A 57,671-nucleotide genomic window follows, 5' to 3' on the forward strand; every position below is an offset into this window, starting at 1 on the left:
CCTTATGTGTGGTTTTAGTATCAGAAAAAATACGCTCTAAAATAGTCGTAACCAGTTCTTGGTTCACCTTAATACTCACTTTGCGTTTTAGGTCGACCTGTTTTATCTGATACACAAAGTGAAAATCGGTCTTACTTTCAATTTCATCAATTAGCCTTTCTACGGATATATCGTTCAAATTCAACGTTATTTTGGTACGTTGGGCATTTGAGGTGTTCGCCTGCATGGTCAGCAGTACCGTGAACATGAACAACATGCTAAGTTTCATCTTTAAGCTTGGTTTAAATATCCCATGGGAGCTTCTTTCTTGATCAAGAAGTTTTTTCATATTTTTATGGTGTTTAACTGTGGTTATTCAATTAGTTTAATCACTATTGCACGATCGGGAAATGGTGACGCATTTTCCGATTTTTTTGTATAGGATGCTAAAAAGTGATTGTCGGTCGACAGACCTCTTTGTTCGACTTTTATTTCATAGGCTACATTTTAATTTACTATTATCTTTTTATCATTTATTATGGTAAAATCAATATCATAGGCTCCTTTAAAATATTCCAGTATTTTTCCTATCGGCATATCGTCAAAACTGGCATTGAATTCAACGGAAGATAATTGTGAATTCTCGTTGATGATGGTCACATCATATTGTCGTTCCAGTTTTTTGAGAATATTCTCAAAAGTCATGTTTCTAAAGACCAATTCACCCTGTACCCATGAAGTGTAAATGCTTGTAATTACAGGTTCAGTGGTTATATTTTTTTGTGTATTGTCGTAACGACCTTTAATACCAGGGGACAATACCGTTGTTGCAGCGGAATCGGATGCTTGGGCTCCGACATAAAGTCCGACCGAACCTTCGATCAAGACCACTTCTTTGACTTCATCCTCCGGATATGCAGATATATTAAACTTCGTTCCGAAGACCTTAATATTCAAATCATCTGCGTTTATTATAAAAGGATGCTCGGTATCTTTTGCTACTTCCAAGAAAGCTTCGCCGGTCAAGAAAACCCTACGTTCTTTTCCCTTTAAAAATTTAATCGGATATTTCAATGAAGATCCAGCGTTCAAATGAGCTATGGTACTATCGGAAAGTTGCAGCTTAAAGTGCTTCCCGTACGGTACTTTGAGCGTGTTGTAAACCAATTTTTCAGGAAGGCTCTTATCTTTATTGCTATATACCAATTGATTACCCACTTGGTTACCCACCACATTCCCCAGGGCGTCACGAACCTCAGAAGTACCATCTTCAGAAATGACCTTTATGTTTCCATCTTCAAGTTCTAAAGTAATGAAATTCGATACGGGCATCGGTGCCCCTACCGTTTCTTCTTTTGCCGTTTGTTGATGAATGATATATCCTATTCCGACGGAAAAAATAACTATGGCTGCATATTTAAGTACATTTCTGAACCTGTATTTACCGAAAAGACGTTTATCCCGTCTGATTTTATTCAGCAGAAGTTCTTTTGATTTTTTTGTGTCGTATGCTTTCATAGTATGGTCAATGACAAAATTGATTTCTACAAAATCGTTAAAAACCTTCTCATTTTCAGGCTGCGCCAACCATAACTGCAGTTCATCCCATTCTTCTGCAGAGATAGAAGCGGTTATATATTTAACGATTAATTTCTGAATTTTTTTCTCCGTCATTCGTCACTCGATTCATCTTTATACGAAGCCATTCTGCGAAACCCTTATTTTTTTCACATTTTTTTTTCATATTTACTAGAAATTTATATCAAATAATATGTTATAGACAGTATGAAAAAAGATTTTTCATATCAAAATGTATTGATAAATGGCCTAAAAAAGGGTGATGAAAATGCCTATGCCTATTTGGTTGAAAAATACCACCATAATTTATGCGTATATGCGAATAGTTTGATTCGAGATGATTTAATTGCTGAAGATATTGTACAAAATGTGTTGGTGCGAACTTGGGAAAAAAGAAGCAAGTTGAAACCTGATTTTTCAATTAAAAACTACTTATATAAATCGGTTCACAATGAATTTGTAGACCAATACCGAAAAAGCAAGGCGGTAATGGCTTTAGAGAAAAAATACATTGCCGCCCTTGAACTTGTTATAGATGAAAAGAATGAAAGCCAGCTACAAAAAATGATGGCCCTGGTTACTGAGGCCATTGAGGACTTGCCTCCAAAATGCCGCCAAATTTTTCTTCTGAGCAAAAAAGAAGGTTTAACCAATATCGAAATAGCCGAACATCTGGATATTTCGAAAAAAACAATAGAGGCGCAGTTGACCAAGGCGTTCCGGTTTCTTCGAAAAAGATTAGGTCCTAGGTTTGAAGCTATAGTCTTTTTTGTCGGCAAGCTTGAATTTGAAAAAGAAGGTTTTTCCAAATTCTAGAGGCGCTCACTTCTTTTCATACCGTTACTGCCTTGTTCAAATACCTTCGAAACGGGAGCATTTCGCGATAGGCGCTGATTACTTTTTTATCAAAATCATCTTTGTACACCTCATTGGTAGAAAATTCGGTAGCCACGGCAAATGTTTTATTTCGTAATAAATCGATGTGAAGATGATCGTTGCGGTACCCTTTTGGGGCCTTGATCAGTTTTGCATCCGCATATAATGTTCCAAACAATTTTTTGAACGACTTTTTGGCCAAAATCTCTTTTAGCTTTTCACCATCATAATCTATGGCATCGCGAATGCTTCGTAACCGTTTGGGATCTGGCCGCCATAGTCCGCCAGCAAATATCGATCGTTCGATACCAATCTCAATATAAAAATCACCAGTATTGGGACGCTTGTCCAATCCCGCACCAAAATGATCTTTATAAATGGGCTTATTCGGGTGAAACATCAGATTATTATTGATGCGATTGATACCCTTTTTACCAGGTGTATCATAATATTCATCATCGATTTCGGCCAGTTGGGCATTTAATTGATCTAACCAACCAATAAAATCATTTCGGACTTCGGTGTACCATTTTCGGTTGGCATCCATCCACTCCTTATTATTGTTCTTTTGTAGCTCTTTGAGAAATGCAACCAAGTTTTTGTAATTCATTCAGCAAAAAAATTATGATATACGTCTTCGCGAACAAAGTGACGCAATCTATTTATTATGGCCTTTTAAGCAATAATCATATCAAATGAAATGCAACAAATCGCTTCGCACTCTCGCGAATACGAAGATTAAAACCGATTATCACCTCCTATAATATCTCCAAGTCCTCCTAAAATACTGCCTTCGCCCTTATCTTTCCCTCCTCTCGGGATTGATGCCAAGACACGACCGGCCAACCGACTAAATGGCAACGATTGTATATAAACCGTTCCTGGACCACGCAGGGTTGCAAAAAACAATCCTTCACCGCCGAAAACGGTATTTTTTATTCCTCCAACAAACTCGATGTCATAATCTACATCTTTAGTGAACCCAACAATACAGCCGGTATCTACCTTTAATACCTCGCCAACTCCCAAAACCTTTTTTGCCAAAGTACCTCCGGCATGAACAAATGCCATGCCATCACCTTCAAGCTTTTGCATAATGAAGCCCTCTCCACCAAAAAGCCCCCTACCCAATCGTTTTGAAAATTCTATACCTATAGAAACACCCTTGGCCGCACACAAGAAAGCATCCTTTTGACAAATAAACTTGCCCTCTTTTTCAGAAAGATCAATGGGTAAAATTTTACCAGGATAAGGCGAGGCAAAACTTACCTGCTTTTTTCCTTGACCTACGTTCAAAAATGCGGTCATAAAAAGGCTTTCCCCAGTAAGCATGCGCTTTCCTGCAGAAAACAGTTTACCCAAGACACCCGTATCTTGATTGGAACCATCACCGAAAATAGTATCCATTTTTATGTCGGAATCCATCATCATAAAGCTACCGGCCTCCGCCACTACGGCTTCTTGCGGGTCCAATTCAATTTCGACATATTGCATTTCTTCACCATAAATTTCGTAGTCTATTTCGTGTGCGTTCATGTTTTAGAATTTTTAATGTAATTTCCGCAAAGGCGGGAATCTTTCGTTAATGGTTTGTTGTTATTAGTTGATGATTCGAACAAAAATGTTACAACTTCCATCTAAAAAGTTTAAATTTTTTCAAAAAGCAGATGGAAAGAAAGCTTGTGAAATAAACGTTTAAAGTGATATTCGATTAACCATCATCAACGTTTCAACCTTACCGTCCATTCAAAATTAAAGGTCGAAACCACCACCCCATCTTCGTTTACACCGACCGACTTCATCCAAAAGGTCTGTCCCTCACCCGTGGCAATGGTTTTTGCCAAGGCCTTACCGATCAGGTGACCGTCTTCACAGGTAAAAGTGATTCTTCCCGTGGCCTTTTTAGAAAAACTCGCATTGTTACTGGCTACAAGCATCGATATTTTTTTATCACTTTCCCTAATCTTGGCGATAACCATGGTGCCCGTACTGAATTCGGCCGCCATCCCCTGCACCGCCCAAAACATCGATTTAAACGGATTTTGATTGAACCATCTGTGCTTTACAGTGACAATTGCCTTTTGCTCATCAATATATTTTAGGCGTACCCCACACCACCAAGCTACTGGTAGATTGAAAAAGGTAAACGCATTGAACTTCCCTGTATTTGTTGCCATAGTCTTATATCTAAGACCAAAAGTATTGAAATTATTTTAAGTTATAATCGTTAATATTATGTTAATATTTAGTACTTTGTTTTGCATAGTACCTTCTTTTAGATATATATTTGCATAAGAAATTACTAAGCCATGACAGATACATTGACCAAACACGAACGAAATTTGTCCGCCATCATTCATGCATCGACATTTTCAAAGTACTTTATTCCATTCGGAAATTTTATATTGCCGTTAGTATTATGGACAGCCAACAAGGCGGAATACAAATTTGTCGATGACAATGGTAAACAAGCGCTGAATTTTCAAATCAGCCTTTTACTCTATTCGATAGTATTGGGAATTATAAGTATTCCATTCTTTATCGGTTTCTTACCGAACATTTTTGATTTGGGCCATTTTGGTTTTGACAGCCTAAACAATTTTAACACCATGAACATCAGTTTTAATAGTGATGATTTCCGTTTTGGAAAATGGTTATTACCGTTAGGTATTTCCGGGCTATTACAAATCGCACTTTCTATTATAAATATCGTTTACACCATTTTGGCCACCATTCGTACCATTGAAGGTCAGACATTTAAATATCCTATTACTATCAATTTTATAAAGTAAGAACACCATAAATCAAAAGCATATGGTACTCATCACACCATTTGGAGTTTAATCATCAATCAAACTGTCCTGAACTTGTTTCTCGGTTCACCAATCATTGAAGTGATACCAGAACAGGTTCAGCACAGGAAAACGAACAGTTAATCAATTAGTAAAATGAAACTATGAACGTAGAAAACACAAAAGCACAGATGCGCAAAGGGGTGCTGGAATATTGCATATTGTCTATTCTTAACGGAAAGGACAAGTATGCTTCAGAAATTCTAGAAACCTTAAAAGACGCGCGTATGCTCGTAGTGGAAGGAACAATCTATCCTTTGCTCACTAGGCTCAAAAACGCCGGGCTACTCAATTATCGTTGGGAAGAATCGACTTCAGGCCCCCCACGTAAATACTATACCTTGACAGAAACCGGAAAATTGTTCCTCAAAGAATTGGACAAAACCTGGGACGAATTAAGAAGTGCCACAAATCTTGTTACCAACACTAAAAACGACTAAGAATGAACAAGACAGTTAATATAAATCTCGCAAACATCTTCTTTCACATCGATGAAGAAGCTTACCGAAAGTTGCGAAATTATCTAGAAGCGATCAAACGTTCGTTTGCCGGAACCCCGGGCAGCGATGAAATCATTGCCGACATCGAAGCACGTCTGGCAGAACTGTTTCATGAAAAAATGCAACATGAGCGCCAGGTCATTACCGAAAAAGAGGTCGATGAAGTCATTGCCATCATGGGGCAACCAGAAGATTACATGATCGATGAAGATATTTTCGAAGATGAACCGATATCTCGAAAAGAACCTAAGCGAACCAAGAAATTATATCGTGATATCGATCACAAATATATTGCGGGCGTTTCTTCCGGTTTGGGCCATTATTTCAAAGTTGACGCCCTATGGATGCGATTGCTTTGGATTATCTTGACTATTGGTTCCAGTGGCGGCTTCATTTTGGTCTATGGCCTATTATGGATTTTAATCCCGGAGGCGGCGACTACCTCACAAAAATTGGACATGCGTGGGGAAGAAATCAACATTAGCAATATTGAAAGAAAAGTAAAGGAAGGGTTTGACGGCGTCGCCGATAAAGTCAAAAATGCCGATTATGATGCCATGGGCAACAAAATAAAAAGTAGTGGTCAAACATTCTTTGATACTATTGGTAAAATCATACTATTCTTTTTTAAAATCATCGCAAAATTCATTGGTATCATCTTGATTATCGCAGGTACTGCCGGAATTATTGCGCTGTTGGTAGCCTTGTTCACAGTGGGCATTTTTAAAGGAGTGAATTTTCCTGGGATGGATTTTTACCAAATGGCCGATGCTACGAATACCCCCATTTGGCTTGCGTCGCTCTTTATTTTCTTTGTATCGGCAATACCCTTGTTCTTTTTACTGTATTTAGGTTTAAAAATTTTAGTGAATAACTTAAAATCAATCGGGAACATTGCCAAATTTTCGTTATTAGGCCTTTGGTTGATAAGCCTTATCGCACTTATCGTACTCGGCATTCAACAAGGTACTGCGAGGGCCTTTGAGGGAAGCGCCACTACCAAAGAGCAACTCTTTAGCATAAACGAGCCCGACACTTTGAAAGTGGTAATGGTTTCTCCAGAAAACAGTGGTATTCTCAATACCATGAACATCGACGACATTATGTTATATAAAGATGATGATGGCAATGATATCCTCTTATCTAACGATGTACAGGTCAAGATTGAAAAATCGAACACCTCGTCTTCCCAAATCAGGATTAGAAAAGATGCCCGTGGCAGTTCTTTTAATGATGCCCGTGAAACTGCAGAAAAAATAGCTTACGATTATAAGACCGAAGGGAGCACCATTTATCTAGATCATTTTTTGACGACCCATAGGTCAAACAAATTTAAAGATCAAGAAGTTCAAATTAACCTAGCAATTCCGGTCGGCACTGTTCTTTCGTATGCAAGTGACAATAATCGTTGTTGGACGATGAGAGCTCCTTTAGACCGAAATATGAACGGCTGTGAAATGACTAAATATCTCTGGCGAATGGATGCAAATGGTGAATTAATATGCCTGAACTGCCCAGAAGAAAAAGATGATGACGATGATGATGAAGATGGCAAGGAGAATAACAGAATTATCATTAACGAAGAAGGTGTAGATATCGATATTAAGGATAATAAAGATTCCTTTAAAATGAAAATTGATGAGAATGGAGTACAAATAAAAACGAAAGAAGATAATTAGCTGCAGTACAGTTCAGGCATTATATTGAACAGTTCAGTACTAAAAAGTAGTCCAACTCGTAAGAAAAGAAGAATTTTACACCTATACCGAAGCTATTTCGGCATCACACATTATTCATCATAAAAACAACAATCATGACAACACTAGCACGACTGACAATCGCATTTTTACTCGCCTTATTTTTCAATTCATGCGGATTTGATATAAAAATGGGCGACTTCGGCAGCGGAGAAAAAGGAAACGGAATAGTTACCGAACAATCACGCTCGATTACTGACGAGTTTTCGAAAATATCGGCTTCAGAAGGTTTGGAAGTTTATGTGACCCAAGCAAAAGACTTTGAAATCACTGTCGAAGCCGATGAGAACATAATGGACCTTATCGGAACAGATATCAAAGATGGGAAACTTAGAATTCACGCTATTAAAAATATCGGTAGGGCTACCAAAAAAGTATATGTTTCGTTACCCGAGGTCACGGCTTTACGAAGTTCAAGCGGAAGCCATTTGATCACTCAGCATACCATTAATTGCAATGACATTGAAATCGATGCAAGTAGTGGATCCCTATTGAAGGCTGACCTTTTGGCCGATACTATTGAAATTGATGCGAGTAGCGGAGCTAATTTGACCATTTCGGGAGATGCTACAAATGCAGATATAGAGGTAAGCAGCGGTGGTAATATAAATGCCAAAAATTTGGAAACAAAAATTTGCCACGCCGATGCCAGTAGTGGGGGTAATTTAATGATTAATGTTTCCGAATCTTTAGTTGCAGATGCAAGTAGTGGCGGTAATATTTCATATTCGGGAGATGCCTCATTAAAAGGCAAAAAGAATATTTCAGGAAGTATTACTTATCGTGATTAAGTATGATAAAACCTTGGAAATAGAAAATTATTCAATCTTCTCAATTTATAAGAAACACCTGTCACGTTATTAAAATCGTGACAGGTGTTTGCTTCTTCACGAATTTATAAAATTAGCGTCATTCGGTTTTGGAAAGCTTGCAAGTCTTTTGCTATATTCGTGAATATCTTTACATGATGCAGCTACATTTAAAAAAGTACATACTTCCACTAAAACATACCTTTAGAATATCTCGCGAATCCCACGATTTTCAAGACACTTTGATTGTGTGTCTTTCATTAGACGGCCTAACGGGGTATGGCGAAGCAACTTCAAACCCCTATTACCGAATTACGGTTGAAAGCATGACGGCCGAGATTGAAGCCATTCAAAATGAGATAATGAATTTTGAGTTTACCGAACCTGAAATTTTCCACCAATTCTTAGTAGAAAAAGGCTTGACCAATTTTGCCATTTGTGCATTAGATTTGGCAGCGCACGACCTCTACGGTAAACTTTTGAAAAAACCACTGTATAAAATCTGGCACACAAATATTGACAGTTATCCTACCTCAAATTATACCATTGGTATTGACACTATCGAAAATATGGCAGCAAAAATACAAGAAATGCCATGGCCGATTTACAAGATTAAATTGGGTACAAAAGACGATATCGCCATTATTAGAGAACTCAGAAAGCACACCAACGCGATATTCCGTATTGACGCCAACTGCGCTTGGACTACCGAGGAAACCATTCTAAATGCACCGCTCTTAAAAGATATGGGCGTTGAATTTATAGAACAACCACTACCTGCCGATGATTGGGAAGGTATGGAAAAGGTTATGCACAAAAGTGTACTCCCGGTCATAGCCGATGAAAGTTGTATTGTGGAAACCGATGTAGAAAAGTGCGGACTTCATTTTAGCGGTATCAATATAAAACTCACCAAATGTGGGGGCCTGACCCCTGCCCTACGCATGATAAAAAAAGGTAAGGAAATGGGCCTTAAAATTATGGTCGGATGTATGACAGAATCAACTGTTGGGATCTCCGCCATTGCACAACTCTTACCCCAATTGGATTATGTTGATATGGATGGTGCACTCTTACTTTCCAGCGATATTGCCGATGGGGTCAAAATCGAATCCGATGGAAATGTAATCTTTCCTACATTAGGGGGAAGTGGTATAACACTACGATAATGACTTATCATATTGAAGATTTCCCAGGCCATGAACTACTTATAAATGGTGAAAGGCACCTTTATTTTGGAGGAACGGCTTACTTAGGGCTCCAAACAGACGAAGAATTTCAAGGTGTTTTTATTGAGAACGTCAAAAAATACGGCACGAATTACGGGGCTTCCCGAAAATCGAATATCCGGTTGTCCATATATAACCGAGTGGAACAACACCTACGAAACTGGGTGGGCAGCCAAGCCTGTATTACGGTCTCTTCGGGTTATTTAGCCGGTCAACTATTGGCACAAACACTCCGTACAGCAAAACATAAGTTTTTCTATTTTCCGAATACCCATTCGGCATTGACGACCGATGAATCAAATTCTTTTGAATCGTACACTGCACTGCATGCTGCGTTATCAGAGTTCTTGATGATAAACCCGACTATAGCCCCTCTTGTTCTATTAGATTCTATAGATTTTTCAGGGAATAACTATCCTGCTTTTGAAGCACTTCAATCGCTTCCCTTGGATAAAGTTATTTTGGTTGTCGATGATTCCCATGGAATCGGAGTTGTGGGCCAACACGGTAACGGTATTTACCAAGGACTAAAAGATTTAGGAAGCAAAGAATTATTGGTATGTTGTTCTTTGGGGAAGGGTTTAGGTATACAAGCCGGAGCGATATTTGGCACCGAAAAGCGCATTGACCAACTGACCAACACCGCTTTTTTCGGTGGGGCAAGTCCGGCTATGCCAGCCGCCCTTGCCACCATACTGGATGCTCAGGAAATCTATGCAAAAAAAAGGGTGCTACTACAGGAAAACTTAAACCTGTTTGTTGAAAGTTTAAAGTATCCAGAGAAATTCAAATTCATGAAAAACCACCCCGCCTTTAGTTTCTCAGATAGCGGATTGACACATTTTTTAACGAAAAATAAGATTATCGTTACCGATTTCAATTACCCAGATGAGAATGCCCCGACCATGAGCCGAATTGTTTTAAGTGCGGGCCACACCAAAGCTGATATAGCCCATCTTGTACAATGTATTGGGAGGTACTACCGCTAATTTCAAACAGTAATTTATTCAACATCCCAAAAAATACGGTCAAGCAAGGTTACCGTTGGCACATTATTTCCGTTTCTACTTACTTCACTATCAGGATAGGACAATCTTCTGATAAACTGTCCGCTTAAATCCGGATTCAAATTAGCGGGTAAAGTCATATCCTTGTATTGGTAATCGAATCTTCTTGCATCGTTCCAACTCTCAGGATGCAGAAACAATGCGACCCATTTTTCCTTAAATATATCGTCCACCGTAAAGGCCGATTCTCCGATTCCCACACTTGGGCTTGTCAAATATGCATCCATCTCTACCTGAGGTACCTCGAGCATTTCCATATGGGCCTTAATTCCATCTAAATAGGCTTGATATGACCTGGGTTTATCCGTTTCAAAAGCCGCCTCGGCCTCAATAAATTTCTGCTCGCTGTAAGTACCTATTAATATAGGTGACGTAATCGAGGTGTAATATTGGCCTTCAACCAAAGTTGACCTCGCTCCTTGCTCTGGTGCATTTCCTCTACCCGAACCATTTACCGTACCCACAAATGCATCATCGTCAGTAGTGCCTACCATTAACTTAAGCCGTGGATCGACCGATTCAAATGAGGTTCCGTCCAGTGCTTGAATAAATTGCTCGGAAACCCATCCACCAAGCAATAAGTCGGCATTATCCCTAGCCACATCGGCCCATGGATTAATTGATTGTTCGAAAAAAGAAACTTGGGCATTTTCATCATTCGATTGAAATGCCTTATCCAAAACTTCTAACACGGCCGCATCACTGTATCCCGTCAACCCTTTCATGTGTATCATCGTGCGAGCTTTAAGCATATTTCCAAAAGCAATCCACTGGGCAACATCCCCCGAATAGATAAAATCATCATCGCCTAATGAAGCCGTTGTCTCTCCTTGAAGATTTGTGATACCTGCATCCAAATAATTCATAACCACACCATAAAGCTCCTCATCAGCGTCATACTTAGGAGTAACCGTCTCAAAATTAAAGCTCTCCGAAAAGGGCATGTCTCCAAAAACATCAACGCCCATACTAAGGTTTAGGGCCATTAATATTTGGGCCGCTCCTTGATAATGTGCAGCACCTTGCTCTTGTGCCTTGTCAATCAACACAACTAAATCTGTCATAACATTATACAAACTGAACCAGGTGTTATTGTTACTTACGGGCTCCATGGTATCAGAAGCACTTGCGGGGTTTGGCGATGCCAGATATTGAACATAATTAGATGTGATATCTCCTATGCGATATACATTATTGGCCGATTCATACGTGCTATTGATCATTAAACCCGAAATTGGTGCGTCTTCGGGGTTATTCGGATTTTCATTTACGTCTAAATAGGAGTCACATGAAAAGGTCATCAGTACCAATATGACACTCCCTATTTTTGTAATTATATTGCTTAGTTTCATCTGAATTTTTTTATATATTTTAAAAGACAATTTTGCTTTTGAATTGAATGATTAATATCTGTTCAAATACATACAGGTCATTATATTGATCCTGCCCCATACTATAATCCAAAATTTAAGGTCAAGTAATAGCTCTGCGTTCCTGGAAAGCCAAGACCTGTAAACCCAATGGCATTACCTCCTGCTCCTGCTGAAAATGACTCTGGGTCAAAACCATCCCATGGCGAGTATAAGATGATGTTGTTTGCGGCCAAAGAAATCCGTAGCGACGCAAACGGTGTTCTATCAAGTATTCTTTCATCGAGATTATAAGCCAATGAGATACTTCTTAATTTTATATAGCTAGCATCTTTTACAAAGTTTTCCGTTATACCTCTATAGTCATTTCGCCAAAAACCCGCACCGTAATCATTGCCATCGGGTCCTTCCCCTTGACCAAGCCAAACTTGTTGTGTATTAGAAGTTCCATCTTCCAAAACACCATCGAATACCCTAAAATCATTTCTTGCCAGTGTATATTCGTTTTTACCAAAGGCCGATAAGAAATTGTCGAACTGGTTGTACTGTTCCACGTCTGCCCTGAAATCGACCAAAACGCTCAATTCAAAATTCTTGTATCGCAGTTCATTTCTCAGGCCTCCTATCCATTTAGGAACGGCATTCCCCAATATAAGCTGGTTGGCATTACGAGCCGGAAACCCGTCGTCGCCAATGATTAACGGAAGATTGTGTTGTAGAAATATATTATTTTCATCGGCACCAAAACGGGAATAACTCGTACCGTAAAGATTACCATACGCTTCGCCTTCAATCAACTTCATGGTTACTGTACTTCCGGCATAACCGAATTGACTACCTACTACAATTTCGTCTATACCCTCACGAATTGCCTTTACTTCGTTGTTATTCATTGATAAGTTGGCGGTAGCGGTCCATTCAAAATCCTTGTTTTGAACAATATCGCCACCAAGAACAATCTCGATACCACTATTCTCAATTTCGCCGGCATTGGTTATATAGGATGAAAAACCTGTTCCATCAGAAATCGGGACCGGTATAATTTGATCCTCGGCATTCGATTTATAGTAGGTAAGATCTAAATCTAAACGGCCATCGAAAAATGCCAATTGTGTGCCAAATTCTAATGAAGTAGTCAACTCTGGTTTTAAAGAAGGGTCTCCGAAAGTACTATTTCTACTAAAACCTACTTGCCCGTCAAGTGGAAAAACATCGGGCGAAACAAAGGTGGCCCCGAGAACATGTGGGTTTGTATCCTTTCCAACCTGTGCCCAAGACGCTCTAAGTTTACCGAAGGTCAGCCAAGAAGGCGTATTCAAATGTTCGCTAAAAACATAACCCAAATTTACCGAAGGATAAAAAAAGGAGTTGTTATCTTTGGGCAATGTTGAGGAAATATCATTTCTTCCGGTTACGTTAAAGAATAAGTACTCTTTAAAATTTACCATCAAGTCTCCATAAAAGCCCACTAGTCTTCTGATGCTTTTACCCTGATCTGCAAAAATTTGTCTCGTATTATTTAGATTATAAAACTCCGGAATTACAAAATCGGAACCTGTGGCAGTCACACGGTCATATTTCCGCTCAAAAATGTCATTACCCAATCGCAAGGATGTATTCCAATCATCATTGAATTGCTTCTTTAAAGAAATATAGAAGTTCGAGGTAATATCCCTACTGTTTATTCTAGTCTCTTCTATCTCGCCTGTAGAGCTTAAAGGCTGCTCGCCATCAATTCCTTTCGGACCAGGTGTGATTTCCGTTCTGGCATCACTATAAAAATCAGTACCTACACGATATGAAAGGGTCAACCAGTCAGTCGGATTGTAATTCAGATTTAAATTACCTATTATTCGATTTACGTTGTCTACATAAGTACTAAAACGAGCATCATATATCGGATTTGTATTTCCATAAGTTTTCATGGTCCCATCTGTGTTAATGTAGTCCCGTACATCTTGTGTTTCCGCCCAATACATCATTCTTTCCATAAACCGGTCATGGGGCACTCGATTACCCCCAGAATTGGTATAATTTATAGATCCGCTAAAATCAAATTTTTCACTTACCTGAACGGTTCCCGAAAGTTTGGCCGTAGTTCTCGCCCAATCACTAAAAGGAATTATTCCTTTTTGATCGAAGCGCCCAAATGAACCATAGAACGTCGCTTTATCACCTCCACCGGAAATACTTAAACTATGATCGGTCTGAACCCCTGTATTAAATGCCCTGTTCCAATTGTCTTGGTACTTATGCCCCGGAACACTTTCTGCCACCTCTGATATAGGCGCACCCCATGAAGGCCAGAAACTGGTGGGATCATATTCCCCACTAAATCCTTGACCATATTGATCTTGCAATTTCGGCAAGCGATTCAACTCTTCAAAACCGACTGAAGTATTGAGGTTAATGCGCACCTGCCCTTTTTGCCCTTTTTTGGTTGTAATGATGATAGCACCGTTGGCCGCCCTTACTCCGTAAAGCGCGGTGGCCGCTGCCCCTTTTAATACGGACATCGATTCAACATCTGCCGGATTTATATCCGCTGCCCTATTTGAAAGACCGCGTGGGGTATTTGTCGACTCCACTGTGGAATTATCGATTGGCACACCATCAACCACAAAAAGAGGTTGGTTATCCGCCTGCGGGTCTAATGAGTTTATACCTCTTATAATAATTCTGGCACTCTGCCCAGGAGCACCACCAGAATTGGTTATCTGTACTCCGGCAACTTGGCCTTGGAGGGCATTAACTAGATTCGTTTGTTTAGTTTTTGTGATTGCTTCGGCATCTATGCTTTGGGCGGCATAACCCAACGCCTTTTTTTCCTGTGATATACCAAAAGCTGTCACAATGACTTCACTCAACTGTTCCGAGTCTTCCTCGAGTTGAACATTTAAAATCTCATTATTTCCAATAGGAATTTCTTTAGTTTTCATTCCGAGATAAGAAAATCGTAGGACTTCGCCTTCCGTTGCAGAAATAGAATAGTTACCATCAAAATCGGTAGTCGTTCCTGTATTGGACTGCGTTACAACTATTGACACCCCTGGTAACGGTGCATCCATATTATCGGTCACTTTACCACTGATAATTTGTCCGACAAGCGTATAAGAAAATAACAAGGCGAACAATGAAAAAAGTATATTCTTCATAGTAAATTAGAGTTAGTAGTTCATATCTAAAGTCTGTAAAAAAAATCGAAAATCAAACATTTTATGTAAGAAATGTTTGATTTTAAATATCCTTCATTAATCTCACTCCTAGTTCTTAAAAAGACATTTTTTCTTGTTCAAAAATGATTTTTTAACAAAAAAATTCGTAACTTTTGATATATAATCTAATCATTAACTATAAATAAGGCTATTATGAGAAAGTTATCTGTTTTAGTTCTTTTGTTTTTGATTTTAATCTTGACCACCAATTTTACCCTGCCAACAGAAAAGGCATACCATCCGTCAATTGAAGGCACATGGGAATTGATAAATCGGTATAACTATGATGGGGTCAACGTCACGGATACCCTTACACCGGCTACCGGATTCAGTCAAATAAAAATGTTTTACAATGGTAAAGTTATGTGGACACGCTACACCCCGAACCAATCGGTTGAATGGTTCGGCTACGGTACTTATGAAACCACAGATAGTACCCTGACCGAAAGATTGGAATACATGTCAGCATCAATGCGAAGAATTGCAAATGAGCATATGGAATGGCGCATGGAATTACAGTTGGACAGAAACAGATATACTCAAATTTCACTCGATGAAGATGGAGGCCGTATTGCCTCTGAGAATTATAGAAGAATAGATTAATGGTCATCACTTTTTTTAAAATATTTTATTCAATAACACTAAAACACGCGACCATGAAAAAAATACTCGGACTTATTTTCTTATTACTTTTTCTAGTCTCCGCTACGAAATCGAATATAAAAAAAACTGCTTATCACCCATCAATTGAAGGTACTTGGGAACTTGTCGGTTTTTACAATTATATCGATGGTGTCAATGTTTCAGATACCCTACCAACTACACAAGGCTATCGGCAAATAAAAATGTTCTATGACGGAAAGGTGATGTGGACCAGATATGTACCCGCCGATTCGGTTGAATGGTTTGGGTATGGCTCTTACGAAACCACAGATAGTACCCTGACCGAAAGATTGGAATACATGTCGGCTTCTATGCGTAAAATTGCGAACTCAAACATGGAATGGAAAATGGAACTTAAACTGGATGCGCATCGCTTTAGCCAGATTTTTCTTGATGAAGATGGAAACCGTATAAATTCTGAGAATTATAAACGAATCGACTAAAAAGTCACGATTTCAAACAAAAAACGCCGCATTTGCGGCGTTTTTTTGTTGTATGCTATTTTAATTTATGAAGAAGTCACTTCTTCATGTGTTTCAATTGTCGCAAGGTAACGTTCCGCGTCTAATGCAGCCATACAGCCTGTACCAGCTGCGGTTACCGCCTGACGATATTCTTTGTCTTGGGCATCGCCACTCGCAAAAACACCAGGTTTGTTAGTCTTTGTTGACTTTCCTTGAGTAATGAGATATCCTACCTCATCCATATCTAATTGGCCCTTGAAAATATCAGTATTAGGCTTATGGCCAATGGCAACAAAAAGCCCCGTAATAGCGATATCTTCTTTTTCGCCCGTTTGATTATTTACCATACGAAGTCCTTCCACAACTTGATCTCCCAAGACTTCATCAACTTCGGTATTATATCGAATCTCTATGTTTTTCAAGCTGTTCACTCGGTGTTGCATCGCTTTGGACGCCCGCATATAATCTTTACGTATGAGCATGGTCACTTTGTTGCAGATATTGGCTAAATAAGAAGCCTCTTCGGCCGCGGTATCTCCCGCACCCACGATAGCAACGTCTTGACCTTTGTAGAAGAAACCGTCACACACTGCACAAGCCGAGACACCACCACCGCGCAAACGCTGTTCGCTCGGAATATTCAGGTATTTGGCTGTGGCGCCTGTGGAAATAATTATGGTTTCCGCTTCTATCTGTTTGTTATCGTCAATAGTAACTTTATGAATACCGCCAACTTCATTGCTCAATTCTACTGCGGTGGCCATACCAATTCGAACCTCCGTACCGAATCGTTCGGCCTGTTGTTGTAGCTGAACCATCATAGTGGGGCCATCGATTCCTTCAGGATAACCAGGAAAGTTATCCACTTCCGTGGTAGTGGTCAATTGTCCACCAGGCTCCATTCCCGTATAAACCACAGGCTTAAGATCTGCCCTAGCTGCATAAATAGCCGCAGTATATCCTGCAGGACCTGAACCTATAATCAATGTTTTTATTCGTTCTATTTTCTCCGACATAATTCAAGTATTTCAAAAAATTTATACTACAAAAGTAGGTTTTTTAACAAAAACCTTACATTAAAAGTTATCAAAAGTTATGTGTTAGCAAGCCTATTTGATTTATTGGCAGCCTCCCCATTTCACAAACCTTAGCAGTCCTTTATAAGACACACAACCAAACACGGCAATCAAGACATATTTCAAGCTAAAAAATAAAAATTTAAAAAAAACAAAACCATAACCACCCATTCTTCGTAGATATGTATAGAATCACTAACTATGAAAAAAACAAAACTAAACTGTATCGTCATAGACCATTCGCAAATACAGCGGGCCCAACTCGGCAAACTAATCACAGAACACCCTCTTCTAAATCTTACAGCCAGCTACGAGAATGGTCTGGAAGCTCTAGAAAACATAAAAGATGTTCAAATTGATCTTATTTTTCTTGATATTGACATACCACACATAAATGGATTTGAACTACTTGAAACTTTAGAGGAACGTCCTCAAATTATAATTATCAGTAACAACGCCGATCACGCCCTAAAAGCTTTCGACTATGATGTTGCCGATTACCTATTAAAACCAACTGTACCACATCGATTCGATAGTGCTATAGATAAGGCAATCTTCAAATCAGGTGCTGGGGTAAAAAAGCAGAAAGAGAAACACATTTTTGTCAAATGTGACTCAAGAAGCGTAAGGGTAAGGCTCTCTGATATCAAATGGGTAGAAGCCTTGGGAGATTACGTAAAAGTAGTTATGGAAAATAAAAATATGATGGTTCTCTCCTCGATGACTGCCTTTGCAAAACAATTACCTAAGAAAACATTCGTAAGAATTCACAAGTCATATATTGTAAACCTCCAAAAGGTTGAGAATTTCAATAGTTCAACGGTGGCCATTTGCGGCAGAAAAATGCCTTTAAGTCGAAAAAGAAAAATGGAGTTTAGGGAAGCTGTTGGCTTCTATGAATAGAACGAAATAATATCCCCGCTGCGGAACAAATCAAAGAGCGATAAAAAGACCGAATTGCTGATATAGCTATTTATCAGATGATTTCTATCGCACCATGGTGCCTGCACTGGGACGCACCGTAAAAGCTTCCAATGCTATATTGAACCTGCTTTTATAAGCGGTACTAGCCTGTTGAATAAAATCATCCACGGCATCCTTATGGACAATATTCAGGGTACAACCGCCAAATCCACCACCAGTTTGGCGTGCGCCTAAAACAGCAGGAAAATCCTTTGAAAAATCAACCAAGAAATCAGATTCCGGACAACTTACTTCATATAATTTACTGATGCCTTCATGGGCCTCATATAAAAGCGCACCAACGCGGTTTAAATCATTTTTCTTAAGTGCTTCCGCCATTAACAGAACTCTTTCGTTTTCGGAGATTATGAACGAACAGCGGTCGAACACCACATCACTCATCTCGTGCTTTACTGCCTCGAGCATGTCTCTAGTTGCGTCCCGCAGGGAATCAACTTCCGGATATTTATTCTTAATTATGGCAACCCCTTCCTCACATTCCTGCTTTCGTACATTGTATTCACTTGTTGCTAGGTTATGTGATACTTTGGTATTGAGCATGACCATTTGATAAGGCTCAAATGCAATTGGTATTTGACTATGCTCCAACGATTTACAATCGAGTAAAATAACATGCCCCGTTTGGCTCATTACAGACGCAAATTGGTCCATAATGCCACATTGTGTTCCGACATAGGTGTGTTCGGCTGTTTGCGACAATTGTACAATATCCATTTTTGTAAGACCAAGGTCGAACAGTTCGTTAAGACCAAAAGCAAGTCCACATTCCAATGCAGCCGACGAGCTCAGGCCAGATCCCTGCGGAAGATTACTTTCCAACGTACAATCAAAACCTATTACTCCGTCGGTTCGTTTTGAAATTTCGTTGAGTACCCCGAGAATATAATTCTCCCACTCTACCGAACTCCTTGCTATAGTTCTCAGGTCAATTTTGAAACCCGTATCGAAGTCCGTACTGTAAATATTACATTCGGTTTCCGAACCATTTTTTTGAAGCCTGAAAATAATCTTCTTTTCAATAGCAGTAGGTAAGACATACCCTAAATTGTAATCCGTATGTTCGCCAATAAGATTGATTCTACCTGGGGATTCAATAATGAGTTGTGGATCGAATTTTTCTAAAAACTTCATTAGGTCGGTTTGGTTTATTTCTTTTCGTTCTTTGCCATAGCTACGGATGCTACCGTTCTAAAACCTAAATGCTCCAAAGAGGAATCTAAGCTCGTTGCCATTCGGGAAGATATTCTATAGCTTGCACAGTAGGAAGCGTTACAAAGAAACGAACCTCCTTTCATTATCTTTTCCTTCGCATATGGATCTCGCTCATTAAAAGGAGCGGTCGCCCCTTGCGGGTTTTTGGCAATTGTATTTGCCGAAAACACTTCATTGTAGAAATTAGTATTGTACCAATCGGTAGTCCATTCCCAAACATTTCCAGCCATATCATAAAGTCCCTTACTATTGGGAGGATATGATTTTACCGGGGCACGGTCCTCATAGCCATCTGTTTTTGTATTGGTTACAGGAAATTCCCCCTCCCAAGTATTCGCTTTCTTTTCAAGGCCCGAGGCATCGTTCCCCCAAAAATAAATGGAATTATCTTCATCACCTTGAGCAGCAAGTTCCCATTCGGCTTCGGTGGGCAATCTACGACCGGCCCATTCACAATAAGCCAAGGCATCTTCGTAGGCAATATGTACTACAGGGTAATCATCTTTACCTTTTATAGAACTTTTAGGACCATTTGGGTGTCGCCAATTAGCGCCTATAGTCCAACTCCACCATTGTGAGAAATCATATAAATTTGGAACACTACTCTTTGCCTTTTTAAAAGTCAAGGAACCAGGTTGCATGATGGAATCATGTGGTTTCGGGGTACCTTCAGGAAGTTGCTTCTTCATTTCTTCCCAATCAATGGCGCGCTCTGCAATGGTAACATAACCAGTTTCATCGACAAACTTCTTGAATTGACCGTTGGTCACCTCAGTAACATCCATAAAGAAACCATCAACGGCTACTTTATGGGCGGGTTTTTCATGGTCCATCGCCATTTTATCTTGATCTACCGCTCCTTGCATAAAAGTCGCACCAGGAATCCAAACCATACCTTCAGGTGCTTTGACGTCTTCGGGTTGCTCTTTTATAACTTCAATATTTTGAGGAGCCGCAACCTTTGCAACTTCGGCTTTTGCCTCTTTTTGCACAGCTTGATTATCCATTTTTTCGTTGTTTTTACAGCTTGTAAAGCCAATTAAAACAATTAGTATAATTAGAATTGTACTACTATTTCGCATCATAGGATTAAAAAATTTGATGGGTAAAGATACGGTCTATTTGTTAGTTAGCAGACCGTTTTTAATCAAAGGAATCTTAAAACCTTCCAATTCGGGGGCCTCACGCTCCCGACTAAAAATTTCAGCAGCCTTTTTAATTACCTCTGGATGTGCATCTGCTACATTGGTTGTTTCGGTCGGATCATCCTTTAGGTTATAAAGCTCCAGAGTCGGCTTCTCCTTACTTTTCAAATTTCTGCGTAACACTTTCCAATCTCCCATTCGAATGGCAACTTGACCTCCACTACTAGGGAATTCCCAATACATAAATTCATGTTCTTGCTGATTATCTTGTGACAACAATGTGGGTAGCAGACTAAGACCATCTGTATTTTCGGGAGTTTCGTACCCGGCAATATCAGCAAAGGTTGCCATCATATCGTAATGTGCCGAAACATGGTCGCTTTTGCTACCAGGGTTTATTTTCCCAGGCCACGAAGCGATCATGGGTACACGAATACCTCCTTCGTATAAAAACCCTTTTCCGCGACCCTTTTTTCCTTGAAAGGGTTTAGCGCTATCGAAAAATTCGGAATCGGACCCACCATTAAAAGTCGGACCGTTATCTGATGTAAATACAATCAAGGTATTATCATAAATACCAAGGTCTTTGAGCTGCTTTACTAATTTTCCGATATTCTCATCCAAATAGGAAACCATTGCGGCATAGGCAGCATGCGGATTCTTATGTGGAAAATAACCTCTGTCTCCCAAATAAGGTTCCTCATCACCAAACTTTTCGATGTAATAATCTACCCATCTTTTTGGAGCTTGAAGTGCCACATGCGGAATGGGGCTGGCCCAATACATAAAAAATGGTCGGTTTTTGTTTTCTTCCACGAAATCGGTCATCCCTTGGAACATTATATCCGGAGAATATTCGTTCAGCGTAAAATCGGAATAACTTTCTGAATCTTTTGGGTCGGCACCCTTTGGTAATTTGGTATTCGGTGCAACCGTATCATTGGCTAAATGTAGGCGGTTTCTATTCTTGTATAAAAAGAGCGGATAGTAGGTATGTGCCTGACGCTGACAATTGTATCCAAGGAAAAAATCAAAACCCATTTCATTGGGTATCGATTGGGTATTGGGTGCTCCCAATCCCCATTTGCCGATCATGCCCGTGGCATAACCAGTTTCCTTAAGCTTGGCGGCAAGAGTCACCGTGCCTTCCGGCATTGGTCGCTGCCCCTCTAACACAGAATCTTTCGCCATGGCCTTGTAATCCCATACATCACCACGTTCGCCCCATTCAGAATTACCGCGAACATAGGCATGACCTGCGTGCTTACCGGTCATCAACATATATCTTGCAGGAGCACAAACGGGAGCACTACTATAGTGTTGGGTGAACAGCATACCGTTTTTGGCCAAAGCATCGATATTAGGTGTTTCGATTTTATCTTGGCCATAAGCCCCAACTTCTGCATAGCCTAGATCATCGGCCAAAATATAGATGATGTTAGGTTTCGTCGATTTTTCAGTCGTTTGTTTGTTTTCTGGATTGTCTTTACAGGAAAAAAAGAATGTCCCTACGGCTAGTAGGGACATTAAATGCTTGCTATTAAACATATATAAAATGTGAATTCAAATAAATATTCTAATTATAAGGGCGAACGTTATACCACCACTGTTTTCCCTGGCGTAGGAATTGCATAGGTACCATCTGCCAAAGGTTGAACTGGCGCAGGAGAATCCCAAGTCATATTATCGGGCACCAAAAGCAAATCAGAATTCAAAGCTTCGTCCCATTTTATAACCTTCCCAGAATAGGTGGCCATTCTACCCATTATTGCGGTTAAGGTACTTTTGGCCCCATTTTCCGCATTGGAAATAACACCTCCATTTCGAATCGATTCGAACAATTTAACATGTTCTACTTCGTACGGATTCGGATCATCTTTTCCTCTATGTTCAAATAATGTATTTCCGTTCCAATCTTTCAATTCTGCGGTATCTCCTTTTGTAGAAACCGTTCCTTTGGTACCTTGGAAAAATTCGGCCACCTTGCTCATCGTTTCCGGCTGATGGCGACATTGACTTGCGACTACCGCACCGCTCGGATACGTATATTCTACAAAATGATGATCAAAAATTTCACCATGATCTTTTCCAGTACGAACTTGTCTACCGCCCATACCCTGAGCAGAGATTGGGTATTCGCCTATAAACCAGTTTGCTACATCGATATTATGGATATGCTGCTCAAGAATATGATCCCCACATAACCAATTAAAGTAATACCAATTACGCATTTGGTACTCAAGCTCGGTTTGTTGTGGTTGTCTTTCACGTACCCAAACACCTCTGCTGTTCCAATATACCTGACCCGAAACAATCTTACCAATCTTGTCTTGTTTCAATTGCTCTAGCGCAGCCAAGTAGCTATCTTGATAATGACGTTGCAGCCCAACGACCACATTCAATTTGTTTTCTTTAGCCTTTTTTCCAGCTGCCAATACCCTTCGTATACCGGGAACATCTGTCGCAACAGGCTTTTCCATAAAAACATGTTTCCCGTTATTTATGGCATACTCAAAATGCTGGGGTCTAAACCCTGGAGGTGTGGCCAAGATGACAACATCTGCCAAGTCTATAGCTTTTTCGGCGGCATCGAAACCTACAAACTGATGTTCTTCTTTTACGTTTATTTTCTTGGTTTCGCCCATTGCCTTGGCGATATTGGTCAAACTTGATTTCAATCTGTCTTCAAAGGCATCGGCCATTGCAACCAGTTCTACATTATCATCGGCCTTGAGAGCTTGAACAACTGCTCCTGTTCCGCGACCCCCACAACCAACTACGGCAAGTTTAAGCTTCTTATCGTTAAATACATTTACCATGGCACCCATTTGAAATGTCGGAAGCACCATAGCTCCTGAAAGCAAGGCTGTACTCTTGACAAAATTCCTTCTTGAATTTTCAGACACACCTGTGCCCTTCTTGTTATTCTTCATTTTTTCCATTGTTATTGAATTTATATCTGTTCGGTTCTAAACCATATTGTGTAGCGCCCGTGAATATAAAAAGAATATTCCTCTTTTCTTGCCGGCACTGCATATTTTTGACCTTTTAACAGTCATATCATGTATTAAAAATCAAATACCATGCGATTTTCACATAACACATTGTGCGGCACCTTTACTTACCAAAATTATATTTTTCTCCTTTTTTTAGAGTTATCTGCGACTCCTTTCCGTCATACACCACCGTGACATTTTGTGCTTTTGGGGAATGTATATCGGCGAACAACAATTCACCGTCCTGCCACTCCATATCAATGGTAAGTCCACCTTTGGCCTTTAAACCTGATATCTTTCCGGTGGGCCATTCTTTTGGAAGCGCAGGAAGTAAATGAACAATTCCTTCCCTGCTTTGCAACAACATTTCGGCTATGCCTGCCGTGGTGCCAAAATTGGCATCCATCTGAAAAGGGGGATGTAAACCGAACAGATTGGGCGAAGTACTTTTCGACAATACCGTTTCCAAACTGCTTTTCGCTTTCTCCGCTTCTTGCAACCGCGCATATTGATTGATTAACCAAGCTGCACTCCACCCCGTGTGTCCCCCGCCATTCTCGATGCGATAATCCAATGATTTTTTTGCCGCGATAGCTAGCTTCGGTGTTTCCCTTAAACTAATTTGGCTCCCTGGATGTAAGGCAAAAAGATGTGAAATATGGCGATGGCCCGGTTCAACTTCAGGAAATTCTTCGGCCCATTCCATCAACCTACCATCGGAACTGATTTGAGGTCCGGCTAATTTATTAAGAGACTCCTCCACTTTAGCCGTAAAACTATTTTTAATACCCAACTCTTTTGAAGCTTTCAGAAAATCGGTGAATAATTGCCAAATAACTTGTTGATCGTGGGCTGGCCCCATACTGATTTGGCTCTTGCTTCCATCAGGTGCGATAAATGTGTTTTCAGGGGATACGGCCGGACCGGAAACCAATTGCCCCGTTTTCGGATCTTTCACCAGCCAATCCATATAGAATTTTGTCGATCCCTCAAGGACAGGATACATTTGCTCCAAGAAATTTTTATCGTTCGAATAGGAATAATGCTCTAAGATATGTGCACAGATCCATGCACCGGCCCCAGTATGCATTCCCCAACTGGCAGCCTCCCCTGGAGATGTATAACCCCATGTATTAGTTATAGGATGCACAACCCAACCCTTGTGGTGATATTGCACTTGCGCCGTTTTTTCTCCCGGCTCTACCAAAGATCCGATCAGGTCAAAGAGCGGCAAATGCATTTCGGATAAATTGGTCACCTCAGCAGGCCAATAATTCATTTCAACATTTACATCGGTATGATAGTCCCCGTTCCAAGGTGTTTGAATCTTATTCGCCCAAATACCCTGTAAATTGGCCGGTAGCGTACCCGGACGCGATGATGAGATAAGCAAATACCGCCCGTATTGAAAGAACAACTCTTCTAAATGGGAATCGTTTTTGGTCTGTTTGTAATTTTTCAACCGTACATCGGTGGGAATCGGGTCGAAGCTGTTGGGTGTAATATCAAAATGGACTCGTTGGTAATACGATTGGTATTCCTTAATGTGATTGCCCAACAATTGCTGATATGTCTTTTTCGTAGCATTCGTCAAGCTATTGACCGTTAGTCTTTTATAATCCCGACCCGTATATTCAGGATATTTCAACATATAATCTGTAGAGGCCGAAAGAATAAGCGTGACCTCATCAGCATCTTGGACTTCGATTTGTCCATTTACGTACTTTACGTTTCCATTTTTAGTGAGTGCTTTCAAACGCGCCATATACTCCAATCCCTCACCTCCTTTACCATCGGATAGTGCTCCCGACATTATCAACTGATTATCTTCAACAGCAACTTTATAGCGCTCAGGCCGGCTCATCGTGCTTGTAAACGAAATTGCACCTGGTCGGTCGGCCGTAAAACGAGCTACCATTACCTGATCGGGATAGCTTGTAAATATCTCCCTCGTATAGTTTATGCCATTCTGAGTATAGCGAACACGAACCACGGCATCTTCAAGATCTAGTTCCTTATGATAATTCTCATAAGGATCTTGTTTTCCGTTGTCGATCCATAAATCACCCAAGGTTTGGAAACATCCAAAGGGCACTTCCGCCCCGTTTCCATGGCCCGAACCTTCACCTTTGCAAACTTGTGTGCTATTTGTAAGTTCGGTGGCTTCCTTATACTTACCTTCAAATAGCAACTGTCTAATTTTGTCTTGAGCGGCATAGGCTTCGGGATTGTCGTTGTCGTCAGGGCTACCGGACCACATACTCTCTTCGTTCAATTGAATACGTTCGCGGTTGACATCCCCATAAACCATAACTCCTAAAGAACCATTGCCCAACGGTAGAGACTTAAGCCATTCGGGATCGTCTTTCCAGCCATTTGGTGAATCTTGAACAGATGCATCCGCAGGGGCGTCATACCACAATTTAAGGTGTTCGGCATCATCCTGCCCCCTAATCCCAAAACTGGAAAACAAAATAAGGGCAGTAATAAAAAATTTCTGTTGTCGGTATCTTTTCATTTTATTAGAATTTAATCAGCGGTGTTCCTTTATTTTCTCAGCAAACCGGTTACCCAGTTCCAAAACACCAAATGTATTAAAGTGTATCTTATCATTGGGGTAAGGGGAATTCGGTTCATCTGCACGCAATGGTAAATCATCGGTTGGAACAACAAAAGCATTCTTCAGCGACAGAGACTTACCTGAATCTTGATCTACATAGCGTTGCCCCGAACGCACCTCATCTCTTCCTGCATACACTTTTTGGTTGACAGGAATTACATAACCGTAAACAAACTGCATTTTTTTAGCTCCGAATTGTTTCCGTACCCGTTTTATAAAATGCCTTAAGTTTTTGCCATAATTTTTAGAATTCTCGATTCCGGAATCTTCCCGCGCATCCCCTTCACCCTGCTGCCAGACCATTGCTTTGATTTTAGGGCTATACCCTTGGGCTCTTAAATCTTCAAGTCCTTTATCTACCGTTCTTACAAAGTGTTTGAACTGTATGCCGTACGCTATTGTATCCTGTTTATTTTTACCTGGGTTCCAATCTTCGAACAAATTAGACCCCGAATACGCATGTTTTATAAGGGCTATCTTGCTATCTGGAAAAAACTCCTGAAGCTTTGTACCCATAGAAAGTTCTACCCCAAAACGATCGGGAGATTCCGAAGCCTGATGCAAGGGCGTCCAAGTATAGGGTTTTTCTCCTTTCATCAAATGTGAATGGAGTAAAAGCACTTCGGTGTTTATACTGAAATCGGAAGGTATGTTCACCATGTACCCCTGCCCCGTGGCATTCGATTGCCCGCCGATAAGGTATACATCTATTTCTTTGTGCTGGGAAAAGACCAATGAAAAAGACCCGATAAAAAAGCAGATTAGAAATTTACATATGTTCATAATTTAAAAATTACATGCTTATTTCAAAGTATAGAAATATTCGATTTTTGACTTATCATAACCTATAGATTTCTCTTCTTTGAATGATTTTTACTGATTTTGACATTAATTTAATCCACATTAAAAACTTGCATGCTTTTGATTTGTGGTTCCATACGATAGTTGATAACGTTCAACCGTACTACCGATACTATTCGGGGTTCCAACTGTACAATATGTTTCTGACCGATATTAGAACCACGGTATAGTTCACTCCATTTTCCATTTACTTTTCCTTCTAATATAAACTCCCTTATACGCTCTCCTTTGGTAATATCCTCTTGTAAAATGACATGATTAATTTCGTGTTCTTTATTTAGGTTCAGGGTTATTCGTTTTCCTTTTCCCGAAGTTTCGGCAATAGGCCTCCCGAACCTTCTTTTGATTTCATGACCCCATTCTTTAAGCCTTTTCACATCGGGTTCGGGCAAAAGTCCGTCCGGATTTGGAGTAAGGCCCATAATCAAGGTAGAATTTCTGCCGACCGATTTATAGTACATGTCCATTAAATTTTCCAATGGAAAAATGTGCGCTTCGTCCCCAGGTTCCCAAAACCACTCGTGTCGTCCGTTATAACCTCGTAACGGGGCATCCGACATGGCGGGCATCCAATAATTGCCCTCTGGGTCACCAGTTTTCAAAAGCTGAAAGTTGTTCTTTGATATGGCTTCGCTTGCCGACTCTCCCGACCCTGTGGAATGATACGGAAAAGTAGCCCAAGATGGATACGTTATCGTACCTGATTCCGAGCCTCCCCAACGTGCTTCTGCCAGCTGTTTATTATGATAAAATAGGCAATTGGGTTGATACTGTTGAACGATTGGCAAAACATCAGGGGCACCTCGGTGCGGACTATCTGCCCCGCCATCGAACCATATCTCAAAGAGTTCGCCATAGTTGGTACAGATTTCCTTGACCATACCTTCCACCATTAGATTGTAATACTTTTGGCGTTCTTCACGAAATTCTCCCTCCCCATTTACCTTGAAATCGTGTACACCGAAAAAGGAATTCCAGCGAATACCCAAATAGATACCTGGTTTTACCCCGTATTTTCTACAAGATTCCACAAAATCATGAACGACATCGCCTTTCCCGTCTTGAAATTTGAGAGCCTTCATACTATACGGATTCACCTCCGATTGGTATAGAGCAAAACCGGTCTCATGGGTTGCGGTCAAAATGGCAAAAGTAAAACCGGCGTCTTTGGCCGCCTTTACCCATTGATCCGTATCCAATTTATCTGGATGGAATATCTGATAATCCTTAACTGGGGAAATTCTATTGTTTCCCTGACCATATTTCACCTTATCAAAAACGTGAAGGTCATAATGAAATACAGCTCCCATTTCAGCTTCCTGCCATGCCAGTTGCCGTTTGTTCGGCAAGGGTAGTTTTTGCTGTTTGATGGGTCTCGTAACAAGGTAAGATCCATCCCCTTTTTTCACAGAAAAAGCAAGTACTTGGGGTTCATCGTTCTCGACATATACAAATGGTCGTTCCATTCTATCAGGAGTTATGGTGCCTCCATCAACTAAAGGTATTTTTTTGGGCGTCAAAACATATTCTGCGGCTTTTGACCAATGAATCCCATCAGGAGAACTAACCATTCCCAAAAAAGTATGGGCATGAAAAACACCATAGAAGTAATCGCGCTTCTTATCGTACCATAGCGACACGTCTTCTGTATCCAAATAATCGATAACCGGCTTTTCTTGAATGGTGAATGGCCCAGTTGGTGTTTCTGAAATAGCAACGGCCTGATTTCTAATAAAACGCGTCTCATTAGGCTTGTCTCCCTTGACAATTAGATAGTACTTGCCATCTTTGCCACGATCAATTGCTGGGTTGACGGTCAAGGTAGCGATGGGTCCTGATGGTTCGATCAAGGGTTTATCCATACGTTTCCATGGCCCATTTATGGAATTTGATATTGCAACTCCCGTACGTTGGTTAGGACGCAAAGTACCCCAATTGGGATGCTCATAACCTGTATGTGCCGTTGTAACCAATTCATCTTCCGTATACTTTTTATCCCCTAAATTGGTGGAAATATAATAGAGATAGAATTTACCTTCAAAGTATTTTATTTTAGGATTATGCGCAGTTATGGCATCCCACTTTCCATCCCTTCTTCCTTTCAAGACAACTTCTTTAAACTTCCATGGACCTGAAGGTGTTTTAGAAACGGCATGCGCTATCTCGGAATGCGTGAGCCAACCTGTAAACTTGTAGTTCTTGTTCCATCGGGAATAAAAGAGATGATATTTTCCATCTTTTCCTTTAATGATGGATGGCCCCCAATTGTAATAACCGTCCGTTTCGAAAATATTATCGGACTCAACCGCTTGAAGTCTATCTTTAAAAAATAACACGTCAGGATGCTCTTGTGCCTGTACCACGCTTATCAAAAAAATCAGGGATAGAAGGTTTAAAAAGGTTTTGTTCATATTGAGAATTTTCGATATCTATTGTTGAACGCAATTTCAGGATATCGTGCGGAATAAATATATTTAATCTTCGTTTTCTGGCAAATCAATTTTAAGAACATGGGAAACGGTTCTTTCCCCACCAAAAATATTCCAGCCGCTGGGTCCATAGAGGTAGGCCGGGTGTCCATCTATCATTAATACCTTCGGTCGTTCCAATTTTGGGTCTGGCCCATAAATTTTTGTTACTTTCCTTTCGTCAAAATCTTTGTAGTAAACCGGAAGTCTATCGTATGCGATTGTAGCATCTTCCAATTTAAAGGTAAGTCCGTCTTTCGACTTCCATAGCGTGCCACCTCCAACGATTCCCGTATTCTGACCATGGTTATCGGTCGTTAACAAATACACATGCTCTTTGTAATAAAAGACAGCGCCGTCTTCGAGCGTACCCTTGTTCGATGTTACCGGACTGTCTAAAATAGTGTAGGGTCCCTGAAGTTTATCGGCCGTAGCCAGACCATATTTCAAGTTATCGCCTGCCCTGGTCTTAAAATATAGGAAAAACTTCCCATCCTTGACCAAAAATGCAGGATTAGCCACGCCGTTCTTTGATCGATAATTCCATTTCGAAGCATCGTTAGCATCCAATATTTTTCCATTTCTCCCAACCTTTTTCCATGGTCCGTAAGGAGAATCGGCCAAAGCCATACCAATGCTCTGGTTCGACGGATGCGGTGGTTGATGGTAATCTGAATTTCCGATATACAAAAGAGCGTACTGATTCCCGACTTTTTTAATTTCAGGGTTATGCGCTCCGTACTTATCCCATGTATCCGTACCCGTGCCTTTAATGGCAACGTCGGAAAAGACAAATGGGCCTTCCGGTGAGTCTGAAACATAATGTGCAATTTCCGAGGATTTCCGCCAAGCGGGATTTACATTCTTTTCGGGCCATCTGGCAACAAAAAGGTGAACCTTGCCTTGGTCATCGATTACCGGGGAAGTACCCCAAATGGTATAATCGGGTTCCTCGACCGCAACTCCCACATATTTCAAATGGTCCGCAAAGTTTCTGTCTTGGGAAAAGATTTTAAAGACAACCAGCAAAAAGAAAAATAAAGGCATTCGTCGCATGTACTGTGTCGTTTGTTCTTAATTAAAAAAAATTGATAGCTGGTTTACCTACCACCAATTTTCCACCATATAAAATTAACTATTTACTGTTAACCACTTACGGCTTACTGTAAGACTCACTCATTCAAACCATTCACATAAAAATATCGTATTCTACACGCATGCCTCGTACTTTTTGGGTTCTTTGAATTGGAGATTCGCAGTTCTAACCGATGCTTTTCCCCATCAAGTTCGCTTGCCAATGTATAATACCAGGGTAAATGCAAACTAGGGCTCCATTGCGTAAACAAATCGAGAAACTGCCAACTTCCTTTATCGATTCGGTATTCGACACTGCCCGCATCTTGCCCAGCAGCGACGGCAATACCCACGGCTTTGCCCTTAAATTTCAGTTTTAAGGTACTACCAGGTTTATCACTTTCCAACATGGGTACTTCGGTGTAATTTGTTCGCGTTCCCGTACCGTCTTTAGGACTCCAATTGGGCTCCAAATTCCATCCTTTTGAAAATTTCGCTGCAGAAACATCAACTAAATGGCCCTTATCATAACAGAAAGCATCCAATTTAGCTGGACTGGAATGGGGTTCTATTTTGTCGCTTGCGTTGAGATCGTTTGCAAAAGATTTGTTCAAAAACTGAATTATCGAACGGGCATAAACCCCTTGTCCGAAAGGAGAGGGGTGGAGATCTACAAAATCGTCTTCCCATGTAAACTCCCCATGGTCTATTCTATCGGTAACTTCTTTGGCCAGATTAATAGTAGGTATGTTGTAATGCTCCGCCACTAGATTATGGTTTGTAATTACATCAGGTTCTTTACCAGCCCTGTACGACGCCATTTTATCGGGATCGACAAAATGCATTATAACAATATCCACTGCCGGATTCTGATAACGCACATGCCTAACAATGCCTTCCATGGCTCTCTGCTGTTCATCCGGGGTTCTGCCATTTGTAGCATCGTTTACCGCAGCCTCTTCAAAAAGCAAATCGATACTTCCCTTAGACAACACGTCGCGCTCTAAGCGAAAGGCGGCAGGCGTTGTTCCCATAGAACTGATGCCCGCAGCAATAAACTCAAATTTCGTTTTAGGAAATCGCTGGGTCAAATAGGCACAAACACTATCACGCCAACCGGGATTATAGGTTATGGACCCACCTACGAAAGCAACCCTTCCTTCTTTCTGGTGTTCAAATTTCAATTGGCTATTGTTCAGATTTTCACGAAGAGTATGATATTCAGAAGAATTCAAAGGGGTACCATTTTGTACGCTTTGGGCTAACATTTGAAAACAACAAAAGCCAAAGGCAAAACCTGCAAAAAGAAACTTCATCATACTTTTCAATCTTATTTAACCGACAAGATAATAACATCTCTTTTTACAACACTCCCCCCCAGACAAAATAATTCGGAATCTGCAAAACCGACGGCCCAACAAGTTGGGCAGGTGATTCGTCGGTATTCACTTGATGTGCATCAACCTTGCCTGGACTAACCTTGAATTCTTGAGCTTCACAGTAAAAAGCTCTAACGAACCCTAAGCAATAAGACCGCACTACTTCGTTTGATAATCAACACCCAAGTCATTCGTTCGCACCTCCTTTAGTTTTGATTGTAACCGTTCTTGCATTTCCTTTAAAACCACACTGTATTTCGGGTTGTGGGCTAAATTGTTGTACTGTTTTGGGTCTAAATCCATATCGAAGAGTTCCATACCCGACCCAGCATCTTCATCGTATTGAATATACGCCCATTTATCGGTACGCACCAAAAACGATTTCCCCCCTTGGGTTACCGAAAAGGCCATATCACGAACGGAATGTTTTGGATCGTCCAAAGTTGCTGCCAAACTTTTTCCTTGTATATGTTCCGAAGTTTTTAATCCCGATAATTCCGATAATGTTGGGTAAAGATCCAACAGTTCGGTAAAGGAATCGCATACCGCAGGTGATTTTCCCGGTACTTTAATAATAAATGGCACACGTACCGATTCTTCGTGCAGACTGACTTTCATCCAAAATCGATGTTCTCCGAGATGGAAACCATGGTCGGAAGTAAAGACCACGATTGTATTGTCTTCGAGCCCTTCGTCTTGTAAAGTTTTTAGAATTTTTCCCACTTGTGCATCCATATAGGCCACCGAAGCATAGTAGCCCGCAACTGCTTTTTTCTCCTGCTCTTCTGACATTTCGCCATTTACACTGGTCACATAATTGATGCCCCGTGCTGGAATATCGTCCCAATCATTTTCCACTTTGGGAGGTAATACCATTTGTTGGTGCGGATACGGTTCAAAATATTTTTTGGGTGCAACAAAAGGTACATGCGGCCGTACCAATCCCACCGCTAAAAAAAACGGTTCATCCTTATGTTCACGAAGTAGTTCGGAAGCCTTTTTAGCCGTTTTGCCATCGGAATGCGCCAAATCATCGCCATCACCCTTTACGATAGTCATAACATTTCCTCCCTTTCTGGGTTTGTCACCATACGGATTGTTCTGTACCAATTCGGCTTCCCCCAGTGCTTGCCATTCCGGCCCCTGACTGTTGAAACGCTCCGTCCAAGAAGCTTCGTCATCGGTTCCGTTCGAGCCCTTTTCGATATCAATGGGCACGCCCATATGATAAATCTTGCTTACCCTGGCGGTGTAATACCCATTATCTTTAAACAATTGCGCCAACGATTGTCGATTTGGGCCGACGTTATCCCGACCACTGACATAGCCATAGGTTTGGGTCGCATTTGGGTAATAGCCGAACATCAATGAGGCGCGCGATGGACCACAGACAGGGTATTGGGTATAGGCGCGCGTATAACGTGTACCTTGCGCCGCCAGCTTATCGATGTTTGGCGTGTAGATGGCCTGATTTTCATAAGACGAAATCGCTGTAGCCGTAAGATCATCAGAAATAATAAAAAGCACATTCGGCTTTTTTCCCAATTTTCCTTTCTTTTTAGAGTTTTGAGCACTTAAAACCAAGCTAAAAAATAGACAGGCTAATAATATGAAATTCTTGTTGGTCATTTGAATAGACTTTATAATTTATTCCGAAATCAGTTTCGTTCACGAACTTTCTAAAACAGAAAAAATCGGCCGTACAACGACACGAATGCCGTGCATCTTGCTTTTACAACAACCCTTGTTATAATCCATAGGCCATCGGCCAAATGGTATTCCGGAACTAACATTGCAATTGTACAAAAAAAGAATGTTTTTTAGGCCATGCCTTTTACAGTTACCCTTATTTTTGCAAAGATTCAATTTTAAAGAAAAGGCATGAATTTAACGATCGAAAACATAATGCTGGTTGGTTCCTTGCTACTTTTTGTAAGTATCATCGTGGGCAAGACCTCTTATAAATTCGGTGTACCCACCTTATTGTTGTTTTTGGCCATTGGTATGTTGGCGGGCTCCGAAGGTATTGGCGGTATAAAATTCGACGACCCGAAAATCGCACAGTTTATAGGTATCGTATCGCTTAACTTTATTCTTTTTTCTGGGGGACTCGATACCAACTGGAACACGGTAAAACCCATTCTTCGCGAAGGGTTGGCACTGTCGACTCTGGGTGTTTTATTCACCGCACTTTCCCTTGGTACTTTTGTATGGCTGATTACCGACTTTACCATTTATGAAAGCATGCTATTGGGTTCTATTGTTTCCTCGACCGATGCAGCGGCAGTTTTCTCGATCTTACGATCTAAAAGTTTGGCGCTTCGAACCAACCTAAGGCCCACTCTCGAGCTTGAAAGCGGAAGTAACGACCCCATGGCCTACGTTTTAACCCTCGCCTTTTTAACGCTGGTTATCAACCAAGATAAAGACCTCGCTTCGATTATTCCCTTGTTTTTACAACAGATGATCTTTGGGGCTGTCGCCGGTTTTTTATTCGGTAAACTCAGCAAATTGATCATCAACCGCATTCGGCTCGATTTTGAAGGGCTATACCCTGTGCTGGTCATATCCCTTATGTTTATCACCTTTTCGGCCACTGATTTTATTGGGGGCAACGGTTTTTTGGCTATCTATATCTGTTCGGTGTATTTGGGTAACCAAGACCTGATACACAAAAAGACCATTTTAAAGATGTATGATGGGCTAGCCTGGTTGATGCAGATCATCCTGTTTTTGACCTTGGGCCTGCTAGTTTTCCCGACGCGTGTATTTCCCGTATTCGGGGTGGGGTTGATCATTTCACTATTTCTGATTTTGGTCGCACGACCGTTAAGCGTGCTCTTGAGTTTGAGCTTTTTTAAGATGAAATTCAGACGGCGCCTTTATATTTCTTGGGTCGGATTGCGCGGGGCCGTACCGATTGTATTTGCCACCTACCCCCTATTGGCGGGTATCGACAAGGCCGATATGATGTTTAACATCGTTTTCTTTATTTCGGTGACTTCGGTATTGATCCAGGGCACTACGCTTTCTATAGTGGCGAAATGGCTGAACGTAGCACTACCGCAGGAAGAAAAAAAACTGAACCCCACCGATATGCTGTTTTTGGATAGCCCAAAGACCGTAATGAAAGATATTCGTATCGGCCCAGACTGTTTTGCACTCAATAAGAAAATCGTGGAACTGGGTTTCCCGAAACATGCCATTATAGCTATGATACGCCGTAACGATGCCTATATTACCCCAAACGGCTCTACTGTAATCGAAGATGGCGATACGCTGATGGTTTTTGCCGATAGACAGGAAGTCATCGACGAGGTGTATAAAACTCTAAAAATCGATCACGTCACCGAGCCAGTTTAACCAACGCTATACCCGCTCTCTTTTTACTTTAATCATTTGGCACTGCCCCACATTAATAGTGGTGTGACATTGAAAAATTTAAAGAAGCTGAAAAACCTAAATAAAACTATTGGAACAATTATATAAAAGAACTGTCTATCAACAATAGATTTTAATTATCTTTTCAGTGTATCAAATTTATAAATTTGATCTCCCGTGTAGATTTAAGTTAAAAACATATTTCTGAAAATTTCCAATAACGAAATAAAACACTACGGAAACAAAAACGTAGCCTAAAAGAAGTGGCTGTTATATTACTAGTCAATGATCAAATAAAAAAGGTGGTCCGTTACCAGACCACCTTTTATTTCTTTATAACTGACAGTTCAACCGTTTTCACTAACCTGAAATTAAGCCAGATCAAAACGATCTAGGTTCATCACCTTATTCCAAGCCGCCACAAAATCGGTAACGAACTTGGTATTGGCATCGCCGCAGGCATAAACTTCCGCCATGGCGCGAAGTTCTGAATTCGACCCAAAAATAAGATCAGCACGGGTACCCGTCCATTTGAATTCATCCGTTTTGCGATCACGTCCTTCAAAGACATTGTCAGAGTCTCCTATTGCTTTCCAAGTCGTGCCCATATCGAGCAAGTTGGTAAAGAAGTCGTTGGTCAATGTCTCTGGACGTTCAGTGAACACGCCGTGTTTCGAACCGTCAAAATTTGTGTTCAAGACGCGCATACCTCCTATCAAAACAGTCATCTCGGGAATGGTCAAAGTCAATAGCTGTGCTTTATCGACTAAAAACTCTTCGGCACTTACCGCATATTTGCCCTTGACGTAATTTCGGAAACCATCGGCCAATGGCTCCAAGGCATCAAAAGCTTCCGCGTCGGTCTGTTCTTCGGTGGCATCGGTACGGCCCGCAGTAAAAGGTACATTTATATCATGACCCGCATTTTTAGCGGCCTTTTCAACAGCGGCACATCCTCCTAATACAATTAAATCGGCAAGTGAAACTTTCTTATTTCCCGTTTGTGACCCGTTAAATTCGTTTTTAATGCGGCCCAAAGTATCTAAAACGTTCTTCAATTGTTCGGGGTTGTTGACTTTCCAATCTTTTTGTGGAGCCAATCGCACCCTGGCTCCGTTAGCACCACCACGCATATCAGAACCTCTAAAGGTCGAGGCCGAGGCCCAGGCTGTACCGACCAATTCAGCAACGGATAAGCCCGAAGCCAAGATATTCGCTTTTAAATCAGCTATATCGGTATCATTGACTAATTCATGGTCTACCGCTGGAACTGGATCTTGCCAAATCAACTCTTCCTGAGGCACTTCTGGACCTAAATAGCGATCAATAGGACCCATGTCTCGGTGCGTCAATTTAAACCATGCACGCGAATAGGCGTCAGCGAACTCCTCAGGATTTTCATAAAAATGCCTAGAGATTTTTTCGTAGGCCGGATCCATTCGTAAAGAAAGGTCGGTCGTCAACATAAACGGATCGTGTTTCTTCTCTGGGTTGAAGGCATCGGGAACCGTACCGGCGCCAGCATTAGCCTTGGGTTTCCATTGGTGGGCACCTCCCGGACTTTTTGTTAATTCCCATTCATAACCGAAAAGGGTTTCAAAGAAATTATTATCCCACTTAATCGGGGTTTTTGTCCAAGCACCTTCCAAACCACTCGTAATTGTATACTCCCCATTTCCTGTACCAAAGTTGTTCTTCCATCCGAGCCCTTGCATCTCAATGCCAGCCGCTGCAGGTTCCGCATCTACATGAGTGGTAGGATCTGCGGCACCATGGGTTTTACCAAAGGTATGACCCCCAGCGATAAGCGCTACCGTCTCATAATCGTTCATCGCCATACGACCAAAGGTCTCTCTGATATAGTGTGCCGATTCAACAGGGTCTGGGTTTCCATTATGACCTTCCGGGTTTACATAAATCAATCCCATGTGGGCAGCTCCTAACGGATTTTCCAATTTCTGGTCTTCGGTATATCTGTCTTCGTTACCCAACCATTCCGTTTCAGAACCCCAATAAATATCTTCTTCAGGCTGCCAAATGTCTTCGCGTCCCCCTGCAAAACCAAACATTTTCAGTCCCATAGACTCATGGGCGCAATTGCCCGCCAAAATTAGAAGGTCGGCCCATGAAAGCTTCTTTCCATATTTTTGCTTGATCGGCCAGAGTAAAAGCCTCGCCTTATCCAAGTTCGCATTATCGGGCCAGCTGTTCAAAGGGGTAAAACGTTGTGACCCTGAACCTGCACCGCCACGCCCATCGGCAATACGATAGGTACCGGCACTATGCCAAGCCATACGAATAAAAAAGGGCCCGTAATGACCATAATCTGCCGGCCACCAATCTTGACTATCCGTCATAAGTTTGTAGAGATCTTCTTTTACCGCAGCCAAATCCAAAGATTTGAATTCTTCCGCATAGTCGAAGTCCTCACCCATCGGGTTTGATGGAGAAGCATGTTGACGCAAAATATTCAAATTCAACTGGTTCGGCCACCAGTCACGATTTGATGTTCCACCACCTGCGGTCTGATGCAATTCTCCGTTCAAAAACGGACATTTTGCACTTGACTCGTTTACATCCCAAACTTTACCGTGTTGTTTATCTTCCATTGTGATTGTTTTTATGATTTACCAGTTAGTGCCTTGAAATTACCAAATATTTTAGTATTACAAATCAGTTTTTGATAGATAAAAACTATGGCAATATCAAAAATCTTAGTGGGTTACCTCAGCGGCTCACCGTAGTCATCTTGTTGTGACGAATAGAATAAGGGATAACTACGAAATCCGCTCATTTTTGTGCCCGAACCAATGAAAAGTTAGTATCTTTTGCCCGATTTGGAGAGCAACTTAGGTTGCTCCAAAACGTACAAATTCATGAAACACCTATACATCATATCCATCTTGGCAGTATTAATGGGTTCTTGCGGTGAAATCCAAGAAAACAAAAGTTCAATAGACCCCGTCAATTTGGCCAACAGAGAGATTTCGCTGAATGCATCCGATTCTTTAAACAACGGCACTACCTATTTGTCGGTGTATTCTAAAATCTATAGCCTTTCCGAACATAAGACGCATGACCTTACGGCAACGGTCAGCCTAAGAAACACAGATTTGAAAGATTCGGTATTTATTAAAAGAGCCACCTATTACAATACACAGGGCAAATTGATTCGAACCTATATAGGGAATCCCATTTTCCTTAAACCTATGGAAACTGTCGAAATAGTCATAAATGAAAGAGATGAGCATGGTGGTACAGGTGCCAATTTTATATTTGAGTGGGCAACCAAAGAGCCAAACTCCGAACCACTGTTCGAAGGGGTTATGATTTCAACCTCGGGACAACAGGGCCTCTCGTTTACCACGCAAGGCGTAAAAACCAATTAAGAAACGACTGGAACTTCAGTAATTTTAGACCGCAATTGCATTGTAAGTATCTACAAAGAAATTGCAGCAATTTTTTTCAAGCCAGCATTCGTGCAACATGAAAATGTCCCCTATTAATCAGTAAAATATAATACTTATAAATACAATGTACTTACGAACTATTGTTCTTATGATAATGTTTCCGTTGTATTTGATTTCTTTAGAAACACGATATCCTTATCCCTTAAATAGCAATCTAACTCAGAAACAACCGAAAGATGACGCATTGATAATATTACAAACCAAATGTAATTTTTGTCACACCCTCAAAAAGCGGACGGACATTTTTACTCTTGAGAATATGGATTCTTTGGCTGTCGAAATTAATAAACAAGTTTTTATAAAAAGAAAAATGCCCAAAGGTAGGAAAGTCGCCCTAACCCCTAATGAAGAAAGAACGCTTAAGAACTGGATTGAATTGACTCTAAAACAATAATAGTGTCAAATAAAAGAGGATGTATAAAAAGTTCAGATTTACGTCTTTGCGAGGCAGGAAGCAATCCTTTAGTTATAGGTAGCAACATACAGATTACCTCACTTCGTTAGTAAAGACTGCTTATTACAACTTTTTATACACCCTATTCATTTAATTATGAAACGGTACCTATTTCGCTACGTTGACCGCCCTTGTTTCGCGAATAACGGTTACTTTTACCTGACCTGGATAAGTCATATCGGTCTGGATTTTTTGGGAAATTTCAAAAGATAGTTCCGCGGCTTTCTCGTCGCTGACCTTTTCACTTTCTACAATTACCCGAAGTTCCCTTCCCGCTTGAATGGCATAGGCCTTTTGAACCCCTCCAAAACCAAAAGCGATTTCCTCCAAATCTTTAAGGCGTTGGATATAAGAATCCAATACCTGTCGTCTTGCCCCAGGTCGTGCCCCACTTATGGCATCACAAACTTGAACAATAGGAGCAATTAATGTTTTCATTTCTATTTCATCGTGGTGGGCACCAATTGCGTTGCATACATCTGGTTTTTCACCAAATTTCTCAGCCCACTGCATCCCTAAAATAGCATGCGGTGTTTCTACCTCAGCTTCTGTATTCGGTACTTTTCCGATGTCATGTAGTAGACCGGCACGCTTGGCCAATTTGGGGTTCAATCCTAATTCAGCGGCCATTACACCACATAATTTGGCAACCTCCCGAGAGTGTTGCAATAAGTTTTGCCCGTAAGATGAACGGTACTTCATGCGCCCTACGGCTTTTATAAGCTCAGGATGTAATCCGTGGATACCCAAATCGATAACCGTACGCTTACCAATCTCAACAATTTCTTGTTCAATCTGCTTTTCGGTCTTTTTAACAACTTCTTCAATTCGCGCAGGGTGGATTCTCCCATCGGTCACTAATTTATGTAGTGACAAACGCGCTACTTCACGGCGTACAGAATCAAAACAAGAAAGAATAATGGCCTCTGGGGTATCGTCAACGATAATTTCAACGCCTGTTGCCGATTCCAAAGCCCTAATATTTCTACCTTCACGACCGATAATACGCCCTTTAACATCATCTGATTCGATGTTAAACACGGATACGCAATTTTCGACGGCCTCTTCGGTTCCGATTCTTTGAATGGTATTGATAACTATCTTCTTGGCTTCTTGCTGCGCCGTAAGTTTAGCATCTTCCAAGGTCGCCTGTATGAAAGACATCGCATCGGTCTTTGCTGTTTCTTTTAAAGATTCGAGCAATTCGGCCTTAGCGTCATCAGCAGATAGTCCTGAAATTACTTCGAGTTGTTGCACTTGGTTTTTATGCAATTTATCAAGTTCGGCCTGTTTCTTTTCGTAAAACTCTTCTTTATAGGTTACGTCTTTTATTTTGCCATCGAGTTCGGCGTTCAGTTTTTTGCTCTTGGCCAGCTCGCTGCTTACTTGAGACTCTTTGTCACGCGTGCGTTTTTCAGCTTCCCCAATCTTTTTATCCTTATGGATAATTACTTTTTCATGTTCTGCCTTTAACTCCAGGAATTTTTCCTTGGCCTGAAATATCTTATCTTTCTTAATGTTCTCTCCTTCGACCTTAGCTCCTTTTAGAATTGTATCCGCTTCTTTTTTAGCATTTGCTATGGTTTTCGAGGCTTTGCCCTTTTCCATTGATTTAGCGATTAAAAACCCTACCGCAAGGCCGACTATTGCCGCAATTATCACCAATATAGTACTATCCATAATTTGTTAAGAATTAAATTAATTTCAGGATTTCAACCTGAAGGCCTCCCTCGGCATCACAGCCTTTTTCATTCTGAAAAAAGCAAAAAAAAGCCCACATCGGAGAAGTTTTGTACAAACTCCTAAAAACAGGTTTAGGGCTACCAGACTGATCAAGGATCCTTATACAAGTAAGGCTTGCTTTTACAATCTAAACTCACCCTTTTCAAACAAATTAGTGTTGAGTTCGTCAAAAGATATTACCAATGTGGGCAGTAACTTTAGTTATTTAAAAGAACGTATTATTTTATACCAAGCTTCGAATCTACCAATCTATCCAATGCAATGAGCCTTTCAATGGCTTCTTTTGAACCTTCCGACTGGTCTATACCTTTTTGTTCAATCTTAGAGGCAAACTGTAAGGCACACATGGCCAATACATCTTGCTTGTCTCTTACCGCATAGTTTTGTTCAAACTTTTTGGCCAACTGCTCAATATTTTTTGCTGCTTTCCGCAATCCTTCTTCTTGCGAAGGGTCGATTGTCAATGGATATATTCTATCAGCAATAGAAAGCTTGATTTTGAGCTTTTCCGGCATAGTATTCTATTACATTATTCCGCAAGTTGTGCAATACATTGATCCAACTCCCTTATTAACGTATTTATTTTAAGCTTAGCTTCTGTTTTATTTGTATTACTGCCCAACATTGAATTTGCAAGTTTCAGTGAATTGTATTTCTCTTCCCATTCCACGACCGAATTTCTAACACTGTTCTGATCATTTCTAATGGAAATCAGTTCGTGTTCCAACTTTCGATTTGTTTGGTTAAGCAACTCCAACTTATGCAATAGCTTACTGATTTTGTTTTCCAGGGAATCAACTATTTCAACCAATTCACTCATAAAGAAAATTCAATGCATATTACACAAAGTTAACATACATCGTTCGACTTAGCAATAGTTTTTTCAATTATTCTTCAAGTAATACTTTAAATCAACCTAGCCTTAGTTTTTGTTTGTAAACGACCCACGGCTACCAATAGGCTTTTTAGGTTTATCACAGCTTTCTCTGAGCCGTGCTACATTAACGGTGAGGAGAACAAGAAAAATATTCCCTGAAATTTTAAAATTTCAGGTGCGAGAGAAGTTCAAAATAGCCGTCAAAATTGTTTTTTTGACTACAACCCTACCTTATTATTACATAAGTTTTTTTAGCGATTCAACACTATTGATTACTTTCGTACCATCTTATTTCAAATTATGGGAAAGGTTATTTTTGGTTTGCTTTTATTTTTTTCAATTGGCATTCACGCACAGGAAAATTATCCGAAAGACGCTTTTCGGTCGCCAATGGATATTCCTTTGATCTTAGCCGGAACTTTTGGAGAACTACGATCAAACCACTTTCATTCTGGGATGGACATAAAAACCCAACAGCGACAAGGGCTTCCCATTCATGCGATTGGAGACGGCACAATAACCCGCATAAAAATATCGCATTGGGGATACGGCAAAGTCCTTTATTTAGCACATCCGAATGGTTTTACATCTGTGTATGGGCACCTTCAAAAATTCTCTCCGAAGATTGAAGAGTATATCAAAAAAATACAATACAAAAAGAAGTCTTATGAGGTAGAAGTGTTTCCCGATTACGGTGAGGTCTCTGTGAAAAAAGGCGATATCATTGCCTATGGTGGAAATACAGGAAGTTCTTCAGGTCCGCATTTGCATTTCGAAATACGCAGCAGTATTTCCGAAAAACCCACGAATCCACTTCTATACGGCTACGAAGTCCGCGATGCCACCGACCCTACCCTTGTAAAGTTATATGGCTACCCACTTTCTGACGATGCAGTGGTCAACCAAAGTGAAGAAAAAATAGGGATTAATTTTACCCGTCAAGAAGATGGCACGTACTTGGCCGACAAAGTAATGGCTGCCGGCACAATCGGACTGGGTTTCATAGGATTTGACCGTCAAGATATGGCGGCAAACCGAAACGGGGTATATTCAGTACAGCAATTGGTCAATGGAAAGGTATATACCGATTACGATTTTGAAACTTTTTCATTCACCGAAACACGCTATCTTAATACACTCATCGATTATGAGCACTACGGGAAGTACCGACAAAAAATACAGCAATGTTTCAAAGCCCCTGGAAATCGATTGAGCATTTACAATACACTGCACAACGACGGAAAAATTGTAGTACGGGAAGGATTGACCTATAATGTTGAAATATTGATCCGCGATTATAAAGGTAATCTTACCAAATTGGTAGTACCCATTGAGGGCAAAAAAGAACCTGTTAAAATCGAAAAGGAAGAACGAAAAACGGATACCTATGTCGTTGCTAAAAAACCCAACAATTACGACTTGGGAATCGCGAAAGTTTATTTTCCTTCGAACACCTTCTATAATGATTTTTATATCGATTTAAAAAAAGGTAATGATACCGTAACAATCCATAACAGCACCGTTCCAGCACACCGCAATTTCACAATTACCTTCGATGCCTCGAAGTATTCCCAAGAAGAGCGGAAACAACTTTTTATTGCACGGTTAGACAAGAATCTCAGACCAAGTTACGCCTCGACCTATAAGCGAGGGACTACTTTTACCACCCGAACACGCAATTTGGGAACTTACACATTGGCCAAAGACACGATCGCTCCAAAAGTATATTCCAAAAATTTTAAGGAAGATCAATGGTTGACAAATTATAGATATTTAAGCCTTCGCATTTCCGACGACTTGAGTGGCATCGATTCGTATACCGCGACCCTGAACGGAGAATGGATCCTAATGGAATACGAACCAAAGACCAATACCATTACCTATAATTTTGATGATAAGATACTGGATAAAAGCCAGTGCAAACTGAAGGTTGTAGTTACAGACAATGTTGGTAACAGCACTACCCTGGAAACCAATTTCTATAGAAAATAAGTGGTTTGAAAAACCTTTTGACCTTCCTTTTAAGTGTCACGCTATGTGGTATTTCCCTTTTGAACGGACAGACCGCAACCATCACCGGCGTAATTCTTAATGAGGCAAAGCAACCACTGTCAAATGTCAATATTTCATCGGCTACGAACGGCACCTATTCCGATGACAACGGCTTCTATGCTTTGCAAATCGTTGCCGAGCAAGAAACGACTATTACCTTCTCACATTTAGGAAATAAAAAAGTTGTTCTTAAAAACCTGATACTCACTACCAACGAAACCTTTGAGTTTAACCCGGTAATGAAAACCTACGTCGTACAGGTCGATGGCATAACCGTCAGCCCCTCTGGGGAAAGAAACGTTGAAGGGGTGACCGATATCTCTCCCAAAGAAATAAGGCATATTCCGGGAGCCAATGCCGGAGTTGAGAATATTTTAAAGCTTTTACCAGGAGTTTCCTCGAACAATGAATTGAGTACCCAATATTCGGTTCGTGGCGGAAACTACGACGAGAATCTAGTGTATGTCAACGAAATTCAAATCTACCGGCCTTTTCTTATACGATCAGCACAACAAGAAGGTTTGAGTTTTGTAAACAGCAACATGGTTCAAGGTGTAAAATTTTCAGCAGGAGGATTTCAAGCTAAATATGGCGATAAGTTATCGTCGGTTTTAGACATTACCTATAAAAGCCCCACCACTTTCGGTATACAATCAAATATCAGCTTTTTAGGGGCCAGTGCTACGGTAGAAACCATTTCGAAAGATAAGGCATTCACCAGTGTCTCTGGCATTAGGTATCGAGATAATAGCCTGTTGGTCAATAGCCAACAGACAAAAACCAATTTCAATCCCAAGTTTGCCGACATTCAAAGCTATTTAACGTATCGGTTTTCGAAAAAATTCCAATTGGGTTTTTTAGGAAATATTTCATTGAACGACTACCAAAATGAACCCTTAAATAGGGAAACAAGCTTTGGTACACTAAACCGACCAAGAACACTTTTTATAGCCTATGAGGGTAATGAAAATAATCGGTTCAATACGGAACTGGGGGTTTTAAAGGCTAGTTATTTTCTAAACGATGCCCTTACGCTAAAGCTTTTTTCTTCACTCTACCATACAACCGAAGAAGAACATTCAGACGTTATAGCACAATATAATTTAGAGGGTTCAGGTACTGGTTTTGGAGATATTTCTCCAGGAATCGGCACTCAGTTCGTACGTGCCAGAAACGATTTAGACGCTTTGATATTTAATGTTTCCCATACGGGGAAATATATCAAAAAAGAAAAATCACTTGAATGGGGCGCCAAATATACCCACGAAGACATTCGTGATCAGTTGAGGGAGTCTGAATTCATCGATTCGGTAGGCTTTTCCATTCGTCCTTCCCTACCGGAATTCAGCAATGACCAGCCGAATACGCCCTTTGATGCCCCACTCGAATCTTTTACGGGAGTCAGCGCAAAAAACTTTATAAAAACCAATCGTTTTTCAGGTTTCCTTCAGTTCAGCGAACAGTTGCAATGGAAAAAACATGACCTGTATTATAATGTTGGCGTTCGCGCCCATTATTGGACAATAAGTGGAACAGGTGTATCGAAAGCATCTCATTTCATTTTTAGCCCTAGGGCGCAGTTAGCCCTTAAACCTGCTTGGGACAGTGATATTCTTTTTAGGGTATCGGGCGGAATTTATCAGCAACCACCCTTTTATCGCGAGCTTCGAGACTATTCAGGAACAGTTCATTCCGATGTAGAAGCCCAGAAATCGCTTCATTTTGTGCTCGGCAACGAATATAGCTTCAAGCTATGGAACAGGCCATTCACCCTGGTCAGCGAGGCCTACTATAAAAAATTGGACAACGTAAATCCGTACACCCTAGATGATGTTCGCATTCGCTACGCGGCCGTAAATAATGCAACTGCTTATGTATACGGTGCCGAAATGCGTTTGAACGGCGCTTTTGTGCCTGGTACGGAGTCTTGGGTGAGTCTAGGTTTTTTAAAAACCGAGGAGAATATAAATGATAGAGGGTATATTGCAAGACCAACAGATCAGCGATTAAAAGTAGGGGTTCTTTTTCAAGATTACGTACCTACCATACCCACTTTGCGCATGTATTTGAACCTCGTTTATAACACTGGGGTACCCGGCGGATCCCCAAGTTATGCCGATCCCTATATTTTTCAGAATAGATTAAGAGACTATAAGCGGGCTGATTTAGGAATTTCCCATATTTTTGTGGATGCTGACAACACCTATGACAAAAACCATTGGTTGCACAAATTCAAGGAGCTTAGTTTGGGTGTCGAAATTTTTAATTTGTTCAACAATCAAAATTCAATCACCAACACCTGGGTCAGGGATGTGGAAAGTAAGCAACAGTTTGCAGTTCCAAATTTTATGACCTCCCGTATCTTGAATTTAAAACTGAGTATGCGTTTTTAGTTATATGACCATGAAAAAAATACTATTCCCCCTATTGGCACTTTCCTTTCTCTTTGTAAGTGCCCAGAAGAATATCTATGAAAGCCAAAAATTCGATGACCTAAGTCAAAAGCACGAAATTTTGGCCATTCTTCCATTTCTTACCAATTTGGACCTTAAAGACGGCATATCAAAAACAGAATTAAGAGTTTTAGAGGAAAAGGAAGGCTATGCCGTTCAAAATGCCTTGGAAACCTATTTTTCGCAACGGAAGAAGAAAAAGAAATTTTCTGTGGATTTTCAAAATACCCAAAATACGAAAGCCATTTTGGCACAGAATAAAATCAACTACGAAAATATCGATGTGTATACCGTCAAACAACTCAGTGAAATTCTGGGAGTGGACGGAATCATTAGCGGCAATATGAACCTCAATGTATTGCTATCAAAAGGCATACCGACAGAATTCAGTTTTATGGATTATTTTTCGGGAAATGCCAATTATGGTCGTATCGGTATCAAGATAAGCGATGGGCAAACTGGCAAACTACTTTGGAAATACGAAAAGGAAATCAACAAGAAATCGGGTAAAAACACAACCGATCTTATTGATAGAATGATGAAGCTTGCCACGCGAAAATTTCCATACGACAGGGAAAAGAAAAGAGATCGAAAAAAAAGCTAATAACACTTATCTACAAGCATATTTAGCCAATATCAATCTATGATTCGGGCTCAACAAATTCCTTCAATACTGCTACGGTATAATCCAGTTCTTCTTTGGTGTTGAATGTAGAAAAGGAAAAACGAAGTGAAGGTCGCTTTAAATCTTCTTCCGAAAGAATTTCTGCCAGTACATGTGACTCTTGAGTACTTCCTGATTGACAGGCACTCCCTTTTGAACAAGCTATCCCTTTTATATCCAAATGAAATAACAATAACATTGCCTTATCAGGTGCAATTGGCAAGCACACGTTAACCAAGGTATAAGTTCCCTTCTCCAAATCCCCTGAATATCCGTTGAATTTGGCACCGGGAATCTCCTTTTTAACTTCCGCGATAAAATGCTTTTTCAAGTCGAGTATATATGCTTTTTCACGTTCTAAATTATCAAGAGCAACTTTAAAAGCTTCCTCCAGACCCACAATATTGTGCATTGATTCAGTGCCTGCACGGTGTCCGCGTTCTTGCGTACCACCAGAAATAAAAGGTTTTAGTCCAGAATTTTTCTTGACATAAGCAAAACCTATGCCTTTCGGGCCATGAAATTTATGGGCCGCAGCCGTAAGAAAATCGACTGGAGTTTGCCTTACGTCCCAAAGATAGTGACCAACAGACTGCACCGTATCGGAATGAAAAAGGGCTTCATTTTGATGGCAAAGCATACAAACCGCATCGATATCGAGAATATTTCCGATTTCATTGTTTACATGCATTAGACTGACCAACTTCTTTGTAGTATCGGCTTGTAACAATTCCGTTAAATGGGAAAGGTCTGGGTCGCCAAATTCATTCAGGTTGACATATTTTAGGTGGATATTTTTTTCCTCCTTTAAATCTTCAACGGTATGCAGAACTGCATGGTGTTCGATTTTAGACGTAATTAAGGTCTCGATGCCGAGATCTCTCACCGCACATCTTAAAATCATGTTATCGGCTTCGGTTCCACCAGAGGTAAATATAATTTCAGAGGGGTGGGCATTCATATACTGTGCAACCGTCTTTCTGGCACTTTCAACAGCTGTTTTGGCCGATCGCCCGAAGCTATGTGAAGAGGAAGGGTTACCGTAAAAACCTGAAAGTGAATCGTGCATTGTAGCTATCACACTTTTCCTGATTTGCGTGGTAGCCGCATTGTCTAGATAAACCTTGTCCATTTGGATTGCATGAAATTTAAACAGTTCAAAATTAACCGAATTAAAGTTAATTTCTACCCAAATCAGAATAAACTTGTGGTATATTCTACTTAAATTTGGCGCATGGCGAGATTTGTTTTTTTTAGTTTTTTGGTACTCCTGACTTCGTGCAACGATGGAGATTTGCAAATAGAAACCTTAGATTTCGATACTATCACTACTATAGGTACTTGCCAAACTGTGGACGTGTCAACAGCAAATGTGCTTTTTAAGATCAATGACGACGAAGCCCTTATTTTAGAACTGTCCTCTGGCCTTCTAACGAATGAAATTGTTACGGATGACAAAGTTAGTCTTGTTACCGCCTCAGGACCTTCCAAAGTCATTTACCGAATTTTTTCAGGTACCGTTACCAATAATTATTTTTGTGATGATATTCCCTTGACGGAACCTACGGTAATAGAAGAAATAATCGCAGAGCAAGGGGAAATTTTGGTTACTACGGCGACTACGGATGAGAAAACCTATGTTCACACCCTAAAGCTTAGCAACATCTCTTTTGTTACCGGTAACAATACACGTATTACCAATTTGAGCATAAATAATTTTGGAACCGTCAGTACCACCAAAACCGAATAAAATACTAGACATTCTGGTAAATATACACCTCGGTGGCTCCTAGGCCATATTTTTGATAATCGGCATCATAAAACTTTACATTTTCGTAACGACCGAATAGATAGCAAAGCTCTTCCTTTAGCACCCCCTCGCCCACTCCGTGAATAAAAACGACTTTTTGAATCCGTTTACGGATGGCAAATTCCAATTGCCTCTTTGCCGTATCCAATTGTAAATTCAACATATCATAATGTGACATGCCCCTCGTCGATTTGGACAGCTGATGAATATGAAGATCAACCTCCATTTTGGGAGTATTGCGTTCTTTTGGCTTTACAGCTTTAAAATTTCGTTTTTTAGGTCCTGCTTTTTCGGCCTTAACTTGATCAACTTCATGCCGGCTTACCCGAATGGTATTTGTATTGGATGTTTTAATAAGTTCCGATGGAGCGTATTTCAGTAAAAATCCGTCAGTAGTCTCAATGGTTATTTCATTTTTGGTCACCTCCATCACCACCCCTGAAATCGTATCATCAATAGTCTCAATCTTATCACCTATTTCAAAAACCCGCATTAATTTGTTTTTATTCCCCAAAAATAATGGTAATTTTCACCTACCAAACGAATTTAAACAAAAATGCAATTGGCAACCTTCTTATTGGCTATCGAAGACTATATGCTTCCTTGCATAACCAAAAAACTTTTTGATTTTGACTGTCCAGGTTGCGGATTGCAACGATCAGTTGTGCTGTTGTTAAAAGGCGATTTTATCGGCGCTTTTGAAATGTATCCCGCCATTTATTCGATTGTTCTTTTGTTCAGCTTTTTACTTATAAATAACTTTACTACCATAAAATACGCTAATAAAATCACCATTTTGCTAATGATATCAAGTGTTGTACTTATACTTGGCAACTTTATATTGAAAATGATATAACCAAACCTTAAAAATTATGGAACAACAAAAACTCCCTAACGTAACAATAGCCCTAGTATTGGGTATTTTATCTTTTCTGTGCTGTGTTTGCAGTTCTGGAATCGGTGGTGTCATAATGGGCGCAATAGCTCTTTATTTAACAACCAAAGACGAAAAAGCATATCGGGTAAGTCCTGAAAATTATTCAAATTATAGTCAATTAAAGACCGCTAAGATTGTTGCTATTATTGGTTTGGTTTTAGGGGTTTTGACCTTGTTATACACTATTTATGTGATTCAGCAAATGGGCGGCATTGATGGCTACATGGAAAAAGTTCAAGAAATGATGGAGCAATACGGCCTCGAAGAATAAGAAAAACGTGAACTTTTTTATCTTAAGGATAAAAAAGTTCACGCTTCTACTTTTAACAGAATAATTGCGTAATAAAAAGAATACCGAATGCAAGAAGAATTACCCGGAGCCACCACAGCATTAGTAATGGGCATTGTTTCGATTATCACTTCTATATTTTGCTGTGGCCCTTTTGCCGCTATTTTTAGTATTATCGGGCTTAGCAATGCCAAAAGAGCCGAAAAAATACATCTCGAACAACCCGGAATATTCCGAGGTTACGAAAATGCCAAAACCGGAAAAATACTGTCTTATATTGGTTTGGGTATTTCCCTTGTCATGCTCATTCTTGCCATCATCTACTTCGGGGTCATTATTGCGTTAATTTCCGCAGGAGGAGGATTCGATAGCATTTTTTAATTGAATGATTGTATTCAGGTTTCTTACCGAACGCTATTTTTCAAATTGTTTTAGCGTAGTCGTAATTATGGAAATACAGTCCATCAATTGGGGTTTGGTCATCACCAAAGGTGGCGCAAACCGAATGATATTCCCGTGAGTAGGCTTCGCAAGCAATCCGTTTTCCATTAACGCCATACAAATATCCCAAGCGGTGGAACTATCTTCCGTATCGTTTATTAGAATCGCATTGAGCAATCCTTTTCCGCGAACCTTGGAAACTAAACTAGATGTGGGAATAAATTTGTTTAATTCATCCCTAAAAATCTCTCCCAGTTCCATAGCATTTTTGGCCAGATTTTCATCTTTGACCACCTCCAAGGCAGCCATGGCAACTGCTGCGGCTATTGGGTTACCCCCAAAAGTACTTCCATGGTTTCCTGGCCGTATCACGCCCATAATGGCATCATCGGCCAATACCGCGGATACCGGATAGGCTCCCCCCGAAAGTGCCTTTCCTAAAATCAGGATATCGGGTTTTACATCTTCATGATCCACTGCCAAAAGACGTCCGGTACGTGCGATACCCGTTTGCACCTCATCGGCAATAAAAAGTACATTGTGCTTTTCACAAAGGGCTTTCGCTTTTTTCAGATAACCTTCCGAAGGTACATAAACCCCAGCCTCACCTTGAATGGGCTCTACCAAAAACCCTGCAATATTCGTATCGTTTTCCAACACTTCCTGTAAAGCTTGCAGGTTATTATATTCTATTTTTATAAACCCATTGGTATACGGACCGAAATTTTCTCGGGCCACCGGATCATTCGAAAAAGATATAATTGTGGTTGTCCGCCCATGAAAGTTGTTTTCACAAACAACGATTTGCGCTTTGTTTTCAGCAATTCCCTTTTTCTCATAAGCCCATTTTCTGCATACTTTTAGTGCCGTTTCTACAGCTTCGGCGCCCGTATTCATGGGTAAAAGCTTGTCGAAACCAAAAGTTTCGGATGCATATTTTTCGAATTTCCCTAACACATCATTGTGAAAAGCCCTTGATGTCAAGGTCAAAGTTTGGGCCTGCTTTATCATGGCATTTACAATCTTAGGGTGACAATGCCCCTGATTTACCGCTGAATAAGCCGATAAAAAATCGTAATATCTTTTATCGTCTACATCCCACACATACACGCCATCTCCCCTATGCAACACCACGGGCAAAGGGTGATAGTTGTGTGCTCCATACTTATCTTCCAATGCAATGGCATCTTTTGAAGTTATGCTACTTACAACTGTCATAATGATAGATACTTTAAATAAAACTTTTGCAATTCCTTCTTTGGGAGAGAAATCATCCTATGCAGAGCAGCAAAATTACAAAAAAGTTAGCGGTAGTCGATTTCGTTGCGCACATAAAATTGAATACATCCCTATTTATAGATGCGAATTCCCCAAACGAAAAAGAGGAATCGTCGTAACCTATAAAAACCTACACTTTTCGCGCCAATTAAGTCTTAAACGCATGCTGCAATCCAAAGAAACCTTTTATTTTTGCCCCATGCGAAAAAAGAATAAGCGACAGCACTTCGAAAACGTCGAAGTGGTAGATGCAGGAGCCAAAGGAAAAACGGTTGGCAAAGCACCCGATGGCAGAGTAATATTTATAACGAATACAGTGCCCGGAGATATAGTAGATGTACGTACAACAAAAAAAAGAAAGGCTTATTTTGAAGGAGTAGCCACTACTTTTCATTCCTTATCGGATAAACGTGTCGAACCAGAATGTCAACATTTTGGAGTTTGCGGGGGATGTAAATGGCAAAACATGGGGTATGAGCATCAATTGTTTTACAAGCAAAAAGAGGTTGAAAACAACTTGAAGCGTATAGGGCATTTAGAGCTGCCCGATATCAGCAGCATCATTGGCTCAAAAAAACAATACTTCTACAGAAATAAAATGGAGTTTTCTTTTAGCGACAGCCGTTGGTTGACGCTTGATGAAATCAACTCCGATAACACCATTACCGAAAAAAATGCCTTGGGGTTCCATATTCCGGGTATGTGGGATAAAATTCTGGACATTGAAAAATGTCATTTACAAAAAGACCCTTCCAATGCTATTCGTTTGGAAACTAGAAAATTTGCCATCGCGAATGATATTTCTTTTTTTAACACAAGAAATCAATATGGCATGTTGCGTACGCTAATGATACGCACCACCTCAACAGGGGAAATTATGGTTTTGGTGCAGTTTTTTGAAAATGATGAAGAAAAGCGAAAGCTATTGCTCGACCACTTGTCAAATACTTTTCCAGAAATCACCTCCCTACTTTATGTTATCAATTCAAAGCAGAACGATACCATTTACGATCAAGAGGTCATTTGTCATTCAGGGCGCGACCATATCTTTGAAGAAATGGAAGGACTGCAGTTCAAAATCAATGCAAAATCATTTTACCAAACAAATTCTGAACAGGCCTATGAATTGTATAAGGTAACCCGGAATTTCGCAGACTTAACAGGCGAAGAATTGGTATACGACCTTTACACCGGTACAGGCACAATTGCTCAGTTCGTTGCCAAAAAGGCAAAGAAAGTGGTAGGTATAGAAGCGGTTCCCGAGGCAATTGCCGACGCCAAAGAAAATGCCAAGAACAACAGTATCGAAAATGCGGAATTCTTTACCGGAGATATGAAAAACGTCTTTAATAAAGATTTTATCGCAGCACACGGCGTACCCGATGTAATTATTACAGACCCTCCACGCGATGGTATGCATAAAGATGTGGTGGCCCAAATTTTAAAGATAGCTCCAAAAAAAATAGTATACGTAAGTTGTAATAGTGCAACCCAAGCTCGTGACCTCGAATTAATGAAAGACATGTATCGGGTAACCAAAGTGCAACCGGTAGACATGTTTCCTCAAACCCATCACGTTGAAAATGTCGTACTTTTGGAAAAGTTGTAGCGTCTTGAAATTCGAAATGGCCTTTTCTATAAAATAGTTAGTAGCAAACACCTCTAAATGAGGAGAAGCGGTAAAGACCGATTAAGTTTTAGATTGATGAAAAAATTAAATATTGTCTTAAGCATCTTGTCAGGCATCATCTTTATCTCTTCTTGTGAAAAAGATGATATTTGTGTTGATGGCGCCACACCCCTATTGTCAATAGAATTTTATGATGTTACGGACACTACCGAATTGAAAGATGTACCTACCTTAGTTGTTCAGGGTGTTTTAGAAGATTCTGTATACCCTATAATAGCGAACGTATCATTAAGTTCAATCGAGTTGCCATTGCGCGTTGATGCGACAACCACGACCTTCATTATATCAGAAAATTTAACAGCGACCGACACGACCACGGTCAATAAAGATACCATTACCTTTAATTATGAGACCAAAGAACTGTTCACCTCGCGTGCTTGCGGATTTACCGTAAATTATGACAACCTACAGGGTAGCATAAGCGAAACCGATACGGACCAATGGATGAAAGAAATTAAAATCGTGACCGCTTTGGTCGAAAATGATACCTTAGTCAATGTCAAAATACTTCATTAAACTTTGTTTGTTGTTATTGTGGGTGCCGACTATGGCACAAAAAGATTCTTTGAACATCAAGAACAAAGATTCTGTAGTTTACAAACAGGCTTATGGTATTCGATTAGGAATCGATTTGAGTCGACCTGCGACCTCTTTTCTCGACGACAATTATACCGGTCTCGAAATCGTGGGAGATTATAGATTAACGCAAAAAATGTACCTGGCCGCCGAAATCGGGAATGAAAAGAAGACCATTGAAGAAGACCTCTATGATTTCACGGCCTCTGGAAGCTATATTAAACTGGGTATCGACTACAATACCTATGCCAATTGGTACGGAGAAAACAATGCGATTTTCGTAGGCGGTCGCTATGCCTTTGGTAGTTTTAGCCAAACCTTGAACAACTCTCAAATATTCGATACGAACAGGTATTGGCATCCTAATGATTTTGCGACCGGTAGTTCTGCCCCAATGGAATATAAGTCTTTAAGCGCCTCTTGGATTGAAGCGGTATTAGGAATAAAAGCTGAACTTTTCGCCAATATTTTCTTAGGGGCAAGTGTGCGTTTGGGTGCTCTGATTACCAATAAAGACCCTGATGGTTTTCGAAATTTATTCATCCCCGGCTTTAACAGGGTGACCGATAGCAGCATATTCGGTGTAGGGTACAACTATTCACTGACCTATTTTATTCCCTTATATAAAAAGGATAAAAAACCGAGCAAGAAAAAGGAATTAACTACGGAATAATCAAATTATTAATCCGTTTTATTGTATTTCGCCTTCTTACTCCCCTCATACATCACATATTTTACCAGCCGAGACTCTAAATGGCTATTGAAAACCTTTATCTTTCTAGAAGGTCGTAAGCCTACGTGTTTTAGGGCCTCAAGGTTCGAGGTAATGAACCAGGCCTCCGTTCCCGGATAACTACGTTTTAACGTGTCTCCTATGGATGCATAGAATTCTTCCATATCTAAATTCAACCGTTCTCCATAAGGAGGGTTAAAAACCATTTTCAAGGGACCGTCGTTGAACTTTTCGGAATCGAAGAAGTTTTTTCGTTCTACCGTAATATATTCCGAAAGATTTGCATTTTCAATATTATCCTTTGCTTTTCGAACAGCTGAAGGAGCTTTATCATAACCAATAATTTTATGAGAAAATTCCCTAGCCTTCTTTAAGCTGCTGTCTACTATCTTTTCAAAAAGTTCCTCGTCAAAATCTTCCCATTTTTCGAATGCAAATTCTTTTCTATTAATATTCGCAGGTATATTACAGGCAATCATCGCAGCTTCGGTAAGCATAGTACCGCTACCACACATGGGATCTAAGAAATCAGATCTTCCATCCCATCCGCTTAGTAATAAAAGACCAGCGGCCAACACTTCGTTAATCGGGGCAATATTTGTTGCAGTTCGGTACCCTCTGTGGTGCAACGACCTACCAGAGCTGTCTAACGAAACATTGCAATGATCATTATGAATATGAATATTTATACGCATATCGGGAAACTTAACATCTACATTCGGGCGAGTTCCGTCAGTATCGCGAAATTTATCTACGATCGCGTCTTTTACCTTTTGTGAAACATAGAGCGAATGCGTGAAATTTTCTGAATTAACCGTAGTATCAATAGCGAAAGTGGTGTCTACCGAAAGGTATTCAGACCAATCCATGCCATATATTTTTTTGTACAGTTCATTTTCACTTTGAACTTCAAAAGAATGAATGGGCTTTATTATTTTTATAGCCGTTCGCAAACACAGATTGGCCTTGTACATAAAGCCGGTATCCCCTTCAAAAGAAACATTTCGTATCCCCTCCTTTACATTCCCAGCTCCTAAATTTCGAAGTTCTTTGGCTAAGATTTCTTCAAAGCCAAATAAGGTCTTGGCGACCATTTTAAAATTATTGTTCATACACTATTCTCGAATTCAAGCAAAAATACAGTATTTTTAATCCCTAGGACAAATTAGATTTCTATTGCCCCAACAAACTGTTTTAGGGCAAGCTATCTTGCGTTCTTTTTTTTAAACATTCAACACTTAACACCGAACTTGTTTGATGAACTATTTATTACCCATTCTTGGGGTTTTATTAAGCTTTGTATTTGTATATCTAGTCAAACCAAAAAACAAAGAAAATTTCAAGTTACTCTTGGCATTCAGCGGGGCTTTTTTATTGGCATTGACCCTATTTGAACTCTTTCCGGACGTGTATCAACATGCTGATTCAAAAACAATCGGACTGTTTGTAATGCTAGGCATACTCTTGCAGATTTTTTTGGAATTCTTTTCTAAAGGAGCTGAACATGGCCATATTCACGGTGATAGTAAGAGTACCAAATTCCCATGGCTACTATTTGTCAGCCTTTCCATTCATTCGTTTTTAGAGGGATTTCCCATTGAAGGCCACGACACCATAATATATGGTATTCTCATACATAAAATACCCATCGCAATCATCTTAAGTATATTTTTACTAGGCTCTAGAATGAAGTTGAAAAAGGCTATTTTCTTTATTGTCTTGTTTTCTCTGATGACACCCTTGGGAACTTTTATAACCGCGAATTTTGCATTCACCACCCAATATTATGTTCCGATAACGGCTTTGGTCATCGGCATGTTTCTGCACATATCAACGGTTATCCTCTTTGAAAGTTCAGAAGGGCATAAATTTAACCTGCGAAAGATTATAGCAATAATAATGGGTATCGTAATTGCCTATTATTTATAAAACTTGAGGTTAACTTCAGAATACAAAAATTGCTGAAGCAGTTTTTATTTGGCTAATGGCAAGCTTTTTAGCACCTCTTCCAACTCTTCAATAGTGTATTCAGATCCGCTTTCCGGTTTATTTTGGCGAAGCTCCTTCACTTTATTTGACCTCAGACCTTTCGGATAGTCATTAAATGCATTGCCCACATAACTAATGATAGCAGATATATCAGAATCTGATAGGGTCTCATTGTTTACAAGGCCAGGCATCACGTGATTTAACTCATATAAGGAACCATCGACATGAATTGGGCCTTTTAATCCGTGTAAAATTATGAGCGCCAGCTTTTCCGGATTGGTCACATGCTCTGAATTCATCAGGGGCGGTGCTAAACCTTCAATTCCACTGCCATTATCTTGATGACAGGCCGCGCAAATTTGACGAAATAACTTCGCGCCTTTCGTTCTAGAATCTAGTGAACGACTTTTAGTTACATAAATGGGGTTCTTTTTAGCCGCTTTCTTTCGTTCCATATTTTTTGCAACAAGGGCTTCAAAAGGACTTTTTTCATCATCGCCTTTCGCAACGGTAAGCAATAATTCATCAGACACATTCTGCGTTCCACTTACTATGGCCTCTTGGTAAACGGCATTATCTTCATATTTCTTTTCTAATTTATGAAGTAATGGAATAAAAGTATCACCTGAAATATTGGCCCACATGCCAATTGTAGAAGCA

At 40.3% G+C, this 57,671-nt stretch carries 50 protein-coding genes and 1 other RNA gene (2 of these 51 cut by a window edge); 23 read left to right on the forward strand and 28 right to left on the reverse strand.

The window, feature by feature from the left end:
* Together BLS33_RS09780 and BLS33_RS09785 are read right to left on the reverse strand one after the other, a co-directional pair.
* Positions 1 to 328: the 5' end (the start) of a SusC/RagA family TonB-linked outer membrane protein gene (locus tag BLS33_RS09780; protein WP_089887987.1), read on the reverse strand. It extends 3,056 nt beyond the left edge of the window; only the first 328 of its 3,384 coding nucleotides appear in the window; its start codon is at positions 326 to 328; its stop codon lies off the left edge, out of view.
* Between the two features lie 158 nt (positions 329 to 486).
* Positions 487 to 1,653: a FecR family protein gene (locus BLS33_RS09785; protein WP_089887989.1), complete on the reverse strand. Its 1,167-nt coding sequence runs from the start codon at positions 1,651 to 1,653 to the stop codon at positions 487 to 489.
* A 111-nt stretch (positions 1,654 to 1,764) separates the two neighbouring features.
* Here BLS33_RS09785 and BLS33_RS09790 point away from each other — a divergent pair, with 111 nt between their 5' ends.
* On the forward strand, positions 1,765 to 2,373 hold the full coding sequence (locus tag BLS33_RS09790; protein WP_089887992.1) for an RNA polymerase sigma factor: 609 nt from the start codon (positions 1,765 to 1,767) through the stop codon (positions 2,371 to 2,373).
* 16 nt (positions 2,374 to 2,389) lie between these two features.
* Here BLS33_RS09790 and BLS33_RS09795 read toward each other — a convergent pair whose 3' ends face one another.
* The 3 genes from BLS33_RS09795 to BLS33_RS09805 form a co-directional block, all read right to left on the reverse strand.
* Entirely contained in the window at positions 2,390 to 3,043 is a 654-nt protein-coding gene (locus BLS33_RS09795; RefSeq protein WP_089887995.1) for a DUF2461 domain-containing protein, read from the reverse strand.
* 128 nt (positions 3,044 to 3,171) lie between these two features.
* The gene (locus BLS33_RS09800) at positions 3,172 to 3,969 is read right to left on the reverse strand and encodes a TIGR00266 family protein (RefSeq protein WP_089887998.1); all 798 of its coding nucleotides are present in this window, start codon (positions 3,967 to 3,969) and stop codon (positions 3,172 to 3,174) included.
* Between the two features lie 185 nt (positions 3,970 to 4,154).
* Positions 4,155 to 4,610: a DUF4442 domain-containing protein gene (locus BLS33_RS09805; protein ID WP_089888001.1), complete on the reverse strand. Its 456-nt coding sequence runs from the start codon at positions 4,608 to 4,610 to the stop codon at positions 4,155 to 4,157.
* Positions 4,611 to 4,742: 132 nt separating this feature from the next.
* On the opposite strand from BLS33_RS09805, the gene BLS33_RS09810 reads away from it, so the two are divergent.
* The 6 genes from BLS33_RS09810 to BLS33_RS09835 all read left to right on the forward strand — a co-directional run bounded on the left by BLS33_RS09810 (position 4,743) and on the right by BLS33_RS09835 (position 10,569).
* Entirely contained in the window at positions 4,743 to 5,225 is a 483-nt protein-coding gene (locus BLS33_RS09810) for a DUF4870 domain-containing protein (protein ID WP_089888003.1), read from the forward strand.
* A gap of 164 nt (positions 5,226 to 5,389) precedes the next feature.
* Complete coding sequence (locus BLS33_RS09815) at positions 5,390 to 5,725, forward strand: PadR family transcriptional regulator (RefSeq protein ID WP_089888005.1); 336 nt, start codon at positions 5,390 to 5,392, stop codon at positions 5,723 to 5,725.
* 2 nt (positions 5,726 to 5,727) lie between these two features.
* The gene (locus BLS33_RS09820; RefSeq protein ID WP_089888008.1) at positions 5,728 to 7,464 is read left to right on the forward strand and encodes a PspC domain-containing protein; all 1,737 of its coding nucleotides are present in this window, start codon (positions 5,728 to 5,730) and stop codon (positions 7,462 to 7,464) included.
* Between the two features lie 134 nt (positions 7,465 to 7,598).
* Positions 7,599 to 8,333: a head GIN domain-containing protein gene (locus BLS33_RS09825; protein ID WP_089888010.1), complete on the forward strand. Its 735-nt coding sequence runs from the start codon at positions 7,599 to 7,601 to the stop codon at positions 8,331 to 8,333.
* 176 nt (positions 8,334 to 8,509) lie between these two features.
* Complete coding sequence (locus BLS33_RS09830; RefSeq protein ID WP_089888199.1) at positions 8,510 to 9,520, forward strand: dipeptide epimerase; 1,011 nt, start codon at positions 8,510 to 8,512, stop codon at positions 9,518 to 9,520.
* Positions 9,520 to 10,569 carry an aminotransferase class I/II-fold pyridoxal phosphate-dependent enzyme gene (locus BLS33_RS09835; protein WP_089888013.1) on the forward strand — a complete coding sequence of 350 codons (1,050 nt, stop codon included), beginning with the start codon at positions 9,520 to 9,522 and terminating at the stop codon, positions 10,567 to 10,569. Before BLS33_RS09830 ends, BLS33_RS09835 begins: the two co-directional genes overlap by 1 nt.
* 14 nt (positions 10,570 to 10,583) lie before the next feature.
* Here the strand turns inward: BLS33_RS09835 and BLS33_RS09840 are convergent, their stop codons facing one another.
* Together BLS33_RS09840 and BLS33_RS09845 are read right to left on the reverse strand one after the other, a co-directional pair.
* Positions 10,584 to 11,999, reverse strand: a complete 1,416-nt coding sequence (locus tag BLS33_RS09840; protein ID WP_089888015.1) for a SusD/RagB family nutrient-binding outer membrane lipoprotein — start codon at positions 11,997 to 11,999, stop codon at positions 10,584 to 10,586.
* A 101-nt stretch (positions 12,000 to 12,100) separates the two neighbouring features.
* Positions 12,101 to 15,172, reverse strand: coding sequence for a SusC/RagA family TonB-linked outer membrane protein (locus tag BLS33_RS09845; RefSeq protein ID WP_089888017.1), 3,072 nt, complete (start codon positions 15,170 to 15,172; stop codon positions 12,101 to 12,103).
* Positions 15,173 to 15,385: 213 nt separating this feature from the next.
* Between BLS33_RS09845 and BLS33_RS09850 the strand changes: the two genes are divergently transcribed.
* Positions 15,386 to 15,835, forward strand: a complete 450-nt coding sequence (locus tag BLS33_RS09850; protein ID WP_089888019.1) for a hypothetical protein — start codon at positions 15,386 to 15,388, stop codon at positions 15,833 to 15,835.
* 53 nt (positions 15,836 to 15,888) lie between these two features.
* Complete coding sequence (locus BLS33_RS09855) at positions 15,889 to 16,338, forward strand: hypothetical protein (protein ID WP_089888201.1); 450 nt, start codon at positions 15,889 to 15,891, stop codon at positions 16,336 to 16,338.
* A 65-nt stretch (positions 16,339 to 16,403) separates the two neighbouring features.
* Here BLS33_RS09855 and trxB read toward each other — a convergent pair whose 3' ends face one another.
* Entirely contained in the window at positions 16,404 to 17,375 is a 972-nt protein-coding gene (trxB, locus tag BLS33_RS09860; RefSeq protein ID WP_089888022.1) for a thioredoxin-disulfide reductase, read from the reverse strand.
* A gap of 261 nt (positions 17,376 to 17,636) precedes the next feature.
* On the opposite strand from trxB, the gene BLS33_RS09865 reads away from it, so the two are divergent.
* Positions 17,637 to 18,338 (forward strand): LytR/AlgR family response regulator transcription factor, encoded by a 702-nt coding sequence (locus tag BLS33_RS09865; RefSeq protein WP_089888024.1) that lies wholly within the window; start codon positions 17,637 to 17,639, stop codon positions 18,336 to 18,338.
* Positions 18,339 to 18,422: 84 nt separating this feature from the next.
* Here BLS33_RS09865 and galK read toward each other — a convergent pair whose 3' ends face one another.
* The 10 genes from galK to BLS33_RS09915 form a co-directional block, all read right to left on the reverse strand.
* Entirely contained in the window at positions 18,423 to 19,550 is a 1,128-nt protein-coding gene (galK, locus tag BLS33_RS09870) for a galactokinase (protein WP_089888027.1), read from the reverse strand.
* A 14-nt stretch (positions 19,551 to 19,564) separates the two neighbouring features.
* Positions 19,565 to 20,638 carry a formylglycine-generating enzyme family protein gene (locus BLS33_RS09875; RefSeq protein WP_245731357.1) on the reverse strand — a complete coding sequence of 358 codons (1,074 nt, stop codon included), beginning with the start codon at positions 20,636 to 20,638 and terminating at the stop codon, positions 19,565 to 19,567.
* Positions 20,639 to 20,749: 111 nt separating this feature from the next.
* A complete protein-coding gene (locus BLS33_RS09880) occupies positions 20,750 to 22,303 on the reverse strand; it encodes an arylsulfatase (protein WP_245731359.1) in 1,554 nt (517 codons plus the stop codon).
* A gap of 68 nt (positions 22,304 to 22,371) precedes the next feature.
* Complete coding sequence (locus tag BLS33_RS09885; protein ID WP_089888203.1) at positions 22,372 to 23,709, reverse strand: Gfo/Idh/MocA family protein; 1,338 nt, start codon at positions 23,707 to 23,709, stop codon at positions 22,372 to 22,374.
* A gap of 184 nt (positions 23,710 to 23,893) precedes the next feature.
* Entirely contained in the window at positions 23,894 to 26,290 is a 2,397-nt protein-coding gene (locus BLS33_RS09890) for a glycoside hydrolase family 95 protein (RefSeq protein WP_089888033.1), read from the reverse strand.
* Between the two features lie 15 nt (positions 26,291 to 26,305).
* Positions 26,306 to 27,175: a sialate O-acetylesterase gene (locus BLS33_RS09895; protein ID WP_089888036.1), complete on the reverse strand. Its 870-nt coding sequence runs from the start codon at positions 27,173 to 27,175 to the stop codon at positions 26,306 to 26,308.
* Positions 27,176 to 27,285: 110 nt separating this feature from the next.
* Positions 27,286 to 29,664 carry an alpha-L-fucosidase gene (locus BLS33_RS25155; protein ID WP_245731361.1) on the reverse strand — a complete coding sequence of 793 codons (2,379 nt, stop codon included), beginning with the start codon at positions 29,662 to 29,664 and terminating at the stop codon, positions 27,286 to 27,288.
* 63 nt (positions 29,665 to 29,727) lie between these two features.
* Positions 29,728 to 30,777 (reverse strand): glycoside hydrolase family protein, encoded by a 1,050-nt coding sequence (locus tag BLS33_RS09905; protein ID WP_143017600.1) that lies wholly within the window; start codon positions 30,775 to 30,777, stop codon positions 29,728 to 29,730.
* A gap of 116 nt (positions 30,778 to 30,893) precedes the next feature.
* Positions 30,894 to 32,114, reverse strand: coding sequence for an SGNH/GDSL hydrolase family protein (locus tag BLS33_RS09910; RefSeq protein WP_089888041.1), 1,221 nt, complete (start codon positions 32,112 to 32,114; stop codon positions 30,894 to 30,896).
* A gap of 219 nt (positions 32,115 to 32,333) precedes the next feature.
* A complete protein-coding gene (locus BLS33_RS09915) occupies positions 32,334 to 33,803 on the reverse strand; it encodes a sulfatase (protein WP_089888043.1) in 1,470 nt (489 codons plus the stop codon).
* 252 nt (positions 33,804 to 34,055) lie between these two features.
* Here BLS33_RS09915 and BLS33_RS09920 point away from each other — a divergent pair, with 252 nt between their 5' ends.
* A complete protein-coding gene (locus tag BLS33_RS09920; protein ID WP_089888045.1) occupies positions 34,056 to 35,537 on the forward strand; it encodes a potassium/proton antiporter in 1,482 nt (493 codons plus the stop codon).
* Between the two features lie 389 nt (positions 35,538 to 35,926).
* On the opposite strand, the gene katG is transcribed toward BLS33_RS09920, so the two are convergent.
* Positions 35,927 to 38,164 (reverse strand): catalase/peroxidase HPI, encoded by a 2,238-nt coding sequence (katG, locus tag BLS33_RS09925; protein WP_089888048.1) that lies wholly within the window; start codon positions 38,162 to 38,164, stop codon positions 35,927 to 35,929.
* A gap of 267 nt (positions 38,165 to 38,431) precedes the next feature.
* On the opposite strand from katG, the gene BLS33_RS09930 reads away from it, so the two are divergent.
* Complete coding sequence (locus BLS33_RS09930; protein ID WP_089888051.1) at positions 38,432 to 38,944, forward strand: DUF3124 domain-containing protein; 513 nt, start codon at positions 38,432 to 38,434, stop codon at positions 38,942 to 38,944.
* Positions 38,945 to 39,587: 643 nt separating this feature from the next.
* On the opposite strand, the gene rny is transcribed toward BLS33_RS09930, so the two are convergent.
* From rny to BLS33_RS09955, 4 genes are all read right to left on the reverse strand, one after another.
* Positions 39,588 to 41,159 carry a ribonuclease Y gene (gene rny, locus BLS33_RS09940; protein WP_089888055.1) on the reverse strand — a complete coding sequence of 524 codons (1,572 nt, stop codon included), beginning with the start codon at positions 41,157 to 41,159 and terminating at the stop codon, positions 39,588 to 39,590.
* Between the two features lie 116 nt (positions 41,160 to 41,275).
* Positions 41,276 to 41,385: non-coding RNA, 6S RNA (ssrS, locus tag BLS33_RS09945), on the reverse strand.
* Positions 41,386 to 41,440: 55 nt separating this feature from the next.
* A complete protein-coding gene (locus tag BLS33_RS09950) occupies positions 41,441 to 41,737 on the reverse strand; it encodes a cell division protein ZapA (protein ID WP_089888057.1) in 297 nt (98 codons plus the stop codon).
* A 14-nt stretch (positions 41,738 to 41,751) separates the two neighbouring features.
* The gene (locus tag BLS33_RS09955) at positions 41,752 to 42,042 is read right to left on the reverse strand and encodes a hypothetical protein (protein WP_089888060.1); all 291 of its coding nucleotides are present in this window, start codon (positions 42,040 to 42,042) and stop codon (positions 41,752 to 41,754) included.
* A gap of 357 nt (positions 42,043 to 42,399) precedes the next feature.
* Between BLS33_RS09955 and BLS33_RS09960 the strand changes: the two genes are divergently transcribed.
* From BLS33_RS09960 to BLS33_RS09970, 3 genes are read left to right on the forward strand one after another with little or no spacing between them, the layout of a single operon-like run.
* Positions 42,400 to 44,091 (forward strand): M23 family metallopeptidase, encoded by a 1,692-nt coding sequence (locus BLS33_RS09960; RefSeq protein WP_089888062.1) that lies wholly within the window; start codon positions 42,400 to 42,402, stop codon positions 44,089 to 44,091.
* Between the two features lie 5 nt (positions 44,092 to 44,096).
* The gene (locus tag BLS33_RS09965; RefSeq protein ID WP_245731363.1) at positions 44,097 to 46,544 is read left to right on the forward strand and encodes a TonB-dependent receptor; all 2,448 of its coding nucleotides are present in this window, start codon (positions 44,097 to 44,099) and stop codon (positions 46,542 to 46,544) included.
* Positions 46,545 to 46,554: 10 nt separating this feature from the next.
* Positions 46,555 to 47,208 carry a hypothetical protein gene (locus BLS33_RS09970; RefSeq protein ID WP_089888210.1) on the forward strand — a complete coding sequence of 218 codons (654 nt, stop codon included), beginning with the start codon at positions 46,555 to 46,557 and terminating at the stop codon, positions 47,206 to 47,208.
* 37 nt (positions 47,209 to 47,245) lie between these two features.
* Here BLS33_RS09970 and BLS33_RS09975 read toward each other — a convergent pair whose 3' ends face one another.
* Positions 47,246 to 48,400 (reverse strand): cysteine desulfurase family protein, encoded by a 1,155-nt coding sequence (locus BLS33_RS09975; protein ID WP_089888065.1) that lies wholly within the window; start codon positions 48,398 to 48,400, stop codon positions 47,246 to 47,248.
* Between the two features lie 102 nt (positions 48,401 to 48,502).
* On the opposite strand from BLS33_RS09975, the gene BLS33_RS09980 reads away from it, so the two are divergent.
* A complete protein-coding gene (locus BLS33_RS09980; RefSeq protein WP_089888067.1) occupies positions 48,503 to 49,018 on the forward strand; it encodes a hypothetical protein in 516 nt (171 codons plus the stop codon).
* Positions 49,019 to 49,022: 4 nt separating this feature from the next.
* Here the strand turns inward: BLS33_RS09980 and BLS33_RS09985 are convergent, their stop codons facing one another.
* Positions 49,023 to 49,571 carry a Smr/MutS family protein gene (locus tag BLS33_RS09985; protein WP_089888069.1) on the reverse strand — a complete coding sequence of 183 codons (549 nt, stop codon included), beginning with the start codon at positions 49,569 to 49,571 and terminating at the stop codon, positions 49,023 to 49,025.
* Positions 49,572 to 49,673: 102 nt separating this feature from the next.
* Between BLS33_RS09985 and BLS33_RS09990 the strand changes: the two genes are divergently transcribed.
* The 3 genes from BLS33_RS09990 to BLS33_RS10000 all read left to right on the forward strand — a co-directional run bounded on the left by BLS33_RS09990 (position 49,674) and on the right by BLS33_RS10000 (position 50,685).
* A complete protein-coding gene (locus tag BLS33_RS09990; protein ID WP_245731371.1) occupies positions 49,674 to 49,934 on the forward strand; it encodes a DUF2752 domain-containing protein in 261 nt (86 codons plus the stop codon).
* 16 nt (positions 49,935 to 49,950) lie between these two features.
* Positions 49,951 to 50,286 carry a CCC motif membrane protein gene (locus BLS33_RS09995; protein ID WP_089888073.1) on the forward strand — a complete coding sequence of 112 codons (336 nt, stop codon included), beginning with the start codon at positions 49,951 to 49,953 and terminating at the stop codon, positions 50,284 to 50,286.
* Positions 50,287 to 50,373: 87 nt separating this feature from the next.
* The gene (locus BLS33_RS10000; RefSeq protein WP_089888075.1) at positions 50,374 to 50,685 is read left to right on the forward strand and encodes a CCC motif membrane protein; all 312 of its coding nucleotides are present in this window, start codon (positions 50,374 to 50,376) and stop codon (positions 50,683 to 50,685) included.
* 33 nt (positions 50,686 to 50,718) lie between these two features.
* On the opposite strand, the gene rocD is transcribed toward BLS33_RS10000, so the two are convergent.
* Positions 50,719 to 51,963 (reverse strand): ornithine--oxo-acid transaminase, encoded by a 1,245-nt coding sequence (rocD, locus tag BLS33_RS10005; RefSeq protein WP_089888077.1) that lies wholly within the window; start codon positions 51,961 to 51,963, stop codon positions 50,719 to 50,721.
* Positions 51,964 to 52,222: 259 nt separating this feature from the next.
* On the opposite strand from rocD, the gene rlmD reads away from it, so the two are divergent.
* The 3 genes from rlmD to BLS33_RS10020 all read left to right on the forward strand — a co-directional run bounded on the left by rlmD (position 52,223) and on the right by BLS33_RS10020 (position 54,962).
* Positions 52,223 to 53,632, forward strand: coding sequence for a 23S rRNA (uracil(1939)-C(5))-methyltransferase RlmD (gene rlmD, locus BLS33_RS10010; protein ID WP_089888212.1), 1,410 nt, complete (start codon positions 52,223 to 52,225; stop codon positions 53,630 to 53,632).
* A 96-nt stretch (positions 53,633 to 53,728) separates the two neighbouring features.
* On the forward strand, positions 53,729 to 54,229 hold the full coding sequence (locus BLS33_RS10015; protein WP_089888079.1) for a DUF6452 family protein: 501 nt from the start codon (positions 53,729 to 53,731) through the stop codon (positions 54,227 to 54,229).
* The gene (locus BLS33_RS10020) at positions 54,210 to 54,962 is read left to right on the forward strand and encodes a DUF6048 family protein (RefSeq protein ID WP_089888083.1); all 753 of its coding nucleotides are present in this window, start codon (positions 54,210 to 54,212) and stop codon (positions 54,960 to 54,962) included. Before BLS33_RS10015 ends, BLS33_RS10020 begins: the two co-directional genes overlap by 20 nt.
* An 8-nt stretch (positions 54,963 to 54,970) precedes the next feature.
* On the opposite strand, the gene BLS33_RS10025 is transcribed toward BLS33_RS10020, so the two are convergent.
* Positions 54,971 to 56,134 (reverse strand): THUMP domain-containing class I SAM-dependent RNA methyltransferase, encoded by a 1,164-nt coding sequence (locus BLS33_RS10025; protein WP_089888085.1) that lies wholly within the window; start codon positions 56,132 to 56,134, stop codon positions 54,971 to 54,973.
* A 145-nt stretch (positions 56,135 to 56,279) separates the two neighbouring features.
* On the opposite strand from BLS33_RS10025, the gene BLS33_RS10030 reads away from it, so the two are divergent.
* A complete protein-coding gene (locus BLS33_RS10030) occupies positions 56,280 to 56,951 on the forward strand; it encodes a ZIP family metal transporter (protein WP_089888087.1) in 672 nt (223 codons plus the stop codon).
* A 44-nt stretch (positions 56,952 to 56,995) separates the two neighbouring features.
* On the opposite strand, the gene BLS33_RS10035 is transcribed toward BLS33_RS10030, so the two are convergent.
* Positions 56,996 to 57,671, reverse strand: partial view of a DUF7133 domain-containing protein gene (locus BLS33_RS10035; RefSeq protein WP_089888089.1) — the 3' end only. 1,568 nt of this gene lie beyond the right edge of the window; only the last 676 of its 2,244 coding nucleotides appear in the window; the start codon falls outside the window, past its right edge; its stop codon occupies positions 56,996 to 56,998.

The sequence above is a fragment of the Kriegella aquimaris genome, assembly GCF_900103215.1.
Classification (GTDB): domain Bacteria; phylum Bacteroidota; class Bacteroidia; order Flavobacteriales; family Flavobacteriaceae; genus Kriegella; species Kriegella aquimaris.

Bases quoted from the DNA above. Each gene is read 5' to 3' on its own strand.
- BLS33_RS09785 (WP_089887989.1), bottom strand. From the start codon at position 1,653: ATGACGGAGAAAAAAATTCAGAAATTAATCGTTAAATATATAACCGCT.
- BLS33_RS09790 (WP_089887992.1), top strand. From the start codon at position 1,765: ATGAAAAAAGATTTTTCATATCAAAATGTATTGATAAATGGCCTAAAA.
- BLS33_RS09795 (WP_089887995.1), bottom strand. From the start codon at position 3,043: ATGAATTACAAAAACTTGGTTGCATTTCTCAAAGAGCTACAAAAGAAC.
- BLS33_RS09800 (WP_089887998.1), bottom strand. From the start codon at position 3,969: ATGAACGCACACGAAATAGACTACGAAATTTATGGTGAAGAAATGCAA.
- BLS33_RS09805 (WP_089888001.1), bottom strand. From the start codon at position 4,610: ATGGCAACAAATACAGGGAAGTTCAATGCGTTTACCTTTTTCAATCTA.
- BLS33_RS09810 (WP_089888003.1), top strand. From the start codon at position 4,743: ATGACAGATACATTGACCAAACACGAACGAAATTTGTCCGCCATCATT.
- BLS33_RS09815 (WP_089888005.1), top strand. From the start codon at position 5,390: ATGAACGTAGAAAACACAAAAGCACAGATGCGCAAAGGGGTGCTGGAA.
- BLS33_RS09820 (WP_089888008.1), top strand. From the start codon at position 5,728: ATGAACAAGACAGTTAATATAAATCTCGCAAACATCTTCTTTCACATC.
- BLS33_RS09825 (WP_089888010.1), top strand. From the start codon at position 7,599: ATGACAACACTAGCACGACTGACAATCGCATTTTTACTCGCCTTATTT.
- BLS33_RS09830 (WP_089888199.1), top strand. From the start codon at position 8,510: ATGCAGCTACATTTAAAAAAGTACATACTTCCACTAAAACATACCTTT.
- BLS33_RS09835 (WP_089888013.1), top strand. From the start codon at position 9,520: ATGACTTATCATATTGAAGATTTCCCAGGCCATGAACTACTTATAAAT.
- BLS33_RS09840 (WP_089888015.1), bottom strand. From the start codon at position 11,999: ATGAAACTAAGCAATATAATTACAAAAATAGGGAGTGTCATATTGGTA.
- BLS33_RS09845 (WP_089888017.1), bottom strand. From the start codon at position 15,172: ATGAAGAATATACTTTTTTCATTGTTCGCCTTGTTATTTTCTTATACG.
- BLS33_RS09850 (WP_089888019.1), top strand. From the start codon at position 15,386: ATGAGAAAGTTATCTGTTTTAGTTCTTTTGTTTTTGATTTTAATCTTG.
- BLS33_RS09855 (WP_089888201.1), top strand. From the start codon at position 15,889: ATGAAAAAAATACTCGGACTTATTTTCTTATTACTTTTTCTAGTCTCC.
- trxB (WP_089888022.1), bottom strand. From the start codon at position 17,375: ATGTCGGAGAAAATAGAACGAATAAAAACATTGATTATAGGTTCAGGT.
- BLS33_RS09865 (WP_089888024.1), top strand. From the start codon at position 17,637: ATGAAAAAAACAAAACTAAACTGTATCGTCATAGACCATTCGCAAATA.
- galK (WP_089888027.1), bottom strand. From the start codon at position 19,550: ATGAAGTTTTTAGAAAAATTCGATCCACAACTCATTATTGAATCCCCA.
- BLS33_RS09875 (WP_245731357.1), bottom strand. From the start codon at position 20,638: ATGGATAATCAAGCTGTGCAAAAAGAGGCAAAAGCCGAAGTTGCAAAG.
- BLS33_RS09880 (WP_245731359.1), bottom strand. From the start codon at position 22,303: ATGTCCCTACTAGCCGTAGGGACATTCTTTTTTTCCTGTAAAGACAAT.
- BLS33_RS09885 (WP_089888203.1), bottom strand. From the start codon at position 23,709: ATGAAGAATAACAAGAAGGGCACAGGTGTGTCTGAAAATTCAAGAAGG.
- BLS33_RS09890 (WP_089888033.1), bottom strand. From the start codon at position 26,290: ATGAAAAGATACCGACAACAGAAATTTTTTATTACTGCCCTTATTTTG.
- BLS33_RS09895 (WP_089888036.1), bottom strand. From the start codon at position 27,175: ATGAACATATGTAAATTTCTAATCTGCTTTTTTATCGGGTCTTTTTCA.
- BLS33_RS25155 (WP_245731361.1), bottom strand. From the start codon at position 29,664: ATGAACAAAACCTTTTTAAACCTTCTATCCCTGATTTTTTTGATAAGC.
- BLS33_RS09905 (WP_143017600.1), bottom strand. From the start codon at position 30,777: ATGCGACGAATGCCTTTATTTTTCTTTTTGCTGGTTGTCTTTAAAATC.
- BLS33_RS09910 (WP_089888041.1), bottom strand. From the start codon at position 32,114: ATGATGAAGTTTCTTTTTGCAGGTTTTGCCTTTGGCTTTTGTTGTTTT.
- BLS33_RS09915 (WP_089888043.1), bottom strand. From the start codon at position 33,803: ATGACCAACAAGAATTTCATATTATTAGCCTGTCTATTTTTTAGCTTG.
- BLS33_RS09920 (WP_089888045.1), top strand. From the start codon at position 34,056: ATGAATTTAACGATCGAAAACATAATGCTGGTTGGTTCCTTGCTACTT.
- katG (WP_089888048.1), bottom strand. From the start codon at position 38,164: ATGGAAGATAAACAACACGGTAAAGTTTGGGATGTAAACGAGTCAAGT.
- BLS33_RS09930 (WP_089888051.1), top strand. From the start codon at position 38,432: ATGAAACACCTATACATCATATCCATCTTGGCAGTATTAATGGGTTCT.
- rny (WP_089888055.1), bottom strand. From the start codon at position 41,159: ATGGATAGTACTATATTGGTGATAATTGCGGCAATAGTCGGCCTTGCG.
- BLS33_RS09950 (WP_089888057.1), bottom strand. From the start codon at position 41,737: ATGCCGGAAAAGCTCAAAATCAAGCTTTCTATTGCTGATAGAATATAT.
- BLS33_RS09955 (WP_089888060.1), bottom strand. From the start codon at position 42,042: ATGAGTGAATTGGTTGAAATAGTTGATTCCCTGGAAAACAAAATCAGT.
- BLS33_RS09960 (WP_089888062.1), top strand. From the start codon at position 42,400: ATGGGAAAGGTTATTTTTGGTTTGCTTTTATTTTTTTCAATTGGCATT.
- BLS33_RS09970 (WP_089888210.1), top strand. From the start codon at position 46,555: ATGAAAAAAATACTATTCCCCCTATTGGCACTTTCCTTTCTCTTTGTA.
- BLS33_RS09975 (WP_089888065.1), bottom strand. From the start codon at position 48,400: ATGGACAAGGTTTATCTAGACAATGCGGCTACCACGCAAATCAGGAAA.
- BLS33_RS09980 (WP_089888067.1), top strand. From the start codon at position 48,503: ATGGCGAGATTTGTTTTTTTTAGTTTTTTGGTACTCCTGACTTCGTGC.
- BLS33_RS09985 (WP_089888069.1), bottom strand. From the start codon at position 49,571: ATGCGGGTTTTTGAAATAGGTGATAAGATTGAGACTATTGATGATACG.
- BLS33_RS09990 (WP_245731371.1), top strand. From the start codon at position 49,674: ATGCTTCCTTGCATAACCAAAAAACTTTTTGATTTTGACTGTCCAGGT.
- BLS33_RS09995 (WP_089888073.1), top strand. From the start codon at position 49,951: ATGGAACAACAAAAACTCCCTAACGTAACAATAGCCCTAGTATTGGGT.
- BLS33_RS10000 (WP_089888075.1), top strand. From the start codon at position 50,374: ATGCAAGAAGAATTACCCGGAGCCACCACAGCATTAGTAATGGGCATT.
- rocD (WP_089888077.1), bottom strand. From the start codon at position 51,963: ATGACAGTTGTAAGTAGCATAACTTCAAAAGATGCCATTGCATTGGAA.
- rlmD (WP_089888212.1), top strand. From the start codon at position 52,223: ATGCGAAAAAAGAATAAGCGACAGCACTTCGAAAACGTCGAAGTGGTA.
- BLS33_RS10015 (WP_089888079.1), top strand. From the start codon at position 53,729: ATGAAAAAATTAAATATTGTCTTAAGCATCTTGTCAGGCATCATCTTT.
- BLS33_RS10020 (WP_089888083.1), top strand. From the start codon at position 54,210: ATGTCAAAATACTTCATTAAACTTTGTTTGTTGTTATTGTGGGTGCCG.
- BLS33_RS10025 (WP_089888085.1), bottom strand. From the start codon at position 56,134: ATGAACAATAATTTTAAAATGGTCGCCAAGACCTTATTTGGCTTTGAA.
- BLS33_RS10030 (WP_089888087.1), top strand. From the start codon at position 56,280: ATGAACTATTTATTACCCATTCTTGGGGTTTTATTAAGCTTTGTATTT.